The organism is Roseococcus sp. (assembly GCF_965227005.1).
In the GTDB taxonomy this organism is placed as follows: Bacteria; Pseudomonadota; Alphaproteobacteria; order Acetobacterales; family Acetobacteraceae; genus Roseococcus.
Genome location: NZ_CBDDFJ010000034.1, coordinates 166,465 through 211,108, shown reverse-complemented (window position 1 = coordinate 211,108; position 44,644 = coordinate 166,465). Strand labels below are relative to the sequence as shown.

The following is a 44,644-nucleotide window of genomic DNA, read 5'->3' as shown; positions in this document are numbered from 1 at the left end:
CGGCACGATCATCGCATCCTGGTTCTACGTGCACCTGCTCTTCGCACAGGAATACGCGCATGAGTTCTGGACGGCCGATACGGGGCTGGATTTCCCGGGCGGCAGCCAGGAGCCGCCCTTCGGCGAGTTCATCTATTTCGCCTTCGTGGTCGGCTGCACCTTCCAGGTCAGCGACGCCACAACGAACACGCCGCGGATGCGGCGCATCGTGCTGCTCCACGGGCTCACGGCCTTCTGGTTCAACACGGTGATCCTGGCCTCGGCCGTGAGCACCGTGTCGAACCTGGGCGGCTGACCTCCCCCCGATGCGTTCAGGGGCGCGCTCAGGCCGGGTTGATGCGCGTGATCTTCGTGCCGTTCAGCGCCACGGCCGCCATCAGGCCCTGCTGGCCGAAGGTGATCGCATAGACCGGCTCCGTCAGCGTGGTCGAGGTGGCATTGGCCTGCACGCCCCGGTCCAGGACGGCGACGGTCGGGCCGGTGCCGATCTCCCAGCCATCGGCGTTCATCAGCGCGTTCAGGCTTTCATTGGTCATGAAGAACATCGCGAGGCCGGCGGATTGCGCCCCGGCCAGCAGGCCGAAGGAAAGACCGGCGATGTTGTAATATCCGCTCGTGGTCTCGCCGCGCACCAGCGCGCCCTCGCCGAACTGGCCGCCGACGATGAAGCCGCCGCTGATGATGCGCGGGAAGACGAGCACCGCCTTGGCGCCGCGGAACAGGGGCGCGGCATTGTCCATCCGGTGCAGGCGGGCCAGTGCCGCGGTGACCTCGGCACTGATTTCGCTGCGCGTGGCGGCCTGGGCGCGCTTCGGCACGAGCAGGGGCGCGGCCGCCAGGAAGGGCAAGGCGGCGGCGGCACGAGCAAGCTGGCGACGTTGCATGATGGGCTCCTGTTGTTCGAATGGCATGCCCCAGAACGCGATCCGGGAGAGACGGTTGCACCCACCCTCCAGCCGCGCGAGGCTGGCGCGAACGTTATCGGGAGTGAACGACGTGATCCGCATCCTGGGCCGCGCGAACAGCACGAATGTGTGGAAGCCCCTCTGGGTGCTGGAGGAACTCGGCCTGCCCTATGAGCGCAGCGATGCCGGCATGGAGCACGGCGTGGTCGACTCGCCGGATTACCGCGCCCTCAATCCGAATGGCCGCGTGCCCTCGCTCCGGCACGGCGATGTCGAGCTTTGGGAGAGCAATTCCATCTGCCGCTACCTCTGCCTGCTCGCCGGCGGCGACGCCAAGGGGCTCTACCCCACCGAGCCCGGCAAGCGCGCCAGCGTGGACCGCTGGATGGACTGGCAGCTCTCCACCCTCTCGCCGGCCGAGCGCGACCTGTTCTGGGGCATGGTCCGCACGCCCGACGACAAGCGGGACATGACGGCCGTGCGCAACGCCGTGACCAACAGCGCGAAATGCTGGGCCATCCTGGAGCAGCGCCTGCGCGACGGACGGCGCTATATCGACGGCGATACGCTCACCCTCGCCGACATCATCCTGGGCTGCTTCGCGCGACGCTGGTTCGGGCCTGAGGTGCGCGTGCCGGGGATGCCGGAATTTCCGGCGCTTCAGACCTGGTTCGAGCGCCTGGGCGAGCGGCCGGGATTCCAGAAGTTCGTCGCGCCGAAGCTCTTCTGAAAGAGCCGCGTTACCAGGCGAGGCCGGCGCGGCGCTTGCGCTGCAGGACGTAGAAGGTCCAGGCCAGCTGCACCCCCAGCGCCGGCAGCACCACCAGCGGCTTGTCCGCCGGCGCGAGGACCAGGAACAGGAAGGCCAGCGCCGCATGGTACAGGGCGAAGGCCCAGTGCAGGCCGGCCACCACGCGCACCGGCATGCCCGTGCGCTGCGCCATCTGGTAGAGGTGCGAGCGATGCGGCGAGCTCACGCGCTCACCCGCCAGGGCGCGGCGGACGAGGGTGAAGGTCGCGTCGAAGAGCAGCCCGAAGAGCAGCAGCGGCACGATGAGGAAGCTCACCTGGCTGGCCTCGAAGCCGGCCGCGGCGACGCCCAGCACCGCCAGCATGAAGCCGGCGAACTGACTGCCCACATCGCCCATGAAGATCCGCGCGGGATTCCAGTTGAAGGGCAGGAAGCCTGAAAATCCGGCCAGCAGGCACATCGCCGCCGCATGGGCGAACCAGCTCTCGTTGAGCGCCGCGATCACCGCCAGCGCCGCGCTTGCGATGACCACGACCCCGGTCACCAACCCGTCCAGCCCGTCCATGAAGTTCACGGCATTGGTGCAGCCCACGATCCAGAACATGGTGATCGCAAGGCCGACGAGGCCGAGCTCCACCTCGCCGATGCCCGGCAAGGCCAGGTGTCGCAGCGCGAGCCCGGTGGCCATCGCCACGGCGGCCGCCAGCGCCTGCGCGCCAAGCTTCACGAGGAAGCTGAAATCCTTGAGGTCGTCCAGGAGCGCCACCCCCGCGATCGCCACCGCCGCCGCCACCACCGCGGTGAAGCGCGTCTCGGCCAGGCTGGTGAAGTGGTAGAACACCAGCATGCCGATGATGAAGGCGAGCACCGGCCCCACCCCGCCGCCCTTGGGCGTCGGCCGTGTGTGCGACTTGCGGGCGTCCGGGTGATCCAGGATCGGCCAGGCGATCATCGCCCGTACCGCCGCCGCCGAAACCAGGGCGAGCGGCAAGACCATCGACAGGGTGAGCAGATAGGGGGGCATTGGCGCTGGGCTATGCAACGGGCGCGCCCGGACCGCAATCGTCCGGCCCCGATGTTCCAGACTTGTTCTTGCGGCGCGCTATCTCACGCGGGCCGGGCAGGACCGGTGGAGGGCACGCTGGCGGAGGCCTTCGCCGCCAGGAGCGAGCGGCGGATGTCCTGCTCGCAGGCGATCAGCTGCGCCTCGGCCTCGCGGCGCTGGACCTTCGCCTCGTCGGCGATGCGCAGGCTGTCCTCGATGGTGCCGACCAGCGCGGCATTGGCCTGGCGGATGGCCTCAATGTCGAAGCTGCCGCGCTCCAGCTCCTTGCGCGCCTCGGCATTGCCGGTCCGCAGTGTCTCCGCATTGGCGACGAGCAGCTTGTTGGTCAGGTCGGTCGCCTGCTTCACCGCCGCGCCCGCCTCGCGCATGCGGTGGATGGCCAGCGCCTGGGCGAGCTGCTGGCTCCACAGCGGCACCGTATTGGCCAGCACCGACTGGATCTTGGAGGAGAGCGCCTTGTCGTTCTCCTGGATGAGCCGGATCGCCGGGAGCGTCTGCATCGCCACCTGCCGCGTCAGGCGCAGATCGTGCACGCGCCGCTCCAGCTCGTCGCGGGCGCCGCGCGTGTCGCGCAGGGTCTGCGGCGAGAGGGCGTCCGCGCCCTCCTTCGCCGCCGCCGCCTCGAGCGCGGGGATCACCTCGGTATCCGTCTGCTTCAGCACGCGGTCGCCGGCGGCGATGTGGTCGGCCAGGGCATGGAACCAGTCGAGCGTGGCGACGTAGAGCCGCTCCAGCCGCTCCACATCCTCCAGCAGCTTGGTGCGATGGGTGTCGAGCTTGTCGCCGATCAGGCCGACCTGCTCGCGCACGCCCTCGTAGCGTTGGACGATGGCGGTGGTGTCCGCGCCCGCCTTGGTGAAGATGCGCTGGAAGAAGCCCGGCTTCTCGGCCAGGGACCCCACGTCGAAGCCGCGCAGCGCGGAGAGCATGGTGGACAGGGTCTGCCCCGCCTCGCCGGTCTCGCGGTTCTGCGCGCCCTCCAGCATGGCGTCGGCCGCGGCCTGGGCGCGCGACTGCGCGGCGGCGCCGAAGCGCAGGATGGTGCCGGGATCCTTCAGCTCGATCGCGGCGGCGAGGCGCGTGATCTCCTCCTCGCGCCCGATGGCGGGCACGGTCTCGGCGATCGGGGCGGGGCGTTGGTCGGGGGTTTCGCTCATGTGCCTTCCTGGCGCAGCCGTTCGGACAGCACCTTCACCTGGATATCGAGGGCCTCGCTCTCGGCCGAGCGCAGCTCGCTGCGGAGCTTGCGGGCGGATTCCGCGAGGTCGGTCAGTAGGGCCGGCAGGGTCTGCGGCGGTTCGGCGCCCGCTTCCAGCCGGTCGACGATGCGCGAGAGCCCGTCGAGCTGGACGTTCAGGAAGCGCCGGGCGTCCTGCAGCCGGGCGGGCCGCACCTCCAGGTCCTCGACAACGCCCTGCATGGCGGTGGCCGCCTCCAGCAACTGGGTGCCCAGCGGCAGGTGCGGGGCCGCCCCGGCGATGCGGGCCAGCTGGGCGCGCGGACCATCGAGCAGGTCGGACCTGGGCGGTTCCTCCGGCAAGGCGGGGGCGGGCTCGACCACGGCCTCGACCTCGGATTCCGCCAGGTCCTGGGTGAGCAGCCGCGTGCCGAACCAGGCGCCGAAGGCCAGCGCCAGGGCCATGGGCGGCGGCAGCCCGGCCGCGACCGCAGCGACGACGCCGGCGGCCGCGCCCATCAGCACGGCGCCGCGCCGCGCATCGCCCTCGGTGCCGCGCGCCATGCGGTTGGCCGCCATCCAGGCCAGGGCCAGTCCGAGCAGCGAACCGATCATCCGGTGCGGCCGCCCCATGATGATCTCGGCCGGGATGTCGAGCATCAGCGGCCAGAGGAAGACCGGCAGCATCCAGACGCGCCAACCGAAGACCCGGCGCGGGCGCGGCGGGTTGTCATGACCCCAGGGTGATGATTTCCAAGGCGATTTCGCGCGGACCTGTTCGCGGATCTGCGCGCGGACCTGAGACTTGCGCTCGCCCCACTCGCGCTTGAGGGCGCGCTTCTGCTCTTTCCACGCGCTCGTCACCGGAACAGCGCGATCATGGCCGGCAGCCACAAGGACAGGCCGAGCAGCCCGAGGCCGACGGTCCAACGCATGGGCGCGGGCCATTTGGGGAGGAGGGGGGTCTTGCCGAACATCCTGGCTCCACATGTTGCCCGCCGAGGGTCCCGGTGCAAGGCCGATGCGCTTCGGAGGGCATGTTTGCCGGGATTTTACGCGGTCAGGCCCTTTGGGTCAGGCCCAAAGATTGAACAGCAGCAATCCCGCGCTGAAGCCCAGCGCGCCGAAGGTCAGCAGCATCCCGAGCTGCCGCAGGATCAGCCGCTCCGGCTCGGGCGAGATGCCCAGCGCGTGCAGGATTCGCCCACCCATCGTTGCCCCGCCCAGGATGTAGAGCAGGCCCGGCGCGGTGCCGCTGGCTTCCAGCAGCAGGAGCAGCAGCAGCGTCATCGGCGCGTATTCGACGAAATTCGCCTGGGCGCGGATGGCCCGCAGCAGGCGCGGATCCTCGCCGAAGCCGAAGGACGTCCGCGCCTTCATCCGCGCGCGGATGACCAGCAGCGAAAGCAGCAGCAACAACACGCCCAGCAGGCCGGCAAACAGCGAGGTGACCGGAAAGGCGGTCATGCCAGGAAGGGCTCCAGCTCGGTCAGGAAGCCGTGCGGGTTGTCGGCGTGGAGCCAGTGGCCGGCCTTCTCCACCGTGGCGAAGCGGGCCTGCGGGAAGAGCCGGCGGAAGAGGTCGTGGTTCTCGAGGCGGATGTAGCGGCTCTGCGCCCCGGCGAGGACCAGCGTCGGCCCGTCATAGCGGCCCGCCTCGGCAAAATCCTCGATGTCGGGCATGGCGGCGGCGAGCTCGGCCAGGCCCATCTTCCAGCTTGGGACATCCGCCGAAAAATCGAGCGATTGCAGCAGGAAGGCGCGGATTCCGGCCTCGGGGATGGTGGCTTCCAGCGCGCCATCGGCGTCCTTGCGCGTCAGGCCCATCTTGAGCGTGATGGCGCGCATGGCGGCGATATAGCCGCGCAGGGAGGGCGGGTACTTCACCGGCGCGATATCGGCCACCACCAGCCGCCCGACCATCGGGCCGTGCCGCAGCGCCAGCGCCATGGCCACCTTGCCGCCCATGGAATGGCCGAGCACCGCCGGCGCGCGCATCCCACGCGCGGCGATCAGCCCGGCGATGTCCTCGGCCATATCGGCATAGGACATCCGCGCGGCATGGGGGCTCTCGCCGTGGTTGCGCAGGTCGGGCGCGAGCACGCGGTGGCGCTGGGCCAGGCGCTTCTGGATGCCGCCCCAGTTGCGGGCGGCGCCGAAAAGGCCGTGCAGGAGGAGGACCGGGCTGCCCTCGCCCATCTCGATGACGTTCAGCTTCATGGGATCAGCCTTTAGCAGCCAGGACGACGCTCAACACCACCAGACCTCCGCCGATGATGAGATCCCACCCCAGCGGCTCGCCCAGCCAGAGCACCGCCAGGGCCACGCCAAAGACCGGCACCAGCAGGAAGCCGACCGAGGCGAGGACGGCGTTGAGGTGCCGCGCCGCCTCCACATTGGCCCAGGTGCCGATCGGCGCGGCGACCAGGCCGATGAAGGCCGCGATCCAGATGGCCTGCCCCCCGATGCCGCCCCCCGCCGCGAAAGGCTCCAGCCAGAGCGCGAGCGGCAGGAGCACGACCAGCGCGGCGACGGCGAAGACCCAGGGCAGCAGCTCCATGATCGGGCGCGAGGGCGGCCGGAGGCGCGTCACCACGATGGCGATGCTCCAGAACAGGGCCGACAGCAGCAGCATCCCGTGGCCCAGCAGCACGCCCGGCGCCGACCAGTCGATGGCCCAGGGGCCCATCATGACGAGGACGCCCAGCAGGCCGACGCCCGCGGCGATCCAGCGCTGCGCGGAAACCTTCTCCTGGAGGAACCAGACGGAGAGCGGCACGAGCCAATAGATGGTCACGTTGCAGAGAATGGCGGTTCGCCCGGCGGGCACCATCGCCAGCGCCAGATGCGACAGGGCGAAGAAGCCGCCGATCTGCAGCAGCGCCAGCACGGCGATGACGATCCAGTCGCGCCGGGGCGGCAGGTGCAGGCGTCCGAAGGCGGCCATCGCCACACCCGTCGCCACCGCCGCCAGCCCGGCCCGGGCGAAGCCGAACCAGAGCGGGGTCGCGAACTGATAGGCGTGCTTCGTCAGCGGCCAGATGCCACCGAAGAACAGGACCACCAGCAGGAGGAGCTGGAGCGCCCGGCTTTGGCTCACCGATCCGGCCTAGACCGTCAGCACGATCTTGCCGATATGCTGGCTGCTCTCCATCAGCGCATGCGCCTGGGTCGCCTCGGCCAGGGGGAAGACGGCGTGGATGTGCGGGCCGGCCTTGCCCTGCTCCAGCAGCGGCCAGACCTTCTCGCGCAACGCCTCGGCGATCTGCGCCTTCTGGGCCGTGCTGCGCGGGCGCATGGTGCTGCCCGTCACGTTCAGGCGCTTCACCATGATCGGCCGCAGATCGACCTGCTCGGCCAGATGCCCGTTGAGGAAGGCGATGAGGGACAGCCGCCCGTCGAGCTTCAGGCAGCGGAGGTTTCGCGCGAAATAGGGCCCGCCCACCATGTCCAGCACGACGTCGACGAGCTTGCCGTCGGTGATGCGCTTCACCTCGTCATAGAAGTCGTGGGTGCGGTAGTTGATGGCGTGGTCGGCGCCGAATTCCAGCACCGCCTTGCACTTGTCCTCCGAGCCCACGGTCGTGATCACCGTGCAGCCGAAGGCCTTGGCGAGCTGGATCGCGGTGAGGCCGATGCCCGAGCTGCCGCCATGGATCAGCGCGGTCTCGCCCGGCTGCAGCCGGGCGCCGGCGGCATGCGGCGTGCCGAAGAGATTCGCCCAGACGGTGAAATAGGTCTCGGGCACGGCGGCGGCGCGGATCGCGTCATAGCCCTTGGGCCAAGGCAGGGTCTGGCTCTGGGGCGCGGTGCAATATTCGGCATAGGCGCCGCCATTGGTCAGGGCGCAGACCTTGTCGCCGACCTTGAAGCTCGTCACCCCGGCGCCGATCCCGACCACCTCGCCCGCGCATTCCAGGCCCAGGATCGGCGAGGCGCCGGCCGGGGGCGGATAGCTGCCGGAGCGCTGGGCCACGTCGGGACGGTTCACCCCCACCGCCTCGACCTTGATGAGCACCTCGTCGGCCGCGGGCGTGGGCACGGGCCCGGTCGCGACGGTCATCACTTCGGGGCCGCCGCCCGCGCCATGGGCGATATAGGTCATGGTCATTGGGCATACCTCCGGATTTCGCTGCAAGTTCCGCGCAGGGCCGCGGAGCGTCAAGAGAGGCGATCCAGGCGCCGGCACACAAACGTTTGTTTTATAAATGATAAGTTTCTCGCATCGGTCATTGCGCGCCGGGCAATTGCGGCGGAAACTGGGCATATATGCGCCGCCGCCTCGCCCTCGCCTTGCCCTTTCTGGCCGCCCCCGCGCTTGCGCAGCAGGCCGCGGAATGGCGCGTGGGCGCGCTCTTCCCGCTTTCGGGCGCGGCGGCCCTTCTCGGCGACGAGGCCGCCCGCGGGCTTGAACTCGCGGTGGACGAGCGCAACGCCGCCGGTGGCCGCCCCATCCGCCTCATCCGCGCCGACGTCACCGAACCCGCCCAGGCCCTGATAGAGACGCGCCGCCTCATCCAGCAGGAGCGCGCGGGCCTGCTGTTCGGCAGCGTCTCGGCCCCGATCGGCCAGGCCGTCATCCAGGCGGCGGAGGCGCTGGAAACCTGCGTCGTCGAGCTGGCCACGCCCATCGACAACCTGACCGAGCGCGGCGCCCGCCACCTGATCCGCACCGCGCCCCGCGCCACGGATTACGGCACCCTCGGCGCGGAGGCGCTGACCCGCTTCCTGCCCGGCCATCTCCATCAGCCGGCCGACGCCCTGCGCGTGGCGCTGGCCCATGAGAATGGCGGCTCGTCCGAGAGCATCGCCTTGGCCCTGGAGGCCCGGCTGCGCGAGGTGGGCATCACCGTCGCCGACCGGCTGCCCCATGCCGCCCGGTCGAGCGAGATGCCCGCCATGGTCCAGCGCCTGCGGGCCGCCGGGGTGAACGTGCTGATCCATGCGGCCGGCGAGGGCGATGCCATCTCGCTCTTCCGCGCTCTGGCCGAGGCGAACTGGCGGCCCGCGGCGGTGATCGGCGCCGGCTTCGCCTGGGGGCTGGCCGAGCTCGCCCGCGCCATCGGGCCCGGCCTGGATTCGGTCTTTGCCCTGGACGTGCCGCCCATCGAGACGGCGGACCGCTGGGCCCCGGGCGCGCGGCCCTTCGCGGAGGCCTATCAGCGCCGCTGGGGGACGCCGCCGCGCTCGGGCCTTTCGCTGGCGGCCTATGCGGGGGCGCAGCTGGTGCTGGCCCAGCCGAATCTGGAGCGCGGGCCGCTGCGGGCGGGGCTGGCCGCGCTGGATCTCCCCGAGGGGAGCCTGCCCAATGGCTGGGGCTTCCGGCTGGACGAGCGCGGGCAGAACACGCGGGCGCGGCCGGTGCTGCTGCAATGGCAGGGCGGCAAGCCGGTGGCGGTGTTCCCGGCGGAAGCGGCGGCGGCGTCGCCGGTCTAGCGGCGATTTTCAGGGCGGCTGATTGCCCCTCGCCGCATCCCCCGCCAAGTTTCTCCCCATGACCGATCTTCGCCTCGTCCTGAACCGCAATCCCGGCACGCCGGGCCTCATCACCCTGCCCGAGGGCGGCTATCGCCGCGCCCGCGCCGAGATCATGTCCTGGCCGGGCTATGCGCCCACGCCTTTGCGGCCGCTGGCTTTCGCCGGCCCCGCCAGCGTCCATTACAAGGATGAAGGCTCGCGCTTCGGCCTCGGCAGCTTCAAGGCGCTGGGCGGAGCCTATGCCGCGCTCAAGGTCATCACGGCCGAACTGGCCCGGCGCGGCGTGGCGAACAACGCGACCGGCGCGGCGCTGGAGGCCGGCGAATTCCGCGAGGCCACCCGACAGATCACCGTCACCTGCGCCACCGACGGCAATCACGGCCGTTCCGTCGCCTGGGGCGCCCAGCGCTTCGGCGCGCGCTGCGTGATCTTCGTGCATCACAACGTGAGTCAGGGCCGCCGCGACGCTATCGCCCGCTACGGCGCGGAGATCCGCGAGGTCACGGGCAATTACGACGACAGCGTTCGCGCCGCCCAGGAGACCGCCCAGGCCGAGGGCTGGTTCGTCATCAGCGACACCTCCTATCCCGGCTATACCGAGCCGCCGCGCGACGTCATGCAGGGCTATCGCCTGATGGCCGAGGAGGCGATCGGCGCGATGCCCGCGCCGCCCACGCATGTCTTCGTCCCCGGCGGCGTCGGCGGCGTGGCGGCGGCGGTGGCGGTCCAGCTGCGGGCCATGTGCGGCGCCGGCCCCCGGCTGGTCATCGCCGAGCCGGAGCGCGCCGCCTGCCTCACCGACAGCCTGGAAGCGGGCGCCTTCACCACCGTGGGCGGCGATCTCGACACCGTCATGGCCGGGCTGGCCTGCGGCGAGCCCTCGCTGCTCGCCTGGCAGGAGCTGGAGCGGAGCGCCTTCGCCTCCATGGCCCTGCCCGATTCCAAGGTGCCGGGCGCGATGCGCGCTTTGGCCGCCCAGGCGATCGAGGCGGGCGAAAGCGCCGTCGCGGGATACATCGCGCTGGAGACCGCCTGGAGCGACCCGTCCGCCCGCCAGGCGCTCGGCCTGGACGCCGAAAGCCGTGCCCTGATCTTCGGCACCGAGGGGGCGACCGACCCCGAGCTCTACAAGCTCATGCTGTCGCCCAATTTTCCTTCACGGGACTGACTTTTTAATGTCACATGGCCGCAATGAAGGGGGTCTAGTCGCCCCCGATCAATAATTTCGGGAGTGCCTTCATGCTGCGTCGTTCCCTCGGGCAGGCGGCCCTCGCCGCCGCCACCCTTCCTCTCGCCGCTCCCGCTCTGGCCCAGGGGGGGCCCATCGAACTGCAGTTCTGGCATGGGCTTCCGCAGCCGCTCGGCGGCCTGCTCGAGAAGCTGGTCGGCGACTTCAACGCCAGCCAGGCGGCTGTGAAGATCATCCCGTCCTTCCGGGGTTCCTATCCGGAGACGATGGTCGCCGCCATCGCCGCCTTCCGCGCCGCCCAGGCGCCGCATATCGTGCAGATGTTCGAGGTCGGCACCGGCACGATGATGGCCGCCGGCCGCGCGGTGAAGCCGGTCCATGAGCTGCTGACCGAGACCGGCGTGCAGATCGACTTCAACGACTTCCTGCCCGGCGTGCGCGGCTATTACGCCGCCGCCGACGGCAAGCAGATGTCGATGCCCTTCAACAGCAGCACCTCGGTCGTCTTCTACAACAAGGACATGTTCCGCCGGGCCAACCTCAACCCCGACGAGTTCCCGGCGACCTGGGAAGGCGTGGAGCAGGCCCTCCGCGCGCTGAAGGCCGCGGGCATCGAGACGCCGCTCACCACCTCCTGGCCGACCTGGCTGAACCTCGAGCAGTTCAGCGCCATCCACGACATCCCTTTCGCCACGCTGGCCAACGGCTTCGGCGGCCTGGGCACGGAGCTGCGGATCAACAACCCGCTGGTCGTGAAGCACATGACCAACCTGCAGGCCTGGGGGCGCGAGGGTCTCTACCGCTACGGCGGCCGCGACAATGCGGCCGACGCGCTGTTCCCCTCGGGCCAGGCGGCGATCACCATGGCCTCCTCCGGCCTGCGGGCGCGCATCACCAACGAGGCGCGGTTCCAGTGGGGCGTGGGCATGCTGCCCTACTTCAACGGCACGCCGCGCGCGCCGGGCAACTCGATCATCGGCGGCGCCAGCTTCTGGACGATGAACAAGGGCCCGCGCGATACGCGCTCGGCCGTCGAGTACAAGGGCGTGGCCGACTTCTACAAGTATATCAGCGGCACCGAGGTCGGCGCGAAGTGGCACATGGACACCGGCTACCTGCCGCTGACCCGCGCCATGTTCGAAGCGACGAAGAAGACCGATTTCTACCAGCGCAACCCGGGCGCCGACGTGCCGATCGACCAAATGCTGCGCGGCACGACCTCCGACAACACGCGCGGCCTGCGCCTCGGCGGTCTGATCGAGATCCGCAACATCATTCAGGAGGAGATGGAGAAGATGCTGCAGGGCCAGCAGACGCCGGAGCAGGCCATGGCGGCCGGCACCACGCGCGGCAATGTGGTGCTCCGCAACTTCGAGCGGACGAACCGGGGCTGATCGCCCTGCCGGACGGCGCGACACTGTTGTTCAACGAGGACCCCGCAGGGCTCTGCCTTGCGGGGATGGCGGGCCGCCCGGAGGTTTCATGCAGAAGAAGGTGATCTTCAAGGGCACCCTGCTGCCCTATCTGCTGCTCGCGCCGCAGTTGCTCATCACGGGCATCTTCTTCTTCTGGCCGGCGGGCCAGGCCATCTACCAGTCCTTCCTGCGCGAGGACGCCTTCGGGCTCTCCACCGAATTCGTGGGCTTCGAGAATTTCCTCGACGTGGTGCAGGACCAGACCTGGATCGACGCCGCAGGGCGGACGCTTCTCTTCTCCAGCTCGGTCGCCATCCTGGCATTGGGCTCGGCGCTGTTCCTCGCCGTGCAGGCGGACAAGCACATCCGCGGCGCGGACGTCTACAAGACGCTGCTCATCTGGCCCTACGCCGTGGCGCCGGCCATCGCGGCCGTGCTGTGGCTCTTCATGTTCCACCCGAATATCGGGCTTTTCGGCCGGATGCTGAACGGCCTCGGCGTGCCCTGGGATTACCGGCTGAACGGCAACCAGGCGATGCTGATGGTGATCCTCGCCAGCGCCTGGAAACAGGTGAGCTACAACTTCATCTTCTTCCTCGCCGGGTTGCAGAGCATCCCCAAGGCCGTGCTGGAGGCCGCCGCGATCGACGGCGCCAAGCCCGCGCGGCGCTTCTGGACGATCATCTTCCCGCTGCTCTCGCCCACGGCCTTCTTCCTGCTCGTGGTGAACCTCGTCTACGCCTTCTTCGACACCTTCGGCGTGATCCACAGCCTGACCCATGGCGGGCCCGGCAAGGCGACGGAGACGCTGATCTACCGCGTCTATACCGACGGCGTGATCAACCTGAACCTCGGCTCCAGCTCGGCGCAGAGCGTGATCCTGATGCTGCTGGTGGTGGCGCTGACCGTGGTCCAGTTCCGCTATGTCGAGCGCAAGGTGCATTACTGATGGCCGCGTCCGATCGCGTCGGCGATGGCGCCACCATGAACACGACGCTCCTCGCGGAACGCACGCGACGGAGGCAGCGGCGCGAGAAGATCGTCACCCATATCTGCCTGCTGGTCGGCATCCTGATCTTCGTCTTCCCGATCTATCTGACGGTGATCGGCTCGACGCATGACGTGAACACCATCGGCCGCGGCGACGTGCCGCTGCTGCCGGGCGGCGAGGCCGTGGCCAACTACACCCAGGCCTGGGGTGCCGGCGGCGGCCGCTATATGGGCACGCCCGCCGGGACGATGCTGGCCAACAGCCTGATGATGGCGCTGCTCATCGCCGTCGGGAAGATCGCGATCTCGCTGACCTCGGCCTATGCCGTGGTCTTCTTCCGCTTCCCGCTGCGCATGGTCTTCTTCTGGCTGATCTTCATCACGCTGATGCTGCCGGTGGAGGTGCGCATCATCCCCACCTTCCAGGTGATGGTGGATCTCGGCCTCACCAACAGCATGGCCGGCCTGGTGATCCCGCTGATCGCCAGCGCCACGGCGACGCTGCTGTTCCGGCAGTTCTTCCTGACCATTCCCGACGAATACGTCGAGGCCGCGAAGATCGACGGCGCGGGGCCCATCCGCTTCTTCATCGACGTGGTGCTGCCGCTCTCGCGCACCAACATCGCGGCGCTCTTCGTCATCCTCTTCATCTACGGCTGGAACCAGTATCTCTGGCCCCTGCTGATCGTGAACGACCGCAGCCTGGAGACGGTCGTCGTCGGCCTCACCAAGATGATCGGCACGGGCGACCAGCAGAACGAGTGGAATGTCATCATGGCGACGGCGGTCTTCGCGCTGCTGCCACCGGTGGCCGTGGTCGTGTTCATGCAGCGATGGTTCGTGAAGGGCCTGACGGAGACCGAAAAGTAATGGCCACGCTGACCCTTCGTGACGTGACGAAATCCTTCGGCGCCGTCCAGGTCCTGCACGGCGTGGACCTCGACGTGGAGGATGGCGAGATGATCGTCATCGTCGGCGCCTCGGGCTGCGGCAAGTCCACGCTGCTGCGCATCGTCGCCGGCCTCGAGACCGAGACGACGGGCGAGGTGATGATCGCCGGGCAGAGCATGAAGGGGCTGGAGCCGGCCGATCGCGACGTCGCGATGGTGTTCCAGAACTACGCGCTCTACCCGCACATGTCCGTCTTCCAGAACATGGCCTATGGCCTGAAGATCCGCGGCATGGCGAAGGACGAGATCGTCCGCCGGGTGGACCAGGCGGCCGCGCTGCTCGGCATCGGCCATCTGCTGCAACGCAAGCCGCGCGAGCTCTCCGGCGGGCAGCGCCAGCGCGTCGCCATGGGGCGCGCCATCGTGCGCGAGCCCAAGCTCTTCCTCTTCGACGAACCGCTCTCCAACCTCGACGCCAAGCTGCGCGTGGAGCTGCGCGCGGAGATCCGGCGCTTGCAGAAGCGGCTCGGCGTCACCTCGCTCTTCGTCACGCATGACCAGGTGGAGGCCATGACGCTGGGCGACCGCCTGGTCGTCATGAATGCCGGCCGCGCGGCGCAGATCGCCACCCCCATGGAGATCTGGGAAAAGCCCGCCGACACCTATGTCGCGGGCTTCATCGGCAGCCCCTCGATGAATCTGCTCTCGGCCAAGCTGGAGGCCGGCGGCGCGGCGGCGATCCTCGATGCCGGCGGGCTGCGCCTGCCCTTCGCTGATGGCCCGCGCGCGGGCGCGGCAGGACGCAAGCTGACCATCGGCATCCGGCCCGAGCATCTGCGGGTGGGCGAGGGCGGGGTCGACGTCACGGTGGAGCTGGTGGAGCCGCTGGGCGGCGAGAGCGTGCTGCACGCCAGGCTCGCCGACGGCACGCCGCTGACGGCGCGCCTGCCCGGCGCGCGTTACGTGGACGGGCCGATGCAACTCGTTCCGCTCGTGGAATCGCTGCATGTCTTCGATGGCGAGAGCGGCAAAAGGATTGAAGCGGGCGGCTGATCGCTGCACCCTCCCGGGCAAGAATTCCGGGAGTAGTCCATATCATGTTCCGCCGTCAGGCCCTCGCTCTAGGCGCGCTCGCGCCCTTCGCCGCGCAGGCGCAAACCTCCGACTGGCCCTCGCAGCCCGTGCGCCTCATCGTGCCCTTCGCGGCTGGCGGGCCGACCGACATTCCCGCGCGCCTCGTCGCCGACGAGATGGGCAAGAACCTGGCCAACCGCATCGTCGTCGAGAACCGCACCGGCTCGGGCATCATCGTCGGCACCGACATCGTGGCGAAGGCGCCCAAGGACGGGTTGACGGTTCTCTACACCACCATCGGCCATGCCGTGGTGCGGGCGCTCTTCCCGCGCGTGCCCTTCGATCCGATCGCGGATTTCGCGCCGGTCGCGCTCGTCGGCAAGGTGCCGATGGTCATGATGGTCAACAAGGATTTCCCGGCCCGCACGCTGCCGGAATTCATCGCGTTGGTCCGCGCCAATCCCGGCAAGTACGACTATGCCAGCAGCGGCAATGGCGGGGCGGTGCATCTGGCGACCGAGCTCTTCCTGCACATGGCGGGCGGGCTGCGGATGAACCACATCGCCTTCCGCGGCAGCGCGCCGGCCATGCCGGACCTGCTGGCCGGGCGCATCCCAATGCTGATCGACGTGGCCGCCGGCGCCATCCCCATCATCCAGCGCGGCGACCTGCGGCCGCTCGCCATCTCGACGACCGAGCGCAGCGCCCTGCTGCCGGACGTGCCGACCTTCATCGAGGGCGGGGTGGCGGGCTACGAGGCCTATACCTGGCACATGCTGATGGTGCCGTCCGGCACGCCGGCCCCGATCATCCGCGCGATCAATGCCGCGGCCAACCGGGCGCTGGAGGTGGAGGCGCTGCGCAACCGGCTGACCGAGATGACGGTCGAGGTCGTGCGCGGCAGCACGCCGGACAGCGCGGCGGCGTTCCTGGCGCAGGAGATCGCGAAGTGGGAGCCGGTCATCGCGGCGGCCGGCATCAAGGTGGATTGAGTCCCCGCGAACAATTCCGCGACCGTCGAGACAAGATCGATATTGATCGAGAGAGAGAATGACGCTCACCGTTCTAGAACCTGAATCCCTCTACCCGGACACCGCGCTCGAGCAGCGTATCCTGGGCGACGGCGTCCGCATCCTCACCGGCAACGCCAAGAAGTCCCTGCTGGAGCTCCCCGACGCGCTCTGCGCCGAGGTCGAGGGCCTCATGACCCTCCGCCTCGCCGTCCCCGCCGAGGCGTTGAAAAAGTTCCCGAAGCTCAAGGTCGTGATCCGCATGGGCGTGGGCTACGACCGCGTGGACCGCGCCGAATGCGCGCGCCGCGGCATCACCGTCTGCAACGTGCCCGACTACGGCACGCAGGAGGTCGCCGACACCGCCATCGCGCTGACCGTGGCACTTCGCCGCGGGCTAGTGCTGCACCACGACGCCCAGCGGCAGGACCCGCCAGCGGCCTGGGGCGTGATCCAGAACCCCATCGTCCGTCGCTTCGAGGCGCAGACCTTCGGCGTGCTCGGCCTGGGGCGCATCGGCACGGCGGCAGCGCTGCGGGCCAAGGCGCTCGGCTTCAAGGTCGCCTTCTTCGACCCCGCCCTGCCCAACGGCGCCGACCGCGCGATCGGCGTGCAGCGCATGGAGAGCCTGGAGGCGCTGATGGCCGTCTCCGACGTGCTCTCCATCCACTGCCCGCTCACGCGCAACACGCGCGGCCTGGTCGGCGCGAAGGAGCTGGCGCTGCTGCCTAAGAACGCGGTGGTGATCAACACGGCGCGCGGCCCGATCCTGGACATCGACGCGCTGGAGGCCGCTTTGCGCTCCGGCCATGTCGCGGCGGCGGGGCTGGACGTGATCCCGGTCGAGCCGCCGGTCGAGCCCGTGCCGGGGCTGCTCCAGGCCTATCGCGCCAAGGAGCCCTGGCTGATGGGCCGGCTGGTGATCATGCCCCACGTCGCCTTCCACAGCCCCGAGGCCTGGGACGACATCCGCCTGAAGTCCGTCGAGACGATGCGCGACGTCCTCGTGCGCGGCCTGAAGACCAACGTCATCCCGCCCGAGAGCGATTGATCGGGGTCTGGGGCCTTTCGGCCCCAGCGGGTTTCAGGGCAGCGCCCTGAGCCTTTCTTCCAGCGCGGCGCCGAGCCCCACGCTCGGCGCCGGCTGCATCGCAATAGCGCCGGTCCGCGCCTGATGCGCCGCTTCCAGCGTCACCCGCAGGCAGTCCAGCACCGGCACGCTCACCCGTGGCTGGAGGCGCTCTGCCAGCCCCACCAGCCCCGCCCCGCCGAGCACCACCACCTCCGCCCCGGCGGCCACCTGTTCTTCCGCGGCCTCGGCCAGCAATTCCAGCGCGCGCTCCGGCTCGCGGGCGATCATGTCGCCGGTGGGCGTGACGGCGGCGATCCGAACCTGCTCGACCGAATAGCCGCGCAGCAGCGCGAATTCCCGCAGCATGGGCACCCAGGCCGCCCCGCCCGTCAGCAGCGCCACGCGCGGCGCCAGGCGCAGGGCGGCGGGAATGGAGGTATCCGCCAGACCAAGGACGGGGATCGGCAACATCTCCCGCGCGGCGTCGAGGCCGGGATCGCCGAAGCAGGCGATGATCGCGGCGTCGAAGCCCTCGGGGTTGGTCGCCCCCACGTGCTCGGCCAGCAGGTCCAGCACGGCATGGGCGGCGATGGCCGAGGCGGCGCGCGTGGCGATGTAGCGCGCGCCGAAGCGGGCCGTGGCGGGCACGATCTCGTCGCCGCACATCGCGCGGGCCGCGACGGCAAGCTTTTCGGTAATCGCGGCATCGGTGTTGCCGTTGAGGAGGAGAAGCTTCATCGGCGCGCAGTTCTCCCCGTGGAGTGGGCAAAGGCAAGAACAAAGCGATGAATCCGCCGCGGCAACGGCCTTGCCCGGCTGAGGGGCAACCGCGCGACTCCATACCGCGTTCCTGCCCTACGGACGCCGCGAGAGCTCGGCGCGCCGGAAGGCAGGACCTATATGGCACGCATCCTGGTGGTAGAAGACGAGATCCTCACCCGCTTCAGCCTGGCCCATTGGCTGCGGGACCAGTCGCATGAGGTGATGGAGGCCGGGACCGGCGACGAGGCCGCCGGCATGCTGAATTCCATCCCCCAGATCGACCTCGTCATCACCGATATCGAAATGCCGGGCCAAGTGGATGGGCTCGGCCTCGCCCGGCAGGTGCGCGACACCAGGGCCGGGCTGCCGGTGATCCTCGTCTCCGCGCGGGACGAAGGGCCTGAGATCGCCAGGCTCGCCGCCGCCTTCTTCCGCAAACCTTATGACCTGAATCGGGTCTCCGCTTTGGTGGGCCGCCTCGTGCCGGCGAGAGACGGGGCGCGCCCGGCGTGACCGGGGGGGTGCTCCCCCCTCCCCAAGCCGTGAAGCGTGACCAGTTGCAGGGGGTCATAAAGGATCGATCGCCATGACCGTCTCCACCTACCGCCTCTGCGTGCCCGTCTTCAGGCGTGGCCTCACTGTGCTGGCACATGCGCTGACCAAGGCGGAAGCCTTCGCGGGCGATAAGCCGGACGCCGTCCTCCACGCCCGCCTCGCGCCGGACATGCTCTCCTTTTCGGCGCAGATCCAACGCGCCAGCGACACCAGCAAGAACGCCATCGGCCGCATCCTGGGCACCACGCCGCCCGCCATGCCCGACGAGGAAAAGACCTTCGCCGAGCTCCAGGCCCGCATCGCCAGGACCATCGCCTATCTGGACGCCCAGGACGCGGCGGCGATCGATGCCCGCGCCTCGGCCGAGGTCTCGCTGAAGTTCGGCACGCTCGCCGCCACCTTCACGGCCGACGAGTACCTGCTGCAATTCGCCCTGCCGAACTTCTACTTCCATGTGACCACGGCGCACGCGATCCTGCGGCATCTGGGGGTGGCCATCGGCAAGAAGGACTACCTGGGCGCCTTCTGAGGGAGGCCTCTCGCCGGGCCCGTCACCCCGCCTCGACCTGAAGGCCCTCGCGCCGCACGACCTCCGTCCATTTCCGCGTCTCGGCCGCGACGAAATCGGCGAAGGCCTCCGGGCTCAGCCTCAGCGGCACCCCGCCCAGATCGGCGAAGCGGCGCTGCGTGTCCGGCAGGTCGAGCCAGGCGTTGATCTCGGCGTTCATCCCCTGGACCACCGCGTTCGGCAGCCCCGCCGGCCCGAAGATGCCGAACCAGGTGTTCACCTCGTAATTGGCGAGTTCCGGCATGGTCTCACGCATGGCCGGCACCTCGGGCAGCTGCGTGCTGCGCTCCTTGCTGGTCACGGCCAGCGCGCGCACGCGCCCGGAGCGGATGTGCTCGATCACGCCGGTCAGATTGTCGATGAGGAAGTTCACATGGCCCGCCAGCAGATCCACCTGCGCGGGCCCCGAGCCGCGGAAGGGCACATGGATGGCCTCGGCGTTCAGCATCTGCAGCATCAGCACGGGCGAGAGATGCGTGGACTGCCCCACCCCCGTCGAGGCGAAGCTGATCCGGCCCGGCTGCCCGCGGATCAGCGCCGTCAGCTCGGCCACGCTGCGCGCCGGCACGTCGTTGTTCACCACCAGCACGTTCGGCCCGGTGATGGTGCCCGCGATCGGGATGACCTGCTCGGGCCGGTACTGAAGGTTCCGCACCAGCGAATAGGCGATGGCCTGCGGCCCGATATTGCCCGACATGATCGTGGAGCCGTCAGGCCGCGCGCGCACCATCTCCAGCGTGCAGATCGTACCGCCGGCGCCGGCGCGGTTCTCGGCGACGACCGAGATCCCCCAGCGCGACTGAAGCCGTGGCGCGAGCAGCCGCGCCATGATGTCGGTGGTGCCGCCCGGCGCGGCGGCCACCAGCATCCGCACCGGCTGGGCCGGCTTCCAGTCCTGCGCCCGGGCTGTCAGCAGCGGCGCGGCGGCGAGCGGCAGGGCCAGCGCGGCCCTGCGGGTTGTGTCTTGCATGTTCTTTCCTCCCTGGTTCCTTGCCCGGGAGGATGGCGGGTTCCGGCCGCTCAGGACACATCCATCTGCAGGCCCTCGCGCTGGATGACCCCGCGCCACTTGGCGATCTCGCTGTTCACGAAACCGGTGAACTGCTCCGGCGTGCCCCAGAGCGAGGTGCTGCCGATCTGCGCCACGCGCGCCTTGAAGTTGTCCGTCTCGGCGAGAATGCGCATCTGCTCGTTCAGCGACTGGACGGCGGCCGTCGGGGTGCCTGCCTTGTAGAACTTGCCGAACCAGGTGTTCACCTCGAAATCGGCCAGCTGCGGCATGGTCTCGCGCAGCGCCGGCACGTCCGGCAGCTGCGGATTCCGCTCGGCGGAGGAGACCGCCAGGGCGCGCACCCGCCCGCCGCGGATCTGCTCGATCCCGCTCGAGAGATTGTCCCACATGTACTGGATGTTGCCCGCCACCAGCTCGATCGCCGCCGGCCCGGCGCCGCGGAAGGGCACATGGATGCCCTCGGTTCCCGTGAGCTGGCTGAACCAGACCGAGGTGAGATGCCCACTCTGCCCGATGCCGGGCGAGCCATAGGACAGCTTGCCGGGATTGGCCTTCAGATGCGCGACCAGCTCCGCCACGTTGTTGGCCGGGACCGAAGGGTGGACGACCAGCACGTTGGGGCCGCGCACGCTGCCCGCGACGGGGATGAACATCTCCGGCGTGAAGGGATAGTTCCGGTAGAGCGAATAGCCGATGCCCTGCGGGCCGATATTGCCCGAGAGGATCGCGTGGCCATCGGCCGGCAGGCGAAGGAATTCCTGCGTGCCGATGATGCCGCCTGCGCCGCCCCGGTTCTCAACCACGGCCGACTGGCCCCAGGCGTTGGTGAGGTGCTGGCCCAGGAGGCGCGCCATCATGTCCGCCGTGCCGCCGGCCGCCGCCGGGCAGATGATCCGCACCTGCTGGGTCGGGCGCCAGTCAGCGGCGCGGGCGGAGGTGATGGCGGGGATGGACAGCGGCAGCGCCAGCGCGGCGCGCCGGGTGATAGCGGACATTCTTCTGCTCCTGCGGACTTGGACGTTGTCCGCAGGATAGCGGAAATTTCCTGGAGCCAGATAGCCGGCGCCGCGCGACGTTGCGCTAGGCGGAGAAGAACTGCGCCAGGCGGGCCCGCAGCGGCTTGGGCCGCAGCTCCGCGTCATAGGGATGGCCGCGCGTCACGACACCGTCCCGCCGCGCCACGCCGGGCTCCAGGACCAGCCAGGAATCGCGGTCCGTCAGGCCCCAGGTGAGGAAGCTGCGCACCCCTCCGTCGCGCGACGCCTGGAGGAAGGCACCCGCATATTCGGCCACGGCGGCATCGCGGCCCTCGATCGTCGGCGCCAGCACATCCGGTTCGCGCACATCGAGCTCGGTGATCAGCACCGCCAGGCCGAGCGCGCGCAGCGCGCGCAGGAAGGCGACATAGGGTTCCGGCCGGAAGGGCTCGCGCATCTGCAGATGGCCCTGGATGCCGATGGCGTCGAGCGGGCAGTTCCGCTCCAGCAGCCCGCGCACCACGCGAAGCAGGCTGTCCCGTTTGGCCTGGGCCCAGGGCGTGTCGGAATAGACGGCGAATTCGTTGATCGTCAGGCGCAGCGTCGGGTCGGCCTGGCGGGCGATCCGCAGGGCGCGCTCGACATAGCCGGGGCCGAGCGCGGCGAGCCACGGGGTGGGCCGCAGATCGCCGGAGCCGGGGGTGGGATTGTCGCCGCCGGGCGGGGCGGCGATCACCTCGTTCACCACGTCCCAGTCGCGGATGCCGGCGCGCGTCTCGGCGAGCACCGTGGTGATATGCGTCTCGAGAATCTGCTGCGCCTGGCTTTGCCCTTCGGCCAAAGCGGGGGCGAGCCATCGTGGCATGGCCTCGTGCCAGAGCAGCGCGTGGCCCCGCACGCGCTGGTTCTGGGCCTGGGCGAAGCGCATCACAGCGCGCAGCGGCTCGAACTCGAAGCGGCCGCGCTCGGGCTGGATCACGTCCCACTTGCCCTCCCACTCCGGCACGATCAGGTCCGCCTCGCGGGCGACGAGGGCGGAGAGGATGGGGTCCGCCTCCAGCTTCTCGCTGCGCACGGCGGTGCCGAAGCTCATGCCGCGGGCGCGGGCCAGTTCGCGCAATCCCGGAGCGGAGCTCTGCGCGACGGCGGTGCAGCCGAGGGGAAGGGTGCCGGCGAGACCGAGAAGGACACGCCGTTGCACGGTCAGGCGGCTTGCCGGATCGGAGTGCCCTGGGCGGACAGCATCTTGAAGAACTTGTCGCGTTTCCAGACGAGCAGCCGCCAGCCGAGCCGAGCCGACAGATGGGCGATCCGCCCATGCGGATTGAGCCCGACCGACTTGAAGATCATGCTCGTGCTCCGCTCGATGTGGCGGAAGCGATAATAGCTCATCGCGCGGCCCATATAGCCGGCGGAACAGCGGTCGTGCTCATAGGGCACGCCCGGCGCGTCGTTGCTGCAATGGAAGGCGAAGGCGAGCTCGTCGTCCTCGCTCTCGCCGATGCGGCCCAGAGCGACGCGCAGCCGCTTGGTGACGGAGAGCTTCTCGCGCGCCAGGTAGCGCTTCATGTGATCGTAGAAGAGCTTGAAATGCCGATACTCATCGGCCGCGATCAGACGGCAGATCTCCTTCAGCACCGGCTCTTCCGAGGCTTCGCCGAGGGCGGTGTAGTAGCTGGAGGTGCCGGTCTCGACCATGCAGCGGGCGATCAGCTCGCCCGTGAGGGAGCCGCGCAGCGAGGCGTCGGCCTTCACATCGATGGTATAGCCCGCCCGGTATTTCTCGAAGGAGGCCATGTAGTCGAATTCGGGATCGGCCAGGCTGGCCCAGCGGCCCAGAGCGTCGCCGTGCTGGACCTCCTCGACGGCCCAGTTGTCGGTCGCCTGGGCGAAGTCGGGATCATCGCGAAAGACGCTCTTCAGGTAGAGCGCATAGTCGTCGCCGTTGCGCTCGACCATGGCGGCCGCCTTGACGAGGGGTATGACCTCGGGATCGACCTTGGAGGGGTCGAAGCGGTCCCAGGCCACCTGCTCGATCGTCCAGTGCTTCATGCCACCAACTTTTGGAAATGCCCCCTAAGCCCCGGGCCGAATCGACCCAGGGAGGTCACGCTCCCTTGTCCCGCTCTGCAGAAATGCGGGAAGAAGAATGGAATTTCAAGCGGCTTCGGCGGAAGCCAGCATGGCGCGCATGGCGAGAAGCTTCGCCATCGCCGCGTCGCGGCGCTCGGGCGAGTCCATCGTGGCCGCCATATAGGCGGCATCCGCCTCGGCGATGCGCCGCTCGGCCTCGGCCTTGGAGAGTTCGACGACCGGCGTGGCCTCGTCGGCCAGGACCGTGACGCGCTCGGGCGTGATCTCGGCGAAGCCGCCGGCCACGAAGAGACGGTCGACATCCTTGCCGCCCTCGATCACGCGGATGACGCCGCCGCGCAGGGCCACGATCATCGGCGCATGGCCGGGCAGCACGCCCATCTCGCCCTCGGCGGCGGGGATGACGACCATCTCCACCTGACGGGAGAGGAGCAGCTTTTCCGGCGAGACCAGTTCGAGTTGGAAGGTGGCCATGCGAATTCCCCGTCAGTCGATCGGCGCGTTTGAAAGATCGCCCATGAAGCGCCGTACTTCAGTACGCCGGCCGCGAGCGGCCGGCGTCAACCTAATCCTCAGGCGGCCTGCTTGAGGGTCTCGGCCTTCTTCACGGCCTCTTCCACGGTGCCGACCATGTAGAAGGCGGCCTCGGGAAGGTGGTCGTACTCGCCGGCGCAGATGGCGGCGAAGCTGCGGATCGTGTCCTCGAGCTTCACGAACACGCCCGGCGTGCCGGTGAAGACCTCGGCCACGTGGAAGGGCTGGCTGAGGAAGCGCTGCAGCTTGCGGGCACGCGCCACGACCAGCTTGTCCTCTTCCGACAGCTCGTCCATGCCCAGAATGGCGATGATGTCCTGCAGGGACTTGTAGGTCTGCAGGATCTTCTGGACCTCACGGGCCGTGTTGTAGTGCTCGTTGCCGACCACGCGGGGATCCATGGCGCGCGACGTGGAGTCGAGCGGATCAACGGCGGGGAAGATGCCCAGCTCGGCGATCGAACGGTTCAGCGTCGTCGTGGCGTCAAGGTGCGCGAAGGAGGTCGCGGGGGCCGGATCGGTCAAGTCGTCGGCGGGCACGTAGATGGCCTGCACCGAGGTGATCGAGCCCTTCTTCGTGGAGGTGATGCGCTCCTGCAGGGCGCCCATGTCCGTCGACAGCGTAGGCTGATAGCCCACGGCCGAGGGAATGCGGCCCAGCAGGGCGGACACTTCCGCGCCCGCCTGCGTGAAGCGGAAGATGTTGTCGATGAAGAACAGCACGTCCTGGCCCTGCTCGTCGCGGAAGTACTCCGCGATGGACAGGCCCGAGAGGGCGACGCGGGCGCGCGCGCCCGGCGGCTCGTTCATCTGGCCATAGACCAGGGCAACCTTGGAACCTTCGGTCGTGCCGTCGCCGAGCTTGATGACGCCCGCATCCACCATCTCGTGGTAGAGGTCGTTGCCCTCGCGCGTGCGCTCGCCGACGCCGGCGAAGACGGACACGCCGCCGTGGCCCTTGGCGATGTTGTTGATCAGCTCCTGGATGGTCACGGTCTTGCCCACGCCGGCGCCGCCGAAGAGGCCGATCTTGCCGCCCTTGATGTAGGGGGCGAGCAGGTCGATGACCTTGATGCCGGTGACCAGGATCTCCGCGCTCGTCGCCTGCTCGTCGAAGGAGGGCGCCTCGCGGTGAATCGGGTAGTACATCGTGGCATCGACCGGGCCGCGCTCGTCGATCGGCTCGCCGATGACGTTCAGGATGCGGCCCAGCGTGCCGGGACCGACGGGGACCATGATGCCCTTGCCGGTGTCGGTCACTTCCGTGCCGCGGACGAGGCCGTCCGTGGTGTCCATGGCGATGCAGCGCACGGTGCGCTCGCCGAGATGCTGCGCCACTTCGAGGACGAGCTTCTGCTCGCCGATCTGCAGCGTCAGCGCGTTCATGATCGCGGGGAGCTCGGCGGGGAACTGCACGTCCACCACGGCGCCGAGCACCTGCGTCACCTGACCGACATTGTTCTTCATCGCCCGGATTCCTTCGTCATGCGGCGCTTAAAGGGCTTCGGCACCCGAGATGATCTCGATCAGCTCGCGGGTGATGTTGGCCTGGCGCGTACGGTTGTAGTTCAGCGTCAGCTTGTTGATCATCTCGCCCGCATTGCGCGTGGCGTTATCCATGGCCGTCATGCGGCTGCCCTGCTCGCCGGCCGCCGATTCCAGCAGCGCGCGATAGACCTGGATGGCCAGGTTCTGCGGCAGCAGCTTCGCGAGGATCTCTTCCTCGGTCGGCTCGAATTCGTACAGCGCCGGGGCGCCCCCAGGGAGAGCCTCGGTCGGCGCGGACTGAACGATCTCAGGCATCGGCGCGGGGATGAGCTGCTGCTCGACCGGCGTCTGGCTGATCACGTTCTTGAAGCGGTTGTAGATGAGGGTGCAGACGTCATAGCCGCCCTCCTCCAGCATCTCCGTGACCTGGCTCGCGATCTCGGACGCATCCTCGAAGCCGATGCGCTTCTTGCCGGCGAAGCTAATCTCGCCGATCACCCGGCTCGCCAGCTCGCGCTTGAGGTAGCTCGCGCCCTTGCGGCCGACCGTCAGCAGCTTGACCGTCTTGCCTTCGGCTTCGAGCGCGCGGACGCGATTGCGGGCGAAGCGGCCCACATTGGTGTTGAAGGCGCCGGCCAGGCCGCGATCGGCCGTGACGACGACCAGCAGGTGCACCTTGTCCGCGCCCGTGCCGACCAGCATCTTCGGCGCGTCGGGGCTGCCGACGACCGAAGCGCCAAGCGAGGCGAGCATGCGCTCCATCCGCTCGGCATAGGGCCGCGCGGCTTCCGCCTGGGACTGGGCACGGCGGAGCTTGGCGGCGGCCACCATCTTCATGGCCTGCGTGATCTTCCGCGTGGACTTCACGCTGTTGATCCGCAGGCGGAGGCTTTTCAGGGTCGCCATGTCAGTTGGTCTCCGCCGGGTCTAGCTTGGCGTTCAGGCGAAGGACTTGGAGAAGCCGTCGAGGAACGCGATCAGCTTGGCCTCAACGTCCTTCTTGATCTCGCGATCGTTCCGGATGCTGGCCACGATGTCGGGCGCGCTCGCCTTCAGCTCGCTCAGCAGGCGCGTCTCGAACTCGCCGACCTTGTTCAGGGGCAGCTTGTCGAGATAGCCGCGCGTGCCGGCGAAGATCGCGATGACCTGCTCTTCGACGGGGACGGGCTTGAACTGGGGCTGCTTGAGCAGCTCCGTCAGGCGCGCGCCGCGGTTGAGCAGGGCCTGGGTGGAGGCGTCCAGATCCGACGAGAACTGCGCGAAGGCCGCCATCTCGCGGTACTGCGCCAGCTCCAGCTTGATCTTGCCGGCCACCTGCTTCATCGCCTTGATCTGCGCGGCGGAACCGACGCGGGAGACCGAGAGGCCGACGTTCACGGCGGGGCGGATGCCCTTGAAGAAGAGCTCCGTCTCCAGGAAGATCTGGCCGTCGGTGATCGAAATCACGTTCGTCGGAATGTAGGCGGACACGTCGCCAGCCTGCGTCTCGATGACCGGCAGCGCCGTCAGCGAACCATTGCCGAAATCGTCGCCCATCTTCGCCGCGCGCTCGAGCAGGCGGGAGTGCAGATAGAACACGTCGCCCGGATAGGCCTCGCGGCCCGGCGGACGGCGCAGCAGCAGCGACATCTGGCGATAGGCGACGGCCTGCTTGGACAGATCGTCGTAGAAGATGACCGCATGCTTGCCGCTGTCGCGGAAGAACTCGCCCATGGCGCAGCCGGTGTAGGGCGCCAGGAACTGCATCGGCGCCGGATCGGAAGCGGTGGCGGCAACGATGATCGAATATTCGAGCGCGCCGTTCTCTTCCAGCGTCTTCACGAGCTGGGCGACGGTGGAGCGCTTCTGGCCGATCGCGACGTAGATGCAATAGAGCTTCTTGCTCTCGTCATCGCCCGCGTTGATCGTCTTCTGGTTGAGAATGGTGTCCACGATCACGGCGGTCTTGCCGGTCTGGCGGTCACCGATGATCAGCTCGCGCTGGCCACGGCCGATCGGGATCAGGGCGTCGATCGCCTTGATGCCGGTCTGCATCGGCTCATGCACCGACTTGCGCGGGATGATGCCGGGCGCCTTCACCTCGGCGCGCATGCGCACGACGTCGGTGAGCGGGCCCTTGCCGTCGATGGGATTGCCGAGGCCGTCGACCACGCGGCCGAGCAGGCCCTTGCCGACGGGCACGTCCACGATGGCGCCGGTGCGGCTGACCGTGTCGCCCTCACGGACGGAAATGTCGGAGCCGAAGAGCACGATACCGACATTGTCGGTCTCGAGGTTCAGCGCCATGCCCTTGATGCCGGAAGCGGGGAATTCCACCAGCTCGCCGGCCATCACGTTCTGCAGGCCGTAGACTCGCGCGATGCCGTCGCCGACCGTCAGCACGGTGCCGACCTCGGCCACGTTGGCATCAGCGTCGAAGCCCGCGATCTGCTGCTTCAGGATCTCCGAAATCTCGGCCGGACGGATTTCCATCTCAGGCGGCTCCCTTCATAGCGAATTGCATGCGCTGCAGTTTGGACTTGAGGCTGTTGTCGTAGAGGCGCGAACCGATCCGCACGATGAGCCCGCCGAGGATGGCGGGGTCCAGCGTCTCGGCCAGCTTGACGCCGGAGATTCCGCTTTCCGTCATCCGCGCGACGATCTGGGCGCGCTGCGTGTCGGTGAGCGGGAAGGCGGTGGTCACATGCGCGATCTGCTGGCCGCGACGCTCGGCGAGCTTCGCGCCGAAGGCGACGGCCACGGAGGGCAGCAGGTTCAGGCGGCGATTGGCGATCATCACGCCGACCAGCTTGCGAACCTCGTCGCCGATCTTCGCGGACTGCACGATGGCGCTGAGCATCTTCTGCTGCTGCGCCGCGCCACGTCGCGGATCGGCGATGAAGGCCCGGAAGGCGGCATCATCGCGATAGATGGAGTACAGCCCCTCGACATCGGTCGCGATACGATCGAGGGCGCCGGGATCGGCCTGCCTCGCATCGTCAGCCAGGCCCAGCAGGGCCAGGGCGTAGCGCTCGGCGACACCACCGGTCTGGGGCGCGCTCGGGGAAATGGTCTCGACGGCCACCATGCTGTCCCGGTTCAAAGGTTTGAAGCCAGGAGTTTCCTGGCGAAGCGAGGCGGCTCTATCATACGCATGAAGACACGGCAACCAAGCGAGCCCTACTGTTTCACCGCCGATTTCAGAAGATTCCAGCCGCCGCGCAGCGCCCTGTTGGCCTCGACGAGCGCGGAAGGGCTTGCGCCTTCGTCACGCAGGCGCTCGTTGCGGGCCCGGCGGGCGGAATCCAGCTCCCCCGCCACGCGCTCCCAGAGGGTGTCGATGTTCCAGCCGGCGGCGCCCTCGGGCAACGCAAGCGGGATGACGGACTCGGCGGGCAGGAGCAGCGTCGTGGCCACCGCATCTCGCGCGGCGCGGATGCTGGCCGCCTTGGGGCCGGCGGGCTTCTCCAGGTCATAGGGCGGCTTCCATTCGGCCACCGGGCGCAGCAGGTCCGCATGGGTCATGGCGACAAGGACCGGCGGCGGACGGCTGCGCCGCTGCTCGGCGGCCCAGTTGCGCAGGACCTCCAGCGCGGCGACGTCCTGCGCGCGGCCGGGCTGGGTCGCGGAGGCGACCCATAGGATCATATCAGCCCGCTCGGCCTCGCGCAGGAAGCGCTTGGCGTCGGGGAGCGGGGGCATGTCGGCGATGTTCAGCGCCGGGCGGCCCTCGACCGAGACGAGATGCTCGCGCACCGGCCCCTCGCTGGGCAGAGCGCCGACATGGGCGCGGGCCGCGCCGGCCAGGGCGTTGAGCAGCGAGGTCTTTCCGGCATTCGCCTGACCCACCAGCAGCAGGCGCGGCGGGGTCTCGGGCGCGGCGGCCTCGGCATCGACTCGGGCCAGCTCGGCCAGCTCGATGGAGGACAGGCGCAGGCGGCCGGAATACAGGTCGATCGCCGCCCGGCCCGTCTCGTGGATGAGCTTGGCGGTGGCCGCGCGGCGCAGGTTGTTGCCCAGGAAACCGCCCGTGGCGCCGAAGGCCAGGCGCTGCCCTTCCTGCGCCACGGCCTGGATCGGGTTCGCGGCGGCGCGGGCCACGCGATAGATCGTCTCGCCCACGTCATAGGCCATCTGGGCCGCTGCGCCGTATCGGTCCACGAGCCGCTGGAGCCAGAGCGCGTCGCTGATGCGGATGCGCTTGGAGCCGGGCAGCTCGATCACCCAGCGGCGCAACCGGTGCGCCACCTGCTCCGTCACCAGCAGGGCCTCGGGCAAAGTGACGCGGGCCATGGGGTCCGTCTCGCCCGGATGGAAATGCGCGGCGACCAGGGCGATGGTCTGGCGGGACAGCGCCTCGGCCCGATCCAGCGCGTCGAAATCGAGGGGCTTGGCCTCCTCGGCGAAGCGGAGAACCTTGGCCCAGGCCTCGGCCTCCTCGGTGTCCCAGCCCGATTCGGGGCGGTCCTCGCCCGCCGCCAGAGCGGCGGCGCGGGTGCGGGCGCGGCGGCGCAGCAACACGCGAATCGGCCAGCCGATCAGGCCGAGCGCGGCGGCGCCGATCGCCCATTCCAGGACGCGGTGATTCTCCCACAGCCAGACGAGGCCCAGGCCGAAGAGCGAGAGCCAGGGCAGCGCCAGCAGCACGGCCAGCACGAGCTCCAGCCAATAGCGGCGCGCCCAGGTCATGCCCGGCCCCTCTTGGCCCGCCAGGCGCGGAAGGCGTCGCGATAGGCCTGGCGGACCTCCTCATCCGGGGCCGATTGCCCGGTCCGGGCGGCGCGCAGGAAGACCAATGCGGCCTCGCCCGTGCCGGCGGTGAAGGCGGCGGCGGTGCCGGCGTTGAGCGCCATGCCGGCGGCCGTGCCCAGCACCGGGATCAGCTTCACCGCCTCGGCCACCAGGAAGCGGGCACCGAACCAGCCGAGGGTGCCCACCCCCAGGCTGCCGGCGAAGGCGCCGAAGAGGCTCGGCGTCCACTCCACCTCGTAGCGGCGGGCGAGGCGGTTCAGCATGGCGCCCTGCATGGCCGCGAGCCCGGCCATTCCCGCGAGAGGAATGGGCACGGCCCCGGCCGCGGCGGCCAGAGCGACATAGGCATAGACGGTGCGCCGGGCGGCGCGCTGGCGGCCGTCATTGCCCTCGTCGGCGCGGGCGGCGTGCAGCGAGTCGAGCGCCTCGGGCAGCGCGGCCTCCAGGGCGGCGTCCAGCGCGTCCAGCCGATAGGCCGCCGGCTCGAAGCCGTCGGAGGGCTGGGTGAAGTCGAGCGGCACGAAGGCCGGCGGATCCTCGCCGGGCAGACCCCGGAAGAGGCCGCGCTGATAGGCCAGTGCATCGGCGAGCGACTCGGGCAGCTGGCCTTCGTCGAAGGTCTCGGGATGGCCCGTGCCGGGGCGATAGCGGCGGTGCAGGCCGGTCTGGGCGACCACCAGCGGCCAGTCCGGATGGCGGCGGCGCGCCTGGCGCAGCACGGTCATCACCGGCTCCTGCGCGGGGTCGTCCACCTGCATCACGGCGAGGAGAAGATGCGCCTGGGACTCGCACCAGGCGATGTCCTCGTCCGCGTCATAGCCCGCCTCCTCCAGCCCGCGCGTGTCGAGGAAGCGCAGGAAGGGCGCCTCCTCCGGCACGTCGTAGAAGGAGGCCTGGCGGGTGCAGGGCTGGTAGCCCTCGCCGATCTCGGCGCGGGGATCGCCGGTCAGGGCGGAGACGATGGCGGTCTTGCCGGCGCCGGTCTTGCCGATGAGCCAGATGACGGGGGCGGCGGACCGCGCCTGCTCCCGCATCTTCTTCTGCGCCGCATCGAGGTCCGAGGCGAAGAGCGCGGCCTTCACCTCGTCCCAGAGCTTCGCGAGCCTCCGCAAACCGATGGGTGGGATCATTCTGGAGGGGTTTTCCGCGGCATTTCAGTCCCTACAACCCCTCCGGACGCTCACGGTCACGCGCTACAGCGCGACGTGGAATTCCGCGGCGGTCTTGGACTTCAGCTCGTCCAGGGTCACCTCGGGCGCCAGCTCGATCAGGCGCATGCCCGCATCGCCCCGCCGGTCGATGCGGAAGACCGCGAGCTCGGTGATCACCATGTCCACGACGCGCGATCCCGTCAGCGGCAGCTCGCATTGCTTGAGGAGCTTGGGGACGTCGCCCTTGGCCGTGTGCTCCATGAGCACCACCACGCGCTTCACGCCGGCGACGAGATCCATGGCGCCGCCCATGCCCTTCACCATCTTGCCGGGGATCATCCAGTTCGCGAGGTCGCCGTTCTGGGCCACCTGCAGCGCGCCGAGGATCGACAGGTCGATATGCCCGCCGCGAATCATGGCGAAGCTGTCGGCGCTGCTGAAGATGCTGGTGGTCGGCAGCATCGAGACGGTCTGCTTGCCGGCGTTGATGATGTCCGGGTCCTCGGTGCCTTCCAGCGGGAAGGGGCCGATGCCGAGCATGCCGTTCTCGCTCTGCAGCTGGACGGAGATGCCTTCGGGGATGTGATTGGCCACCAGCGTGGGAATGCCGATGCCGAGATTGACGTAGAAGCCGTCCTCGAGCTCACGGGCGGCGCGGGCGGCCATCTGGTCGCGGTTCCAGGGCATGTTCGTCTCTCCTCAGGCCGCTTTGCGCACGGTGCGGTTCTCGATCAGCTTCTCGTAACCCTCGGGGAGGACCACGATCCGCTTCACGTAGACGCCCGGGGTGATGATGTGGTCGGGGTCGATCTCGCCGACGGGGACCAGGTGCTCCACCTGGGCGACGGTCATCTTCGCGGCCGTCGCCATCATCGGATTGAAGTTCCGCGCGGTGCGCCGGTAGACGAGGTTGCCCTCGGTATCGGCCTTCCAGGCATGGACCAGGGCCACGTCGGCCACGATGCCGCGCTCCATCACATAGGTCTCGCCGTCGAAGACCTGGGTGGGCTTGCCCTCGGCCACGGCCGTGCCGACGCCGGTCTTGGTGAAGAAGGCCGGGATGCCGGCGCCGCCGGCGCGGATTCGCTCGGCCAGGGTGCCCTGGGGATTGAACTCGATCTCGAGCTCGCCGGCCAGGAACTGGCGGGCGAATTCGGCGTTCTCGCCGACATAGCTGGCGATCATCTTCTTGATCTGGCGCGTGCGCAGCAGCTTGCCGAGGCCCACATCGTCGATGCCGGCATTGTTGGAAACGACCGTAAGGTCCTTCACGCCGGATTCCTTGACCGCCTCGATCAGGACGGCAGGAATGCCGCAGAGGCCGAAGCCCCCGGCATGGATGGTCATCCCGTCCTTCAGCAGCCCGGCCAGTGCGGCCGTGGCATCCGGATAGACCTTCTTCGGCATATGATCGTCCCCTCAATCGGTGACGCGGAGGCTAGCCGCGCCGCAGCATTCGCGAAAGGCCGCGCAGAAATCGGGGGGATGGGGGATTGCGGCCTCCGAATGGCGTGGCTATAGGACCGACCACCCCAGGGGGGCCATAGCTCAGTTGGTAGAGCGCTTGAATGGCATTCAAGAGGTCGGCGGTTCGATTCCGCCTGGCTCCACCAGGGTTTCCGCCGGTTTCCACGTGATCGTGGCCGGCCATCCTTCCCCTCTCCGCTTGATCTTTATCTGGCCGCAGCACTCGCCCGATCGGGGCGATCCGGCCTTTGGCCTGCCGGACAAGCATCCGCCGCCACGAGCGCCTCTTCGCGCCGCGCCGCGCCCTCTCCCGTATCCTCGCCACCACCACGATTCGCTCGGCCTCGCCTGATCGCAGGAAGGCGGCGAGCCAGGCTCGCCGTTTTCGAACCGGACGGGCGTATCGGCAATTGCAGTCCTGCCATGACGTGATTACGCTCCCCACAATATCGTGATCACATTTGTTCGCTTGCTGTCACCTCCAATGGGAGCTCCGCCCTTGCGCCACGACCTGCTTCGCCCGCTCTTCGCGGCCGCCGCCGCCCTTTTGCTCACCGCCGCGCCGGCCTTCGCCGGTCCGACGCTCGATGCGGTGCGCCGCAACGGCCATGTGCGCTGCGGCGTCTCGGTCGGCATCGCGCATATGTCGCTGGCCGACAGCTCGGGACGCTGGCAGGGCTTCGATGCCGAGATGTGCCGCGCGGTGGCCACCGCCGTCTTCGGCGATGCGGAGAAGGTACGCTTCGTGCCCACGACGGCGCAGACCCGCTTCACCGCGCTGCAGTCGGGCGAGGTGGACATGCTCTCCCGCACCACCGCCCTCTCGCTCTCGCGTGACAGCACGCTCGGCCTCACGCAGACGGTCGCGCATTTCTACACGGGCCAGGGCGTCCTCGTGCACCGCCGCACGGGCGTGACCGGCGTGGCCCAGATGGACGGAGCCACCATCTGCGGCACCCAGGGCAGCATCAACGAGCGTAATCTCGAGGACTGGGGCCGGACGCGCAACGTCCGCTTCCGCCTCATCTCGTTCGACACGCCCCAGGCCGTGCTCGCGGCCTTCAGCTCCAATCGCTGCGACGGCATCACCAACGACATGATCAACCTCTCGGCCAACCGGCTCGCCTCGCCGGATCCGTCGGCGCTGGTCCTGTTGCCCGACCTGATCCAGAAGGAGATGCACGGCATTCTCGTCCGCAACGGCGATGCCGAATGGGCGGCGCTGACGCGATGGGCCGTCTTCGCCATGATCCAGGCGGAGGAGTTCGGCCTGACCCGCGCCAATGTCGAGGAGCAGCGCCGCACGGCCACCGATCCGCAGGTGCGCCGCTTCCTGGGCCTGACCGACAATGTCGGTGTCGGTTTCGGCGTCTCCGCGACCTTTGCCTATGACATCATCCGTCAGGTCGGCAATTACGGCGAGATGTTCGACCGCACCGCCGGCCCCGGCGGCCTGGGCATGGAGCGCGGCTATAACCGCCTCTGGACCCAGGGCGGCCTGCTCATCTCCTGGCTCTGGCAATAACTCCGGCCGCTCCTGAGGACACAACCCATGCCGCAACTCGACACCGTCACCGCCCCGCGCAACACCGACCTCGACACCGCGCTCGCCGAAGCGCGCGAGAGCTACGTCGCCGCGCGCCCGAAAAGCGCCGCGGCCTATGAGCGCGCCAAGAAGGTGATGCCCGGCGGAAACACCCGCTCGACGCTCTACTACTCGCCCTTCCCCACGGCGATGGAGAGCGGCGAGGGCTGCTACCTCAAAGACATCGACGGCCACGACTATCTCGACCTCTGCGGTGAATACACCGCCGGCATCTTCGGTCATTCCGAGGCGCGCATCGTCAAGGCGATCGAGGGCGCGATCGGCCGCGGGCTGAACCTGGCCGCGGCCGGTGAGCGCGAATCCGTCTTCGCCGCCATCATCTGCGCGCGCTTCCCCTCGATCGAGCTGGTGCGCTTCACCAATAGCGGCACGGAGGCGAACCTCTTCGCCTTCTCCGCCGCGCGCGCCTTCACCGGCCGCCAGCGGCTGCTGGCGATGAACGGCGGCTATCACGGCGGCATGATGACCTTCGCCGGCGGCGGCAGCCCGGTGAACGCGCCCTTCCCCGTCACCCTCGCGCCTTACAACGACATCGAGGCGACGCGCGCCCTCATCCGCGAGCACAAGGACGAGCTGGCCTGCATCCTGATCGAGCCCATGATCGGCGCCGGCGGCTGCATCCCCGCGAGCCGCGAGTTTCTCCAGATGCTGCGCGACGAGGCGACGGCCCATGGCATCGTCCTCACCTTCGACGAGGTGATGACGAGCCGCCACAGCGCCGGCGGCCTGCAGAAGCTGCACGGCATCACCCCGGACCTCACGACGCTCGGAAAGTACATCGCCGGCGGCATGTCCTTCGGCGCCTTCGGCGGGCGCGCGGACATCATGGGGATGTATGATCCGGCCAACCCCAAGGCGCTGCCGCATGGCGGCACCTTCAACAACAACGTGCTGTCGATGTCGGCCGGCATCGTCGCGATGGGCGAGATCTTCACCGAGGAGACCTCCGAGGCGCTGCGCGCCCGTGGCGACGGCGTGCGGGACGCGCTGAACGCCATCTGCGCGAAGCACAAGGTGCCGGTGCAGTTCACCGGCATCGGCAGCATGCTCCAGCCGCATTTCCGCAGCGGCCCCGTGCTGCGCCCCTACACCCAATCCGCGACCGAGGAGGCCCTGCGCGAGCTGTTCTTCCTCGATCTCATGGCCGCCGGCATCTACATCGCCCGGCGCGGCATGGTGGCGATGAGCCTGCCGGTGGGCGACGCCGAATGCGCCCGCTACCTGGGCGTGGTGGAGGCCTTCTGCGCGGCCCGGAAGCCGCTTCTCGGCGAGGGCTGATTCCTTATAGGAAGTCCTCCCTGGCCGAAGGGCGCCGAGGCTGACATGCTGCAACCAAAGGCCGCCCGCGGAAGGGCGGCCGGTTGGGGAGCGTCCGCATGCCGAAGGCCCATTCCTACCCGCGCCGCGCGCTCCTTGCGGGCGCGGCCGCCACCCTCGCCACCCCGGCGCTGGGCCAGGCGCCCTGGCCCAATCGCCCCGTCCGGATGATCGTGCCCTGGCCGGCGGGAGGTGCCGCCGACCTCACGGGGCGCATCTACGCCAATGCCCTGTCGCAGAAGACCGGCCAGCCCTTCGTGGTCGAGAATCGCGGCGGCGCCACAGGCACCATCGGCGAGCAGGCCATGATCCAGGCCCCGGCCGACGGCTACACCATCATGAACGAATCCACGCCGATCTCGATCACGCCGGCCCTGATGCGCGACCTGCCCTTCTCGCCGCTGCGCGAGTTCCAGCCGGTCTTCCAGACCATGAGCGTGCCGCAGCTCCTGCTGCTCAATCCCGCCGTCCCCGCCCGGACCGTGCCCGAGCTGATCGAGCTGCTGCGCCGCTCGGGCGGGAACGTCGCCGCCGGCTCCTCGGGCATCGGCTCCATGCAGCATCTGGTGCTGGAGCTCTTCCTGCGCGGGGCTCGCGTCACGGCCAACCACATTCCCTATCGCGGCGGCGGGCCGGCCCTGTCGGACCTGCTGGCCGGCTCGATCCAGATGTATTTCGGCAATGTGAACAGCGCCGTGGAGCAGGTGCGCAGCGGCAGCCTGCGCGCCCTCGCCCACACCGCCGGCACGCCGCGCATCAACGCCTTCCCCGATCTGCCGGCCCTGTCGGAGACGCTGCCCGGCTTCGAGACGGCGGAATGGAACGGCATCTTCGTGCGCGTCGGCACGCCGGCCGAGATCGTCTCGCGGCTCAGCGCCCTGCTGAACGAGATCGTCGTCGAACCCGCCGTCCAGCAGACGCTGCGCAACGGCGACCTCACCGCCGGCCCGAACACGCCGGAACAATTCTCCGCCTTCTTCCGCGCCCAGACGGAGAAATGGCAGAAGTTCATCACCGAAGCCGGCATCCGACTGGAATGAACATGAGCACGAAACTGACCGCCGGCGGCCACGTCGCCATCGACGAGGCCTGGCTGGCGAAGATCCAGGAACCGATCCTCGAACCGGCCCTGCCGATCATCGATCCGCATCACCACATCTGGGACCGCGGCGGGGAGACCTACCTCCTGCCGGAACTGCTGGCCGACACCGCCACCGGCCACGACATCCGCGCCACGGTCTTCATCCAATGCGCCTCGATGTATGACGAGGACGCGGAGCCCGCGCGCCGTTCGCTCGGCGAGACGCGCTTCATGACGGAGCTCGCGAAAGCCACCGAAACCTCGAGGACGCGCGCCTGCGCCGGCCTCGTCGGCCTCGTGGACCTGACGCTGGGAGACCGGGTGACGCCGCTGCTGGAGGAGCACGTCGCGCTCTCCGGCGGCCGCTTCAAGGGCGTGCGCAACCGCACCGCCTGGGACGCTTCGCCGCGCGTGCGCAGCAATCTCGAGGTCCCGCCGCCGGGGCCGCTGAACGATCCTGTCTTCAAGGACGGCGCGAAGCGGCTGGGCGAGCTGGGGCTGACGCTCGACGTCTGGGCCTATCACCCGCAGCTGCCTCTGGTGCTGGAGGTGGCGCGCGCCGCGCCGGGGACGACGATCGTCATCGACCATTGCGGCGGGCTGCTCGGCGTCGGGCCCTATGGCGGCGCCGAGGCTTTCGCCGATTGGCGCCGCGCCATGACCGCCCTGGCCGCGCTGCCGAATGTGCTGGTGAAGCTCGGTGGACTGGCGATGGAGATCAGCGGCAAGCAGTGGCACACCCGCGACCTGCCGCCGACCTCCGAGGAGCTTGCCGCCGACTGGCGGCCGCAGATCGAGACCTGCATCGCGCTCTTCGGTGTCGATCGCTGCATGTTCGAGAGCAACTTCCCCGTGGACAAGGGCATGTGCGGCTATGCGGCGCTGTGGAACGCCTTCAAGCGGCTCTCCGCCGGGGCGAGCGCCGCCGAGAAGACGGCGCTGTTCTCCGGCACGGCGGCCCGCGTCTACGGGTTGTCGGTTTAAGGCAGCCCATTGCGGATGTGCCGGCGAAAGGCCGGCCGTTCCGACAGGCGCTCGTAATAGGCCATGAGCGCCTTCATCTCCGGCCGTTCCGGCAGCTTCGACATCGCGAACCAGCGATGCACGACAAAGCCGGCCGGGATGTCGGCAAGGGTGAATTCACGCCCCGCCAGGAAAGGACCGCCCTCCGCCAGGGCGGCGTCGAGCTGGCCCATCCGCTTGGCATATTCCGCGCGGCCCACGACGAGAAAACCCGGCTGGCACCAGGGCTCCAGCCCCAGCTCGCCGCCGAGATAGGCCCCGCGCATGGCCACCGTCATGTCGTAGGCGACCCAGTCCATCCAGGCCTCGACATGGGCACGCTCGACCAAGCCGCGCGGATAGAGCGACCAGGCCTCCTCGCGCGCGGCGAGGTAGCGCAGGATGACGTGGGACTCGCGGATCGCCGCCTCGCCATCCACCAGCACCGGCACCGTGCCGAAGGGATTCAGCGCGAGGAATTCCGGCACGTGGGTCGGCCGGAAATCCCGTCCCCAATCCTCCTGCTCGAGGGCAAGGCCGAGCTCGTCCAGCAGCCAGAGCACCTTGCGGACGTTATAGGCATTCTTCCGCCCCAGAAGCCGGAGCATCAGCCGGTCACGCGATTGTCGACCAGCTCCGTCACCACGGCGGGATCGGCCAGGGTGGAGATGTCGCCCAGGCTGTCGGTCTCGTTGGCGGCGATCTTGCGCAGGATGCGGCGCATGATCTTGCCCGAGCGCGTCTTGGGCAGGCCCGGCGCCCATTGGATGGCATCGGGCGTCGCGATGGGGCCGATCTCCTTGCGGACCCAGGCGACCAGCTCCTTCTTCAGCGCGTCCGTCGGCTCCACGCCGGCGTTCAGCGTGACGTAGCAGTAGATGCCCTGGCCCTTGAGGTCATGCGGCATGCCCACCACGGCGGCCTCGGCAACCTGGGGATGCGCGACCAGGGCACTCTCCACCTCGGCCGTGCCCATCCGGTGGCCGGCGACGTTGATCACGTCGTCCACGCGCCCGGTGATCCACCAATAGCCGTCCGCATCGCGGCGCGCGCCGTCGCCGGTGAAGTACATCCCCTTGAAGGTGGAAAAATAGGTCTGGATGAAGCGCGGATGGTCGCCATAGACCGTGCGCATCTGGCCGGGCCAGCTGTCGGTGATGACGAGATTGCCCTCCGTCGCGCCTTCGAGGATCTTGCCGTCGCCATCCACGAGCGCGGGCATCACGCCGGGCAGCGCCAGCGTGGCCGAGCCGGGCTTCTGGGCGACGGCGCCCGGCAGCGGCGAGATGAGGATGCCGCCCGTCTCCGTCTGCCACCAGGTGTCCACGATCGGGCAGCGCTCGTCGCCGACCACGCGGTAGTACCAGAGCCAGGCCTCGGGATTGATCGGCTCGCCGACCGAGCCCAGCACGCGGAGCGACTTGCGCGAATGCTTCTTCACCGGCCCCTCGCCCTCGCGCATCAGGGCGCGGATGGCGGTGGGCGCGGTGTAGAAGATATTGACCTGGTGCTTGTCCACGACCTGCCACATGCGGCCGAAATCGGGGTAGTTGGGCACGCCCTCGAACATCAGCGTGGTCGCGCCGTTCGCGAGGGGGCCATAGACGATGTAGGTGTGTCCGGTCACCCAGCCCACATCCGCCGTGCACCAGTAGATCTCGCCGGGGCGGTAGTCGAAGACCAGCTCATGCGTGAAGCTGGCCCAGACCATGTAGCCGCCGGTCGTGTGCAGCACGCCCTTGGGCTTTCCGGTCGAGCCGGAGGTGTAGAGGATGAAGAGCGGGTCCTCGGCATTCATGCGCTCGGGCTCGCAGGTGGCGGGCTGCGCGGCGGCGGCCTCGTGCCACCAGATGTCGCGGCCCTCCTGCATGGCGACCGGCGCGCCGGTGTTGCGCACGACCAGGACATTCCTGATCGAGGGGCAGGTCTTCAGCGCCTCGTCGGCATTGACCTTGAGCGGAACCTTGCGCCCGCCCCGGCGGCCTTCATCGGCCGTCAGCAGGATGGTGCATTCGGAATCCTGGATGCGGCTGGACAGGCTGTCCGGCGAGAAGCCGCCGAAGACGATCGAATGCACCGCGCCGATGCGCGCGCAGGCCAGCATGGCCACCGCCGCCTCGACGATCATGGGCAGGTAGATGCAGACCCGGTCGCCCTTCTTCACCCCCAGCGCGCGCATGGCATTGGCGATGCGGCAGACCTGGGCGTGCAGCTCGGAATAGGTGGTCCTGGAATCCGTCGAGGGGTCGTCGCCCTCCCAGATGATGGCGACCTGGCCGCCCCGGCCGGCCGCGATATGCCGGTCCAGGCAGGAGATGCTGGCATTGAGCTCGCCGTCCTCGAACCACTTGATCGAGACGTCGCCGGTGAAGCTGGTGTTCTTGATCTTCGTCGGCGGCTTCATCCAGGCGATGCGCGACATTTCCTTGCGCCAGAAGCCGTTCGGGTCCCGCGCGGCCTCCTCGACCATCGCGGCGCGGACCTGCGTCGTGACGCGGGCGGTGCCGGCGATCTCCGGCTTGATGGCGATGAGCGTGTCATCGGTCATGGGCGGTTCCTCCGTGGATACGATTTTTCGACAGGGACAAGGCCATGCCGGATCGGCCGGCGTCAATCATGGGGCGAAGCGGACAAGAAAAAACCCCTCCGGAAAGCTCCGGAGGGGCGCTGAGGTGCCGGCCGTAGTCAGGGCCGGTTGGGTTGGGAGAGACGGTCTAACGCACGACCAGGAAATTAGTTTGCCCGGGGCGCACTCGGAGCCGGCGTGGTGGAGGCGGTGCCCGAGGGCGTCGCGGGGCGGACCGGGGCCGCGGCATGGCCGTTCGCGGGGCGGGGCGCCGTCACCTGGCCGGTCGGATGGGCCGGGGTGGCGGGCGTCGCGGCCTGCCGCGAAGGGGCCTGGACCGAACCCGTGACGCGGGGCGCGGTGGTCGCGCTGCCGGAGACGGAGGGCGTCGCCACCTGGGCGGGACGGGCGACCGGGGCCTGGGCGGCGCCGGAGACGTCGGCCGCGAAGGCCGGGGCGCCGAAGCCGATCAGAACGGCGGTGACGAGAAGGGCAGGGCGGAAGTTCTTCGTCATGGCATGTTCCTCCTTGGGGAACCGCGCCGATCCGGGGTGGTGCGGCGCGTAAGGAGGAGATTGGCGACGACCCGTGATGGGTCTCGGGCGGCGGCAAGGTCCTTTGAGGGCGGGCGCGGCGAATTCGGGGCAGCTGTGACGCGACGCCTTTTTCGCTCGCCCCTCACCCTGACGCCGTCAGGCGGGAACCCGGATCGTCGCCAACTTCTCGTAGCAGTAGGCGGTGAACTCCCGCGCGGGCAGGGGCCGGGAGAACAGCCATCCCTGACCGAATTCGACCCCCCGATCGAGCAGGTAATCCATCTGGCCCTGGGTCTCGATCCCTTCCGCGATGATGCTCAGTTGCAGCGTCTTCGCCATGCCAATGATGTGCGGCGTCACCGAACTAGTGACGGAATCCGTGACGAGTGTGTCGACGAAGGACTTGTCGATCTTCAGCGCGTCCAGCGGAAAGCCCTGCAGATAGGAAAGGCTGGAATAGCCCGTGCCGAAATCGTCGATGGCGACCGAATGGCCCAGCGCGCGGACCTGCTCGATCGTCGCGCGGGCCGCCTCGATATCGATGAAGCCGCGCTCGGTCGCTTCCAGCCAGATCTGTGGAGCCGCGACGCCGGCCTTCTCCATGGCCTTGCGCAGGATCGGCAGGAACCGCGCCGTCCGGAGGTCCTCCGCGGCGAGGTTGATCGCGATGTGCAGGGCGGGGTCGGCACGGAGCAGCGGCCCCATTTCCGCGAGGACGGCCTCGATCACCTGGTCGGTGATCGGCAGGATCAGGCCGCTTTCCTCGGCGAGCGGGATGAAGAAATCCGGTCGCATCAGCACGCCATCCGGCCGCCGCCATCGCACCAGGGCCTCGGCGCCGATGCAGGCCCCGGTCGCGAGCTCGATGATCGGCTGGTAGTGGACAATGAACTCGCGATGGCGGACGGCCAGGCTCAATTCGCCCAGCGGCGAAAGGCGCCGTCGCGAGACCCAGACGACGAGGCCGACCATGAAGGCCGCGATGAAGGCGCCGAGCGGCAGCAGCAGCATCTGTTCCCGGCGGATCGGGCCGAGCAGATGTTCGCGCGGGGCGACGGCGATCGCGATCCAGGCCGGATCACGGGCGACGGCAAAGAGATAGTCGTCGTCCAAGCCGTGGATGGGATCGGCGATGATGCGCCGGATCAGCGCCGGATCCGGCGAATTGAGCATGGCAATCGGCATACCGGCCGCGGTTGCGATGGCGATGGCGATGGCGATGTCGGAATCGACGATGACATCGACGAGCCTCGCCTGATCGATCAGGATATGGTGCGCCCCGTAGCGCATCGCGATCTTCTCGCTCGCTGGCCCCGCCTGCGGCCGGATCCCCATCGCCACCTCGATGCCGTCGGCGGTGACGAAATGGGCGGGCGTCATCGGGGTGTCGTTCTGGACCTGTCCCCAGGAGGTGCATTTCACCCGTCCCTCCTCGAAATAACCCATCTGCTCGATGGAATGGGTTTGGAGGACCAGGGCGCGCATCCGGTCGATGTGCTCCGCCGAGCAGGGGGCGCCCATGAAATCCGCTATGGCAAGCAGGGCGGTCCTGGCCTCGCCCAGCGAGTTATTGGCGCGGGTAATGGTGCGGCCAGCATAGAGCGCCAGCCGGGCCTGTTCCTTCCGGACGGCCTGGGTCCAGGAAACATACAACATGCCGGTCATCGGGATCAGGGCCCCGAGAACCGCGAGCGCCACCGCCAGGGCGATGACATGGGATCGCTTCATAGCCCTTATCCTCCCGCGTCGGCACGCTTGGATATCCCGACTGGAGTAAGCTTTCCTGTTTAAGGCCCGGACCGCAATGGAAGCCGGCACGGCGCAAATATTGGAACTTTCGGCGTAGTCCTGGGATTATTGCGCCAACTTCAAACCATCGGCGGAAGGCGGTTTTCCGAGGAGGGTGTCTGGCCGCTCGCCGGTTGGTCCCCGATACTGATCGGCCGAGCAAACCCTCGAAAGGCGAAGACATGGCCAATCCCGACCTGCACCGTATTCCCAACGCGAAGCTTCCGAGCAAGTCGGCCGTGTCGATCTACCGGCTGCCGGGCGGCGGCGGGTTCCTCTGGGCAGTGGCGACAGGGCCGGACAAGAGCCTCGACATCGCCGGCCAGACGCTCGGCGCGCTGAACGTGCTGGACGGCTTCCTGAAAGAGGCCGGGCTCGACCGGACGCGGATCGTGAAGGCCGAGATCGTCGTCACCGATCACGACAGGAAGCCCGAATTCGACGCGGCCTGGGCGAGCTGGATGCCGGACGGGCAGGGGCCGGTCCGCTCCTTCGTTCAGTCGGTGATGCCGGAGGGCGATCTGGTCGAGATCATCATCACGGCGGCGCTGCCGGCCTAGAGGGGGTCTCAACGCGGGGCTGGCAGAAATCTCCTTTCAGGCTCATTTTCAGCCAATGCCCCGTGACATCCTCATTCTCGCCTATCCTGGCATGCAGCCCATCGACGTGGCCGGCCCCTACCAGGCCTTCACCTCGGCCGACGAGGAGGCGGGCGGCGGGCAATACCGCCTGTGCGTCGCGGCCGAGGCGGCGGGGCCGGTGCCCATGCAGGGCGGCCTTCCCATCGTCGCGACGGCGATCCCACGGCGCCCGGTGGACACGCTGCTCGTCCCCGGCGGTCCCGGCGTGCATGTGGCGCGAACGTCACGGAAGCTCCTCGCCGCCGTGCGGCGCCATGCGAAGACGGCGCGGCGGGTTTCCTCCATCTGCACCGGGGCCTTCCTGCTCGCCGAGGCCGGGCTGCTGGAGGGGCGCGCCGCCACCACCCATTGGCGCTCCTGCGATTTGCTGGCGCGCGAATTCCCCTCCATCCGGCTCGAGCCCGACCGCATCTGGGTGCGTGACGGCACGACCTGGACCTCGGCGGGCGTGACCGCCGGCATCGACCTCGCGCTGGCGATGATCGAGGAAGATCTCGGCGCGCCGCTGGCGGCGAAGGTGGCGCGGCGGCTGGTGGTCTATATGCGGCGCTCCGGCGGTCAGTCGCAGTTCAGCGCGCCGCTGGAGATGCAGGTGACGGACAGCTTTTCCGACCTCATGGGCTGGGCCGAGCAGAACCTTCATCGGCCGCTGACGGCGGAGGCGCTGGCGGAGCGCGCGGGCATGGCGCCGCGCAGCTTCCATCGGCACTTCATCGCGGCCACCGGCACCACGCCGGCCAAGGCGATGGAGCGTCTGCGTCTCGATCGCGCCTGCACGCTGATGGAGACGACGCGGCTCTCCAACGGCGCGGTCGCGCGCCAGGTGGGCTTCGGCTCGGAGGAACGGATGCGCCATGCCTTCGCGCGCGGCTTCGGCGTGGGACCGACGGATTGGCGGGCGAGATTCGGAGGCCTGGCGACAAGCGGCGCCTGACGAAGCGGTTCGGACGCGTCTTGGCAAGAATTCCGCTTCCTTTGTCATTTCTGCCATGTTGCGATGCAACTTAAGGTGAGGGACGCCAAAGAACGGAGAACGCCCCCATGCCAGAAGAAACCAAGATCGCCGGCCTGCTGATCTTCCCGGGCCTCACGCAGCTCGACATGACCGGCCCCTATGAGGTCCTCGCCCGCCTGCCCGGATGGCGGGTCGAGATCGTCGCCAGGACCATGGATCCGGTCCGTACCGACAAGGGCCTCACCCTCCTCCCCACCCTCGACTTCGCGAGCGCGCCGCAGTTCGACCTGCTCGTCGTCCCCGGCGGCCCCGGCACGGATGACCTGCTGCTCGACGCGGAAGCCGTGGAGTTCGTGCGGCGCCAGGGCAATGCCGCGCAGTACATCTTCGGCATCTGCACCGGCAGCATGCTGCTCGGCGCCGCGGGGCTGCTGAAGGGTAAGCGCGCCGGCGGCCACTGGTCCGCGCGCGACCTGCTCTCCCAGTTCGGCGCCACGCCCAGCGACGCGCGCATGACGGTGGACGGCAACCTCTACACGGCCGGCGGCGTCACCTCCGGCATCGACATGGCGCTGAAGCTCGCGGCGGATCTCGTCGGTGGGGACTTCGCCCAGCAGATCCAGCTCCAGATCGAATACGACCCCGAGCCGCCCTTCCGCTCCGGCACGCCTTTCGTCGCGCCGGCGCACATCCTCGAGCGCGCGAAGACCGCGGGCGCGTCGCGTCGCGCGCTGCGCGAGCGTCGCGTGGCCGAGGCCGCCGCCAATCTCCGGGACAGGGGCTGATCCCGAAAGGCGC

Annotated in this window: 46 protein-coding genes and 1 tRNA gene (1 of these 47 cut by a window edge); 20 read left to right on the top strand and 27 right to left on the bottom strand. The window is 69.0% G+C overall.

Features of this window, described 5'->3' with window-relative positions; all coding sequences use genetic code 11:
* The coding region (locus ACO057_RS16960) for a DUF1345 domain-containing protein (protein WP_421993786.1) at nt 1-295 on the top strand (295 nt) is incomplete at its 5' end.
* A gap of 28 nt (nt 296-323) precedes the next feature.
* On the opposite strand, the gene ACO057_RS16955 is transcribed toward ACO057_RS16960, so the two are convergent.
* Nucleotides 324-884 carry a YSC84-related protein gene (locus ACO057_RS16955; protein ID WP_421993785.1) on the bottom strand — a complete coding sequence of 187 codons (561 nt, stop codon included), beginning with the start codon at nt 882-884 and terminating at the stop codon, nt 324-326.
* Nucleotides 885-987: 103 nt separating this feature from the next.
* On the opposite strand from ACO057_RS16955, the gene ACO057_RS16950 reads away from it, so the two are divergent.
* Nucleotides 988-1,635 (top strand): glutathione S-transferase family protein, encoded by a 648-nt coding sequence (locus ACO057_RS16950; protein WP_421993784.1) that lies wholly within the window; start codon nt 988-990, stop codon nt 1,633-1,635.
* A 10-nt stretch (nt 1,636-1,645) separates the two neighbouring features.
* On the opposite strand, the gene ACO057_RS16945 is transcribed toward ACO057_RS16950, so the two are convergent.
* The 7 genes from ACO057_RS16945 to ACO057_RS16915 all read right to left on the bottom strand — a co-directional run bounded on the left by ACO057_RS16945 (nt 1,646) and on the right by ACO057_RS16915 (nt 8,009).
* A complete protein-coding gene (locus ACO057_RS16945) occupies nt 1,646-2,680 on the bottom strand; it encodes a glycosyltransferase family 4 protein (RefSeq protein ID WP_421993783.1) in 1,035 nt (344 codons plus the stop codon).
* A gap of 83 nt (nt 2,681-2,763) precedes the next feature.
* Nucleotides 2,764-3,879: a toxic anion resistance protein gene (locus ACO057_RS16940; protein WP_421993782.1), complete on the bottom strand. Its 1,116-nt coding sequence runs from the start codon at nt 3,877-3,879 to the stop codon at nt 2,764-2,766.
* Nucleotides 3,876-4,763: a hypothetical protein gene (locus ACO057_RS16935; protein WP_421993781.1), complete on the bottom strand. Its 888-nt coding sequence runs from the start codon at nt 4,761-4,763 to the stop codon at nt 3,876-3,878. The genes ACO057_RS16940 and ACO057_RS16935 overlap by 4 nt, the downstream gene beginning before the upstream one ends.
* Before the next feature lie 210 nt (nt 4,764-4,973).
* Nucleotides 4,974-5,366, bottom strand: coding sequence for an MAPEG family protein (locus ACO057_RS16930; protein WP_421993780.1), 393 nt, complete (start codon nt 5,364-5,366; stop codon nt 4,974-4,976).
* Nucleotides 5,363-6,118, bottom strand: a complete 756-nt coding sequence (locus ACO057_RS16925) for an alpha/beta fold hydrolase (RefSeq protein ID WP_421993779.1) — start codon at nt 6,116-6,118, stop codon at nt 5,363-5,365. The genes ACO057_RS16930 and ACO057_RS16925 overlap by 4 nt, the downstream gene beginning before the upstream one ends.
* Nucleotides 6,119-6,122: 4 nt before the next feature.
* Nucleotides 6,123-6,998: a DMT family transporter gene (locus tag ACO057_RS16920; protein ID WP_421993778.1), complete on the bottom strand. Its 876-nt coding sequence runs from the start codon at nt 6,996-6,998 to the stop codon at nt 6,123-6,125.
* A gap of 9 nt (nt 6,999-7,007) precedes the next feature.
* On the bottom strand, nt 7,008-8,009 hold the full coding sequence (locus tag ACO057_RS16915) for an NAD(P)H-quinone oxidoreductase (protein WP_421993777.1): 1,002 nt from the start codon (nt 8,007-8,009) through the stop codon (nt 7,008-7,010).
* A gap of 158 nt (nt 8,010-8,167) precedes the next feature.
* Between ACO057_RS16915 and ACO057_RS16910 the strand changes: the two genes are divergently transcribed.
* The 8 genes from ACO057_RS16910 (at nt 8,168) to ACO057_RS16875 (ending at nt 16,995) form a co-directional block, all read left to right on the top strand.
* Nucleotides 8,168-9,334 (top strand): ABC transporter substrate-binding protein, encoded by a 1,167-nt coding sequence (locus ACO057_RS16910; protein WP_421993776.1) that lies wholly within the window; start codon nt 8,168-8,170, stop codon nt 9,332-9,334.
* A 58-nt stretch (nt 9,335-9,392) separates the two neighbouring features.
* On the top strand, nt 9,393-10,544 hold the full coding sequence (locus ACO057_RS16905; RefSeq protein ID WP_421993775.1) for a diaminopropionate ammonia-lyase: 1,152 nt from the start codon (nt 9,393-9,395) through the stop codon (nt 10,542-10,544).
* Between the two features lie 71 nt (nt 10,545-10,615).
* Nucleotides 10,616-11,959 carry a sn-glycerol-3-phosphate ABC transporter substrate-binding protein UgpB gene (ugpB, locus tag ACO057_RS16900; RefSeq protein WP_421993774.1) on the top strand — a complete coding sequence of 448 codons (1,344 nt, stop codon included), beginning with the start codon at nt 10,616-10,618 and terminating at the stop codon, nt 11,957-11,959.
* An 88-nt stretch (nt 11,960-12,047) separates the two neighbouring features.
* Nucleotides 12,048-12,929, top strand: a complete 882-nt coding sequence (ugpA, locus tag ACO057_RS16895) for a sn-glycerol-3-phosphate ABC transporter permease UgpA (protein WP_421993773.1) — start codon at nt 12,048-12,050, stop codon at nt 12,927-12,929.
* Nucleotides 12,929-13,840, top strand: coding sequence for a sn-glycerol-3-phosphate ABC transporter permease UgpE (gene ugpE / locus ACO057_RS16890; RefSeq protein WP_421993772.1), 912 nt, complete (start codon nt 12,929-12,931; stop codon nt 13,838-13,840). The genes ugpA and ugpE overlap by 1 nt, the downstream gene beginning before the upstream one ends.
* A complete protein-coding gene (gene ugpC / locus ACO057_RS16885) occupies nt 13,840-14,913 on the top strand; it encodes a sn-glycerol-3-phosphate ABC transporter ATP-binding protein UgpC (protein ID WP_421993771.1) in 1,074 nt (357 codons plus the stop codon). The genes ugpE and ugpC overlap by 1 nt, the downstream gene beginning before the upstream one ends.
* 44 nt (nt 14,914-14,957) lie before the next feature.
* Entirely contained in the window at nt 14,958-15,926 is a 969-nt protein-coding gene (locus tag ACO057_RS16880) for a Bug family tripartite tricarboxylate transporter substrate binding protein (RefSeq protein WP_421993770.1), read from the top strand.
* Between the two features lie 58 nt (nt 15,927-15,984).
* Nucleotides 15,985-16,995, top strand: a complete 1,011-nt coding sequence (locus tag ACO057_RS16875) for a C-terminal binding protein (protein WP_421993769.1) — start codon at nt 15,985-15,987, stop codon at nt 16,993-16,995.
* A 33-nt stretch (nt 16,996-17,028) separates the two neighbouring features.
* Here ACO057_RS16875 and ACO057_RS16870 read toward each other — a convergent pair whose 3' ends face one another.
* Entirely contained in the window at nt 17,029-17,754 is a 726-nt protein-coding gene (locus tag ACO057_RS16870) for an aspartate/glutamate racemase family protein (protein WP_421993768.1), read from the bottom strand.
* 162 nt (nt 17,755-17,916) lie between these two features.
* On the opposite strand from ACO057_RS16870, the gene ACO057_RS16865 reads away from it, so the two are divergent.
* Together ACO057_RS16865 and ACO057_RS16860 are read left to right on the top strand one after the other, a co-directional pair.
* Nucleotides 17,917-18,291 carry a response regulator transcription factor gene (locus ACO057_RS16865; RefSeq protein ID WP_421993767.1) on the top strand — a complete coding sequence of 125 codons (375 nt, stop codon included), beginning with the start codon at nt 17,917-17,919 and terminating at the stop codon, nt 18,289-18,291.
* 73 nt (nt 18,292-18,364) lie between these two features.
* Nucleotides 18,365-18,862: a DUF1993 domain-containing protein gene (locus tag ACO057_RS16860; RefSeq protein ID WP_421993766.1), complete on the top strand. Its 498-nt coding sequence runs from the start codon at nt 18,365-18,367 to the stop codon at nt 18,860-18,862.
* Nucleotides 18,863-18,884: 22 nt separating this feature from the next.
* Here ACO057_RS16860 and ACO057_RS16855 read toward each other — a convergent pair whose 3' ends face one another.
* From ACO057_RS16855 to ACO057_RS16795, 13 genes are all read right to left on the bottom strand, one after another.
* Nucleotides 18,885-19,871, bottom strand: coding sequence for a Bug family tripartite tricarboxylate transporter substrate binding protein (locus ACO057_RS16855; RefSeq protein ID WP_421993765.1), 987 nt, complete (start codon nt 19,869-19,871; stop codon nt 18,885-18,887).
* A gap of 50 nt (nt 19,872-19,921) precedes the next feature.
* Complete coding sequence (locus ACO057_RS16850) at nt 19,922-20,908, bottom strand: Bug family tripartite tricarboxylate transporter substrate binding protein (protein WP_421993764.1); 987 nt, start codon at nt 20,906-20,908, stop codon at nt 19,922-19,924.
* 85 nt (nt 20,909-20,993) lie between these two features.
* A complete protein-coding gene (locus tag ACO057_RS16845; protein WP_421993763.1) occupies nt 20,994-22,091 on the bottom strand; it encodes an endo-1,4-beta-xylanase in 1,098 nt (365 codons plus the stop codon).
* A 2-nt stretch (nt 22,092-22,093) separates the two neighbouring features.
* Complete coding sequence (locus ACO057_RS16840; RefSeq protein ID WP_421993762.1) at nt 22,094-22,942, bottom strand: acyl-ACP desaturase; 849 nt, start codon at nt 22,940-22,942, stop codon at nt 22,094-22,096.
* 105 nt (nt 22,943-23,047) lie between these two features.
* Nucleotides 23,048-23,458 (bottom strand): ATP synthase F1 subunit epsilon, encoded by a 411-nt coding sequence (atpC, locus tag ACO057_RS16835; RefSeq protein ID WP_421993761.1) that lies wholly within the window; start codon nt 23,456-23,458, stop codon nt 23,048-23,050.
* Nucleotides 23,459-23,556: 98 nt separating this feature from the next.
* A complete protein-coding gene (atpD, locus tag ACO057_RS16830) occupies nt 23,557-24,984 on the bottom strand; it encodes a F0F1 ATP synthase subunit beta (RefSeq protein ID WP_421993760.1) in 1,428 nt (475 codons plus the stop codon).
* A 27-nt stretch (nt 24,985-25,011) separates the two neighbouring features.
* The gene (locus ACO057_RS16825) at nt 25,012-25,911 is read right to left on the bottom strand and encodes a F0F1 ATP synthase subunit gamma (protein WP_421993759.1); all 900 of its coding nucleotides are present in this window, start codon (nt 25,909-25,911) and stop codon (nt 25,012-25,014) included.
* 33 nt (nt 25,912-25,944) lie between these two features.
* Nucleotides 25,945-27,477 carry a F0F1 ATP synthase subunit alpha gene (atpA, locus tag ACO057_RS16820; protein ID WP_421993758.1) on the bottom strand — a complete coding sequence of 511 codons (1,533 nt, stop codon included), beginning with the start codon at nt 27,475-27,477 and terminating at the stop codon, nt 25,945-25,947.
* A 1-nt stretch (nt 27,478) separates the two neighbouring features.
* Nucleotides 27,479-28,087, bottom strand: a complete 609-nt coding sequence (gene atpH / locus ACO057_RS16815) for an ATP synthase F1 subunit delta (protein WP_421993757.1) — start codon at nt 28,085-28,087, stop codon at nt 27,479-27,481.
* Nucleotides 28,088-28,164: 77 nt separating this feature from the next.
* A complete protein-coding gene (locus ACO057_RS16810) occupies nt 28,165-29,673 on the bottom strand; it encodes a GTPase family protein (protein ID WP_421993756.1) in 1,509 nt (502 codons plus the stop codon).
* On the bottom strand, nt 29,670-30,866 hold the full coding sequence (locus ACO057_RS16805; protein ID WP_421993755.1) for a GTPase family protein: 1,197 nt from the start codon (nt 30,864-30,866) through the stop codon (nt 29,670-29,672). The genes ACO057_RS16810 and ACO057_RS16805 overlap by 4 nt, the downstream gene beginning before the upstream one ends.
* A 63-nt stretch (nt 30,867-30,929) precedes the next feature.
* Entirely contained in the window at nt 30,930-31,574 is a 645-nt protein-coding gene (locus ACO057_RS16800; RefSeq protein ID WP_421993754.1) for a CoA transferase subunit B, read from the bottom strand.
* 12 nt (nt 31,575-31,586) lie between these two features.
* Nucleotides 31,587-32,294: a CoA transferase subunit A gene (locus ACO057_RS16795; protein WP_421993753.1), complete on the bottom strand. Its 708-nt coding sequence runs from the start codon at nt 32,292-32,294 to the stop codon at nt 31,587-31,589.
* A 130-nt stretch (nt 32,295-32,424) separates the two neighbouring features.
* On the opposite strand from ACO057_RS16795, the gene ACO057_RS16790 reads away from it, so the two are divergent.
* The 5 genes from ACO057_RS16790 to ACO057_RS16770 all read left to right on the top strand — a co-directional run bounded on the left by ACO057_RS16790 (nt 32,425) and on the right by ACO057_RS16770 (nt 37,342).
* Nucleotides 32,425-32,500, top strand: a tRNA-Ala gene (locus tag ACO057_RS16790).
* A gap of 353 nt (nt 32,501-32,853) precedes the next feature.
* Nucleotides 32,854-33,879 carry an amino acid ABC transporter substrate-binding protein gene (locus tag ACO057_RS16785; RefSeq protein WP_421993752.1) on the top strand — a complete coding sequence of 342 codons (1,026 nt, stop codon included), beginning with the start codon at nt 32,854-32,856 and terminating at the stop codon, nt 33,877-33,879.
* 27 nt (nt 33,880-33,906) lie between these two features.
* A complete protein-coding gene (locus ACO057_RS16780; protein WP_421993751.1) occupies nt 33,907-35,238 on the top strand; it encodes an aspartate aminotransferase family protein in 1,332 nt (443 codons plus the stop codon).
* Between the two features lie 98 nt (nt 35,239-35,336).
* Nucleotides 35,337-36,317: a Bug family tripartite tricarboxylate transporter substrate binding protein gene (locus ACO057_RS16775; protein WP_421993750.1), complete on the top strand. Its 981-nt coding sequence runs from the start codon at nt 35,337-35,339 to the stop codon at nt 36,315-36,317.
* 2 nt (nt 36,318-36,319) lie between these two features.
* A complete protein-coding gene (locus tag ACO057_RS16770; RefSeq protein WP_421993749.1) occupies nt 36,320-37,342 on the top strand; it encodes an amidohydrolase family protein in 1,023 nt (340 codons plus the stop codon).
* Here ACO057_RS16770 and ACO057_RS16765 read toward each other — a convergent pair.
* From ACO057_RS16765 to ACO057_RS16750, 4 genes are all read right to left on the bottom strand, one after another.
* Nucleotides 37,339-37,968, bottom strand: a complete 630-nt coding sequence (locus ACO057_RS16765) for a glutathione S-transferase family protein (RefSeq protein ID WP_421993748.1) — start codon at nt 37,966-37,968, stop codon at nt 37,339-37,341. The genes ACO057_RS16770 and ACO057_RS16765 overlap by 4 nt on opposite strands.
* Nucleotides 37,968-39,908 (bottom strand): acetate--CoA ligase, encoded by a 1,941-nt coding sequence (gene acs, locus ACO057_RS16760; protein ID WP_421993747.1) that lies wholly within the window; start codon nt 39,906-39,908, stop codon nt 37,968-37,970. The genes ACO057_RS16765 and acs overlap by 1 nt, the downstream gene beginning before the upstream one ends.
* Nucleotides 39,909-40,093: 185 nt before the next feature.
* Complete coding sequence (locus tag ACO057_RS16755) at nt 40,094-40,441, bottom strand: hypothetical protein (RefSeq protein WP_421993746.1); 348 nt, start codon at nt 40,439-40,441, stop codon at nt 40,094-40,096.
* A 177-nt stretch (nt 40,442-40,618) separates the two neighbouring features.
* On the bottom strand, nt 40,619-42,190 hold the full coding sequence (locus ACO057_RS16750) for an EAL domain-containing protein (RefSeq protein WP_421993745.1): 1,572 nt from the start codon (nt 42,188-42,190) through the stop codon (nt 40,619-40,621).
* Between the two features lie 242 nt (nt 42,191-42,432).
* On the opposite strand from ACO057_RS16750, the gene ACO057_RS16745 reads away from it, so the two are divergent.
* The 3 genes from ACO057_RS16745 (at nt 42,433) to ACO057_RS16735 (ending at nt 44,631) form a co-directional block, all read left to right on the top strand.
* Nucleotides 42,433-42,810, top strand: a complete 378-nt coding sequence (locus ACO057_RS16745) for a RidA family protein (RefSeq protein ID WP_421993744.1) — start codon at nt 42,433-42,435, stop codon at nt 42,808-42,810.
* A gap of 55 nt (nt 42,811-42,865) precedes the next feature.
* Nucleotides 42,866-43,825, top strand: coding sequence for a GlxA family transcriptional regulator (locus tag ACO057_RS16740; RefSeq protein ID WP_421993743.1), 960 nt, complete (start codon nt 42,866-42,868; stop codon nt 43,823-43,825).
* Between the two features lie 107 nt (nt 43,826-43,932).
* Entirely contained in the window at nt 43,933-44,631 is a 699-nt protein-coding gene (locus ACO057_RS16735) for a DJ-1/PfpI family protein (protein ID WP_421993742.1), read from the top strand.
* A 12-nt stretch (nt 44,632-44,643) separates the two neighbouring features.
* On the opposite strand, the gene ACO057_RS16730 is transcribed toward ACO057_RS16735, so the two are convergent.
* On the bottom strand, nt 44,644 holds a 1-nt sliver of the coding sequence (locus ACO057_RS16730) for an ATP-binding protein (RefSeq protein WP_421993741.1). Its footprint extends 1,358 nt past the window's final position; a 1-nt sliver of its 1,359-nt coding sequence is all that appears in the window; its start codon lies off the right edge, out of view; its stop codon straddles the right edge of the window (only 1 of its three bases is visible, at nt 44,644).

Excerpts from the sequence above, each read along its gene's own strand:
- ACO057_RS16955 (WP_421993785.1), bottom strand. The coding sequence starts at position 884 with ATGCAACGTCGCCAGCTTGCTCGTGCCGCCGCCGCCTTGCCCTTCCTG.
- ACO057_RS16945 (WP_421993783.1), bottom strand. The coding sequence starts at position 2,680 with ATGCCCCCCTATCTGCTCACCCTGTCGATGGTCTTGCCGCTCGCCCTG.
- ACO057_RS16940 (WP_421993782.1), bottom strand. The coding sequence starts at position 3,879 with ATGAGCGAAACCCCCGACCAACGCCCCGCCCCGATCGCCGAGACCGTG.
- ACO057_RS16930 (WP_421993780.1), bottom strand. The coding sequence starts at position 5,366 with ATGACCGCCTTTCCGGTCACCTCGCTGTTTGCCGGCCTGCTGGGCGTG.
- ACO057_RS16925 (WP_421993779.1), bottom strand. The coding sequence starts at position 6,118 with ATGAAGCTGAACGTCATCGAGATGGGCGAGGGCAGCCCGGTCCTCCTC.
- ACO057_RS16915 (WP_421993777.1), bottom strand. The coding sequence starts at position 8,009 with ATGACCATGACCTATATCGCCCATGGCGCGGGCGGCGGCCCCGAAGTG.
- ACO057_RS16910 (WP_421993776.1), top strand. The coding sequence starts at position 8,168 with ATGCGCCGCCGCCTCGCCCTCGCCTTGCCCTTTCTGGCCGCCCCCGCG.
- ACO057_RS16905 (WP_421993775.1), top strand. The coding sequence starts at position 9,393 with ATGACCGATCTTCGCCTCGTCCTGAACCGCAATCCCGGCACGCCGGGC.
- ugpB (WP_421993774.1), top strand. The coding sequence starts at position 10,616 with ATGCTGCGTCGTTCCCTCGGGCAGGCGGCCCTCGCCGCCGCCACCCTT.
- ugpA (WP_421993773.1), top strand. The coding sequence starts at position 12,048 with ATGCAGAAGAAGGTGATCTTCAAGGGCACCCTGCTGCCCTATCTGCTG.
- ugpE (WP_421993772.1), top strand. The coding sequence starts at position 12,929 with ATGGCCGCGTCCGATCGCGTCGGCGATGGCGCCACCATGAACACGACG.
- ugpC (WP_421993771.1), top strand. The coding sequence starts at position 13,840 with ATGGCCACGCTGACCCTTCGTGACGTGACGAAATCCTTCGGCGCCGTC.
- ACO057_RS16880 (WP_421993770.1), top strand. The coding sequence starts at position 14,958 with ATGTTCCGCCGTCAGGCCCTCGCTCTAGGCGCGCTCGCGCCCTTCGCC.
- ACO057_RS16875 (WP_421993769.1), top strand. The coding sequence starts at position 15,985 with ATGACGCTCACCGTTCTAGAACCTGAATCCCTCTACCCGGACACCGCG.
- ACO057_RS16870 (WP_421993768.1), bottom strand. The coding sequence starts at position 17,754 with ATGAAGCTTCTCCTCCTCAACGGCAACACCGATGCCGCGATTACCGAA.
- ACO057_RS16865 (WP_421993767.1), top strand. The coding sequence starts at position 17,917 with ATGGCACGCATCCTGGTGGTAGAAGACGAGATCCTCACCCGCTTCAGC.
- ACO057_RS16860 (WP_421993766.1), top strand. The coding sequence starts at position 18,365 with ATGACCGTCTCCACCTACCGCCTCTGCGTGCCCGTCTTCAGGCGTGGC.
- ACO057_RS16855 (WP_421993765.1), bottom strand. The coding sequence starts at position 19,871 with ATGCAAGACACAACCCGCAGGGCCGCGCTGGCCCTGCCGCTCGCCGCC.
- ACO057_RS16850 (WP_421993764.1), bottom strand. The coding sequence starts at position 20,908 with ATGTCCGCTATCACCCGGCGCGCCGCGCTGGCGCTGCCGCTGTCCATC.
- ACO057_RS16840 (WP_421993762.1), bottom strand. The coding sequence starts at position 22,942 with ATGAAGCACTGGACGATCGAGCAGGTGGCCTGGGACCGCTTCGACCCC.
- atpC (WP_421993761.1), bottom strand. The coding sequence starts at position 23,458 with ATGGCCACCTTCCAACTCGAACTGGTCTCGCCGGAAAAGCTGCTCCTC.
- atpD (WP_421993760.1), bottom strand. The coding sequence starts at position 24,984 with ATGAAGAACAATGTCGGTCAGGTGACGCAGGTGCTCGGCGCCGTGGTG.
- ACO057_RS16825 (WP_421993759.1), bottom strand. The coding sequence starts at position 25,911 with ATGGCGACCCTGAAAAGCCTCCGCCTGCGGATCAACAGCGTGAAGTCC.
- atpA (WP_421993758.1), bottom strand. The coding sequence starts at position 27,477 with ATGGAAATCCGTCCGGCCGAGATTTCGGAGATCCTGAAGCAGCAGATC.
- ACO057_RS16810 (WP_421993756.1), bottom strand. The coding sequence starts at position 29,673 with ATGACCTGGGCGCGCCGCTATTGGCTGGAGCTCGTGCTGGCCGTGCTG.
- ACO057_RS16805 (WP_421993755.1), bottom strand. The coding sequence starts at position 30,866 with ATGATCCCACCCATCGGTTTGCGGAGGCTCGCGAAGCTCTGGGACGAG.
- ACO057_RS16800 (WP_421993754.1), bottom strand. The coding sequence starts at position 31,574 with ATGCCCTGGAACCGCGACCAGATGGCCGCCCGCGCCGCCCGTGAGCTC.
- ACO057_RS16795 (WP_421993753.1), bottom strand. The coding sequence starts at position 32,294 with ATGCCGAAGAAGGTCTATCCGGATGCCACGGCCGCACTGGCCGGGCTG.
- ACO057_RS16780 (WP_421993751.1), top strand. The coding sequence starts at position 33,907 with ATGCCGCAACTCGACACCGTCACCGCCCCGCGCAACACCGACCTCGAC.
- ACO057_RS16775 (WP_421993750.1), top strand. The coding sequence starts at position 35,337 with ATGCCGAAGGCCCATTCCTACCCGCGCCGCGCGCTCCTTGCGGGCGCG.
- ACO057_RS16770 (WP_421993749.1), top strand. The coding sequence starts at position 36,320 with ATGAGCACGAAACTGACCGCCGGCGGCCACGTCGCCATCGACGAGGCC.
- ACO057_RS16765 (WP_421993748.1), bottom strand. The coding sequence starts at position 37,968 with ATGCTCCGGCTTCTGGGGCGGAAGAATGCCTATAACGTCCGCAAGGTG.
- acs (WP_421993747.1), bottom strand. The coding sequence starts at position 39,908 with ATGACCGATGACACGCTCATCGCCATCAAGCCGGAGATCGCCGGCACC.
- ACO057_RS16755 (WP_421993746.1), bottom strand. The coding sequence starts at position 40,441 with ATGACGAAGAACTTCCGCCCTGCCCTTCTCGTCACCGCCGTTCTGATC.
- ACO057_RS16750 (WP_421993745.1), bottom strand. The coding sequence starts at position 42,190 with ATGAAGCGATCCCATGTCATCGCCCTGGCGGTGGCGCTCGCGGTTCTC.
- ACO057_RS16745 (WP_421993744.1), top strand. The coding sequence starts at position 42,433 with ATGGCCAATCCCGACCTGCACCGTATTCCCAACGCGAAGCTTCCGAGC.
- ACO057_RS16740 (WP_421993743.1), top strand. The coding sequence starts at position 42,866 with ATGCCCCGTGACATCCTCATTCTCGCCTATCCTGGCATGCAGCCCATC.
- ACO057_RS16735 (WP_421993742.1), top strand. The coding sequence starts at position 43,933 with ATGCCAGAAGAAACCAAGATCGCCGGCCTGCTGATCTTCCCGGGCCTC.